General features: G+C 65.3%; 56 protein-coding genes and 1 pseudogene (1 of these 57 cut by a window edge). 35 read left to right on the forward strand and 22 right to left on the reverse strand.

Translation table 11 applies throughout. From position 1 onward, the window contains the following. Positions 1-53 precede the first annotated feature (53 nt). Positions 54-1,211, forward strand: a complete 1,158-nt coding sequence (locus tag ACSQ3N_RS18285) for an ABC transporter substrate-binding protein (protein ID WP_082516997.1) — start codon at positions 54-56, stop codon at positions 1,209-1,211. Between the two features lie 97 nt (positions 1,212-1,308). Here the strand turns inward: ACSQ3N_RS18285 and ACSQ3N_RS18290 are convergent, their stop codons facing one another. Beyond that, a complete protein-coding gene (locus tag ACSQ3N_RS18290) occupies positions 1,309-1,485 on the reverse strand; it encodes a DUF2256 domain-containing protein (protein ID WP_082516998.1) in 177 nt (58 codons plus the stop codon). A 202-nt stretch (positions 1,486-1,687) separates the two neighbouring features. On the opposite strand from ACSQ3N_RS18290, the gene ACSQ3N_RS18295 reads away from it, so the two are divergent. Next, positions 1,688-1,939, forward strand: a complete 252-nt coding sequence (locus ACSQ3N_RS18295; RefSeq protein ID WP_056169887.1) for a glutaredoxin family protein — start codon at positions 1,688-1,690, stop codon at positions 1,937-1,939. A gap of 54 nt (positions 1,940-1,993) precedes the next feature. Here the strand turns inward: ACSQ3N_RS18295 and ACSQ3N_RS18300 are convergent, their stop codons facing one another. From ACSQ3N_RS18300 to ACSQ3N_RS18370, 15 genes are all read right to left on the reverse strand, one after another. After that, positions 1,994-2,464, reverse strand: a complete 471-nt coding sequence (locus ACSQ3N_RS18300; protein ID WP_436147031.1) for a DM13 domain-containing protein — start codon at positions 2,462-2,464, stop codon at positions 1,994-1,996. Between the two features lie 43 nt (positions 2,465-2,507). Further along, entirely contained in the window at positions 2,508-3,482 is a 975-nt protein-coding gene (locus ACSQ3N_RS18305; protein ID WP_436147032.1) for an alpha/beta fold hydrolase, read from the reverse strand. 170 nt (positions 3,483-3,652) lie between these two features. Continuing rightward, a complete protein-coding gene (locus tag ACSQ3N_RS18310) occupies positions 3,653-4,771 on the reverse strand; it encodes an ABC transporter substrate-binding protein (RefSeq protein WP_436147973.1) in 1,119 nt (372 codons plus the stop codon). A gap of 174 nt (positions 4,772-4,945) precedes the next feature. Then, a complete protein-coding gene (locus ACSQ3N_RS18315; RefSeq protein ID WP_436147033.1) occupies positions 4,946-7,108 on the reverse strand; it encodes a D-(-)-3-hydroxybutyrate oligomer hydrolase in 2,163 nt (720 codons plus the stop codon). 109 nt (positions 7,109-7,217) lie between these two features. Beyond that, positions 7,218-8,288: a branched-chain amino acid ABC transporter permease gene (locus ACSQ3N_RS18320; RefSeq protein ID WP_436147034.1), complete on the reverse strand. Its 1,071-nt coding sequence runs from the start codon at positions 8,286-8,288 to the stop codon at positions 7,218-7,220. Positions 8,289-8,304: 16 nt separating this feature from the next. Continuing rightward, positions 8,305-9,294, reverse strand: coding sequence for a branched-chain amino acid ABC transporter permease (locus ACSQ3N_RS18325; protein ID WP_056169905.1), 990 nt, complete (start codon positions 9,292-9,294; stop codon positions 8,305-8,307). 115 nt (positions 9,295-9,409) lie between these two features. Beyond that, positions 9,410-10,159 carry an ABC transporter ATP-binding protein gene (locus ACSQ3N_RS18330; protein ID WP_436147035.1) on the reverse strand — a complete coding sequence of 250 codons (750 nt, stop codon included), beginning with the start codon at positions 10,157-10,159 and terminating at the stop codon, positions 9,410-9,412. Then, positions 10,156-10,929 (reverse strand): ABC transporter ATP-binding protein, encoded by a 774-nt coding sequence (locus ACSQ3N_RS18335; protein WP_218384666.1) that lies wholly within the window; start codon positions 10,927-10,929, stop codon positions 10,156-10,158. The genes ACSQ3N_RS18330 and ACSQ3N_RS18335 overlap by 4 nt, the downstream gene beginning before the upstream one ends. Before the next feature lie 91 nt (positions 10,930-11,020). Further along, positions 11,021-12,499 carry an extracellular catalytic domain type 2 short-chain-length polyhydroxyalkanoate depolymerase gene (locus ACSQ3N_RS18340; protein WP_436147036.1) on the reverse strand — a complete coding sequence of 493 codons (1,479 nt, stop codon included), beginning with the start codon at positions 12,497-12,499 and terminating at the stop codon, positions 11,021-11,023. A 162-nt stretch (positions 12,500-12,661) separates the two neighbouring features. Then, positions 12,662-13,861, reverse strand: coding sequence for a substrate-binding domain-containing protein (locus ACSQ3N_RS18345; RefSeq protein ID WP_056169913.1), 1,200 nt, complete (start codon positions 13,859-13,861; stop codon positions 12,662-12,664). Positions 13,862-14,014: 153 nt separating this feature from the next. Then, on the reverse strand, positions 14,015-15,523 hold the full coding sequence (locus ACSQ3N_RS18350; RefSeq protein ID WP_436147037.1) for a sigma-54 interaction domain-containing protein: 1,509 nt from the start codon (positions 15,521-15,523) through the stop codon (positions 14,015-14,017). A gap of 117 nt (positions 15,524-15,640) precedes the next feature. Next, positions 15,641-16,408 carry a DUF2325 domain-containing protein gene (locus ACSQ3N_RS18355; protein WP_436147038.1) on the reverse strand — a complete coding sequence of 256 codons (768 nt, stop codon included), beginning with the start codon at positions 16,406-16,408 and terminating at the stop codon, positions 15,641-15,643. 201 nt (positions 16,409-16,609) lie between these two features. Further along, positions 16,610-18,115 carry a tripartite tricarboxylate transporter permease gene (locus ACSQ3N_RS18360; protein ID WP_436147039.1) on the reverse strand — a complete coding sequence of 502 codons (1,506 nt, stop codon included), beginning with the start codon at positions 18,113-18,115 and terminating at the stop codon, positions 16,610-16,612. Between the two features lie 12 nt (positions 18,116-18,127). Beyond that, the gene (locus ACSQ3N_RS18365; protein ID WP_056418780.1) at positions 18,128-18,646 is read right to left on the reverse strand and encodes a tripartite tricarboxylate transporter TctB family protein; all 519 of its coding nucleotides are present in this window, start codon (positions 18,644-18,646) and stop codon (positions 18,128-18,130) included. Positions 18,647-18,755: 109 nt separating this feature from the next. After that, positions 18,756-19,715, reverse strand: a complete 960-nt coding sequence (locus ACSQ3N_RS18370) for a Bug family tripartite tricarboxylate transporter substrate binding protein (RefSeq protein ID WP_056169924.1) — start codon at positions 19,713-19,715, stop codon at positions 18,756-18,758. Positions 19,716-20,007: 292 nt separating this feature from the next. Between ACSQ3N_RS18370 and ACSQ3N_RS18375 the strand changes: the two genes are divergently transcribed. The 3 genes from ACSQ3N_RS18375 to ACSQ3N_RS18385 are packed head-to-tail and all read left to right on the forward strand — an operon-like array spanning position 20,008 to position 22,621. Beyond that, positions 20,008-20,706: a response regulator transcription factor gene (locus ACSQ3N_RS18375; protein ID WP_056169927.1), complete on the forward strand. Its 699-nt coding sequence runs from the start codon at positions 20,008-20,010 to the stop codon at positions 20,704-20,706. Beyond that, a complete protein-coding gene (locus ACSQ3N_RS18380; RefSeq protein ID WP_436147040.1) occupies positions 20,703-22,196 on the forward strand; it encodes a sensor histidine kinase in 1,494 nt (497 codons plus the stop codon). Before ACSQ3N_RS18375 ends, ACSQ3N_RS18380 begins: the two co-directional genes overlap by 4 nt. After that, positions 22,193-22,621 (forward strand): RNA-binding S4 domain-containing protein, encoded by a 429-nt coding sequence (locus tag ACSQ3N_RS18385; protein WP_436147041.1) that lies wholly within the window; start codon positions 22,193-22,195, stop codon positions 22,619-22,621. The genes ACSQ3N_RS18380 and ACSQ3N_RS18385 overlap by 4 nt, the downstream gene beginning before the upstream one ends. 243 nt (positions 22,622-22,864) lie before the next feature. On the opposite strand, the gene ACSQ3N_RS18390 is transcribed toward ACSQ3N_RS18385, so the two are convergent. Further along, entirely contained in the window at positions 22,865-23,044 is a 180-nt protein-coding gene (locus ACSQ3N_RS18390; protein ID WP_436147042.1) for a CsbD family protein, read from the reverse strand. A 323-nt stretch (positions 23,045-23,367) separates the two neighbouring features. Beyond that, positions 23,368-25,457 (reverse strand): annotated as a pseudogene (locus ACSQ3N_RS18395) (PAS domain-containing protein). Positions 25,458-25,893: 436 nt separating this feature from the next. Between ACSQ3N_RS18395 and ACSQ3N_RS18400 the strand changes: the two are divergent. Next, positions 25,894-26,508 carry an IPTL-CTERM sorting domain-containing protein gene (locus ACSQ3N_RS18400; RefSeq protein ID WP_436147043.1) on the forward strand — a complete coding sequence of 205 codons (615 nt, stop codon included), beginning with the start codon at positions 25,894-25,896 and terminating at the stop codon, positions 26,506-26,508. A 334-nt stretch (positions 26,509-26,842) separates the two neighbouring features. On the opposite strand, the gene ACSQ3N_RS18405 is transcribed toward ACSQ3N_RS18400, so the two are convergent. Together ACSQ3N_RS18405 and ACSQ3N_RS18410 are read right to left on the reverse strand one after the other, a co-directional pair. After that, complete coding sequence (locus ACSQ3N_RS18405) at positions 26,843-27,928, reverse strand: phage portal protein (protein WP_436147044.1); 1,086 nt, start codon at positions 27,926-27,928, stop codon at positions 26,843-26,845. Between the two features lie 2 nt (positions 27,929-27,930). Further along, entirely contained in the window at positions 27,931-30,069 is a 2,139-nt protein-coding gene (locus ACSQ3N_RS18410; protein WP_436147974.1) for a terminase large subunit domain-containing protein, read from the reverse strand. On the opposite strand from ACSQ3N_RS18410, the gene ACSQ3N_RS18415 reads away from it, so the two are divergent. The 19 genes from ACSQ3N_RS18415 (at position 30,068) to ACSQ3N_RS18505 (ending at position 44,514) form a co-directional block, all read left to right on the forward strand. After that, entirely contained in the window at positions 30,068-30,898 is an 831-nt protein-coding gene (locus ACSQ3N_RS18415; RefSeq protein ID WP_436147045.1) for a GPO family capsid scaffolding protein, read from the forward strand. The two genes, ACSQ3N_RS18410 and ACSQ3N_RS18415, sit on opposite strands and share 2 nt — an antisense overlap. A 61-nt stretch (positions 30,899-30,959) precedes the next feature. Further along, the gene (locus tag ACSQ3N_RS18420) at positions 30,960-31,973 is read left to right on the forward strand and encodes a phage major capsid protein, P2 family (protein WP_436147046.1); all 1,014 of its coding nucleotides are present in this window, start codon (positions 30,960-30,962) and stop codon (positions 31,971-31,973) included. A 100-nt stretch (positions 31,974-32,073) separates the two neighbouring features. Further along, on the forward strand, positions 32,074-32,784 hold the full coding sequence (gene gpM / locus ACSQ3N_RS18425; RefSeq protein ID WP_436147047.1) for a phage terminase small subunit: 711 nt from the start codon (positions 32,074-32,076) through the stop codon (positions 32,782-32,784). 129 nt (positions 32,785-32,913) lie between these two features. Continuing rightward, positions 32,914-33,396 (forward strand): head completion/stabilization protein, encoded by a 483-nt coding sequence (locus ACSQ3N_RS18430; RefSeq protein WP_436147048.1) that lies wholly within the window; start codon positions 32,914-32,916, stop codon positions 33,394-33,396. Further along, on the forward strand, positions 33,393-33,617 hold the full coding sequence (locus ACSQ3N_RS18435) for a tail protein X (protein ID WP_436147049.1): 225 nt from the start codon (positions 33,393-33,395) through the stop codon (positions 33,615-33,617). The genes ACSQ3N_RS18430 and ACSQ3N_RS18435 overlap by 4 nt, the downstream gene beginning before the upstream one ends. 3 nt (positions 33,618-33,620) lie before the next feature. Then, the gene (locus ACSQ3N_RS18440; RefSeq protein ID WP_436147050.1) at positions 33,621-33,827 is read left to right on the forward strand and encodes a hypothetical protein; all 207 of its coding nucleotides are present in this window, start codon (positions 33,621-33,623) and stop codon (positions 33,825-33,827) included. After that, the gene (locus ACSQ3N_RS18445; RefSeq protein ID WP_436147051.1) at positions 33,827-34,393 is read left to right on the forward strand and encodes a glycoside hydrolase family protein; all 567 of its coding nucleotides are present in this window, start codon (positions 33,827-33,829) and stop codon (positions 34,391-34,393) included. The genes ACSQ3N_RS18440 and ACSQ3N_RS18445 overlap by 1 nt, the downstream gene beginning before the upstream one ends. After that, positions 34,390-34,947 carry a DUF2514 family protein gene (locus tag ACSQ3N_RS18450; protein ID WP_436147052.1) on the forward strand — a complete coding sequence of 186 codons (558 nt, stop codon included), beginning with the start codon at positions 34,390-34,392 and terminating at the stop codon, positions 34,945-34,947. Before ACSQ3N_RS18445 ends, ACSQ3N_RS18450 begins: the two co-directional genes overlap by 4 nt. Before the next feature lie 8 nt (positions 34,948-34,955). After that, positions 34,956-35,471 carry a phage tail protein gene (locus tag ACSQ3N_RS18455; protein WP_436147053.1) on the forward strand — a complete coding sequence of 172 codons (516 nt, stop codon included), beginning with the start codon at positions 34,956-34,958 and terminating at the stop codon, positions 35,469-35,471. A gap of 3 nt (positions 35,472-35,474) precedes the next feature. Continuing rightward, positions 35,475-35,948 (forward strand): phage virion morphogenesis protein, encoded by a 474-nt coding sequence (locus ACSQ3N_RS18460; protein WP_436147054.1) that lies wholly within the window; start codon positions 35,475-35,477, stop codon positions 35,946-35,948. Positions 35,949-36,029: 81 nt separating this feature from the next. Then, the gene (locus ACSQ3N_RS18465; protein WP_436147055.1) at positions 36,030-36,623 is read left to right on the forward strand and encodes a phage baseplate assembly protein V; all 594 of its coding nucleotides are present in this window, start codon (positions 36,030-36,032) and stop codon (positions 36,621-36,623) included. A 2-nt stretch (positions 36,624-36,625) separates the two neighbouring features. Beyond that, positions 36,626-36,997 carry a GPW/gp25 family protein gene (locus tag ACSQ3N_RS18470; RefSeq protein ID WP_436147975.1) on the forward strand — a complete coding sequence of 124 codons (372 nt, stop codon included), beginning with the start codon at positions 36,626-36,628 and terminating at the stop codon, positions 36,995-36,997. Then, positions 36,994-37,845, forward strand: coding sequence for a baseplate J/gp47 family protein (locus ACSQ3N_RS18475; RefSeq protein WP_436147056.1), 852 nt, complete (start codon positions 36,994-36,996; stop codon positions 37,843-37,845). Before ACSQ3N_RS18470 ends, ACSQ3N_RS18475 begins: the two co-directional genes overlap by 4 nt. Next, positions 37,842-38,780, forward strand: coding sequence for a phage tail protein (locus tag ACSQ3N_RS18480; RefSeq protein WP_436147057.1), 939 nt, complete (start codon positions 37,842-37,844; stop codon positions 38,778-38,780). The genes ACSQ3N_RS18475 and ACSQ3N_RS18480 overlap by 4 nt, the downstream gene beginning before the upstream one ends. Next, on the forward strand, positions 38,781-39,266 hold the full coding sequence (locus ACSQ3N_RS18485) for a hypothetical protein (RefSeq protein WP_436147058.1): 486 nt from the start codon (positions 38,781-38,783) through the stop codon (positions 39,264-39,266). It begins immediately after the preceding gene. 2 nt (positions 39,267-39,268) lie between these two features. Continuing rightward, positions 39,269-42,394: a DUF4815 domain-containing protein gene (locus ACSQ3N_RS18490; protein ID WP_436147059.1), complete on the forward strand. Its 3,126-nt coding sequence runs from the start codon at positions 39,269-39,271 to the stop codon at positions 42,392-42,394. Continuing rightward, a complete protein-coding gene (locus ACSQ3N_RS18495; RefSeq protein WP_436147060.1) occupies positions 42,361-42,927 on the forward strand; it encodes a hypothetical protein in 567 nt (188 codons plus the stop codon). Before ACSQ3N_RS18490 ends, ACSQ3N_RS18495 begins: the two co-directional genes overlap by 34 nt. Next, a complete protein-coding gene (locus ACSQ3N_RS18500; protein WP_436147061.1) occupies positions 42,924-44,039 on the forward strand; it encodes a hypothetical protein in 1,116 nt (371 codons plus the stop codon). The genes ACSQ3N_RS18495 and ACSQ3N_RS18500 overlap by 4 nt, the downstream gene beginning before the upstream one ends. Next, complete coding sequence (locus ACSQ3N_RS18505) at positions 44,029-44,514, forward strand: hypothetical protein (protein WP_436147062.1); 486 nt, start codon at positions 44,029-44,031, stop codon at positions 44,512-44,514. Before ACSQ3N_RS18500 ends, ACSQ3N_RS18505 begins: the two co-directional genes overlap by 11 nt. A gap of 79 nt (positions 44,515-44,593) precedes the next feature. Here the strand turns inward: ACSQ3N_RS18505 and ACSQ3N_RS18510 are convergent, their stop codons facing one another. Together ACSQ3N_RS18510 and ACSQ3N_RS18515 are read right to left on the reverse strand one after the other, a co-directional pair. Then, positions 44,594-44,998 carry a response regulator gene (locus ACSQ3N_RS18510; protein ID WP_436147063.1) on the reverse strand — a complete coding sequence of 135 codons (405 nt, stop codon included), beginning with the start codon at positions 44,996-44,998 and terminating at the stop codon, positions 44,594-44,596. A 35-nt stretch (positions 44,999-45,033) separates the two neighbouring features. Continuing rightward, entirely contained in the window at positions 45,034-45,156 is a 123-nt protein-coding gene (locus tag ACSQ3N_RS18515; RefSeq protein WP_436147064.1) for a hypothetical protein, read from the reverse strand. Positions 45,157-45,208: 52 nt separating this feature from the next. Here ACSQ3N_RS18515 and ACSQ3N_RS18520 point away from each other — a divergent pair, with 52 nt between their 5' ends. The 10 genes from ACSQ3N_RS18520 to ACSQ3N_RS18565 all read left to right on the forward strand — a co-directional run. Continuing rightward, on the forward strand, positions 45,209-46,405 hold the full coding sequence (locus ACSQ3N_RS18520; RefSeq protein WP_436147065.1) for a phage tail sheath subtilisin-like domain-containing protein: 1,197 nt from the start codon (positions 45,209-45,211) through the stop codon (positions 46,403-46,405). A 43-nt stretch (positions 46,406-46,448) separates the two neighbouring features. After that, complete coding sequence (locus ACSQ3N_RS18525) at positions 46,449-46,958, forward strand: phage major tail tube protein (protein WP_436147066.1); 510 nt, start codon at positions 46,449-46,451, stop codon at positions 46,956-46,958. A 126-nt stretch (positions 46,959-47,084) separates the two neighbouring features. Continuing rightward, entirely contained in the window at positions 47,085-47,441 is a 357-nt protein-coding gene (locus tag ACSQ3N_RS18530) for a phage tail assembly protein (RefSeq protein WP_436147067.1), read from the forward strand. An 8-nt stretch (positions 47,442-47,449) separates the two neighbouring features. Beyond that, the gene (locus tag ACSQ3N_RS18535; RefSeq protein WP_436147068.1) at positions 47,450-47,587 is read left to right on the forward strand and encodes a GpE family phage tail protein; all 138 of its coding nucleotides are present in this window, start codon (positions 47,450-47,452) and stop codon (positions 47,585-47,587) included. 11 nt (positions 47,588-47,598) lie between these two features. Next, on the forward strand, positions 47,599-47,817 hold the full coding sequence (locus tag ACSQ3N_RS18540) for a hypothetical protein (protein WP_436147069.1): 219 nt from the start codon (positions 47,599-47,601) through the stop codon (positions 47,815-47,817). Positions 47,818-47,856: 39 nt separating this feature from the next. Beyond that, positions 47,857-50,322, forward strand: coding sequence for a phage tail tape measure protein (locus ACSQ3N_RS18545; RefSeq protein ID WP_436147070.1), 2,466 nt, complete (start codon positions 47,857-47,859; stop codon positions 50,320-50,322). Positions 50,323-50,336: 14 nt separating this feature from the next. Then, positions 50,337-50,798, forward strand: a complete 462-nt coding sequence (locus ACSQ3N_RS18550) for a phage tail protein (protein ID WP_436147071.1) — start codon at positions 50,337-50,339, stop codon at positions 50,796-50,798. Continuing rightward, positions 50,798-51,841, forward strand: coding sequence for a contractile injection system protein, VgrG/Pvc8 family (locus ACSQ3N_RS18555; protein WP_436147072.1), 1,044 nt, complete (start codon positions 50,798-50,800; stop codon positions 51,839-51,841). Before ACSQ3N_RS18550 ends, ACSQ3N_RS18555 begins: the two co-directional genes overlap by 1 nt. A 107-nt stretch (positions 51,842-51,948) precedes the next feature. After that, the gene (locus tag ACSQ3N_RS18560) at positions 51,949-52,752 is read left to right on the forward strand and encodes an alpha/beta fold hydrolase (protein ID WP_436147073.1); all 804 of its coding nucleotides are present in this window, start codon (positions 51,949-51,951) and stop codon (positions 52,750-52,752) included. A gap of 7 nt (positions 52,753-52,759) precedes the next feature. After that, positions 52,760-53,175, forward strand: the 5' end (the start) of a protein-coding gene (locus tag ACSQ3N_RS18565; protein ID WP_436147074.1) for an ATP-binding protein. 721 nt of this gene lie beyond the right edge of the window; only the first 416 of its 1,137 coding nucleotides appear in the window; the start codon lies at positions 52,760-52,762; its stop codon lies beyond the right edge, outside the window.

Genomic DNA, 53,175 nt, shown 5'->3' on the forward strand with positions numbered 1-53,175 from the left:
GCGCCCTGTGCGGGCCCGGCTGGCAGGACACATAACGACAGGAGACCCGGCCCATGCCCACCCTTGCAACCCCTTGCGCCCCGCCGCCACTCACGCGCCGCCGGTTGCTTACTGCCGCTGCGGCGGCCTCGGCCGCCACGGCCCCCGCGTGGGTGCACGCGCAGCCTGCCGAGGCCTGGCGCATCGGCCAGACGGCGGCGCTCAGCGGGCCGCTGGCCTTTCCGTTCGTGGAGATGAACAAGGGCATCAACGCCGCGTTCATCGAGGCCAACGACAAGGGCGGCGTGGACGGGCGCAAGCTCGAGCTGGTAAGCCTGGACGACGGCGGCGACCCGGCCAAGGCCACGGACAACGCCCGCAAGCTCGTCGAGCAGGAGCGCGCCTTTGCGCTGCTGGGCTGCGGCGGCACCACCAGCGTGATGGGCGCGCTGCCGGTGGCCATGGCGGCCAAGGTGCCGGTGATAGCGCCGGCCACGGGGTCGGACGCGCTGCGGCCCTTCAACCCGCTGGTGTTCCATGCGCGTGCCAGCTATGCGCAGGAGCTGAGCAAGATCGTGCAGCAGCTGGGCTCCACCGGGTTCACCAAGTGCGCGGTGGCGTACTTCGACAACCCGTTTGGCAAGGCGACGCTGGCGGCGTTCGACGCGGCGGCCAAGGCGTATGGCAACACGGCGTGGAAGGCGTTCCTCGTGACCGAGACGCCCGAGGGCATTGCCCGTGCGGTGGACGAGATTGCGGCGTGGCAGCCCAATGCGCTGACGTCGCTGTCGGTGGGGGCAATGGGGATTCCGTTCTACAAGGCGCTGCGCGCGCGGGTGAAGGCGCCGGCTTTTTCGATTTCGTTCCTGGGCTCGCGCCCGCTGCTGGCCGCGCTGGGCGAGTCGGCCAAGGGCATCACGGTGGCGCAGGTGGTGCCCAACCCCGACAGCGTGGCGATACCGGTGGTGAAGGCCTACCAGGCCGCGCTCAAGCGCGTGGAGGGCAGCGCGCCGGGGTATTCGTCGCTCGAAGGCTATGTGAGCGGCCGCCTGATGATCGAGGCGCTGCGCCGCGCGGGCCGCACCGCGTCGCGCGAGAAGCTGATGGAGGCGCTGCATTCCATGCGGCCGTACGACATGGGTGGCTTTGAGTTGCGGTATGGGCCGCAGGACCACAACGGGACGGATTTTGTGGAGCTGACGTATTTCAATGGGGACCGGTTCAGGCGCTGACGCCGTGACGCCGTGAGGCGGAGAAGCGCTGAGGCTTCCATCTGCAAAACGATCCATCAGCGGGCTTGTAGGCCGAAGGCCGCTGCGGGCTGGCCGGTCAGGGGCCGGTGCTGCCGCCACCGGCGGGGCGCTGGCGCTTGTGTTCGCTGCGGCAGCGGTCGGAGCAGTATTTCACCTCGTCCCACACCTTCTCCCATTTCTTGCGCCAGGTGAAGGGCCGGCCGCAGTGCAGGCAGGTCTTGTGCGGCAGGTCGTGCTTCTTGCGCATGCGCATGGGTGTGCAGAGATACCAGGGTGCAGTGGCTGGGCGTGCGGATTGAACAGACAGTTGAACGGGGCGGCTGGCTGCGGTGAAGGCGGGTGGTGCATGGCGAGCCCGGCACCAGGCAGCAACACCCCTGCCGCCGCCATTGTGCCGCAGCCGGCCGATGCCCCCAGCCGCGCAGGCGGGCGGCGGCGCCCGTAAACTTGCGCCCATGACGCTCAAAATCACCGTGTATTCCAAGTCCGCCTGCCCGCAGTGCGACTCCGTCAAGAAGCTGCTGCAGTCGCGCGCCCTGCCCTTTGAAGAGATCAAGATCGACGACGAGGCCGAGCGCCTGGCTTTCTATGCCAAGTGCGGGCCGTCGGTACGGCAGATGCCGCAGGTCTTCATCAACGACCAGCGGGTCGGCGGCCTGGCGGGCGTGCAGGCTGCCCTGGCGCAACTGGCCCAGCAGCAACCGTAACCACGGCTGCGGCAACCGCCAAAGCCCCGACAGCCACCACCGGGTCGCGCACCGCTAGCGGTACTGCGCTGCGGTGATGAACTGGCCGAACGTCTCGCACCACACGACCACGGTGTTGAACTTGGCAGGGTCTGCGCCCTGCGGCACCGGGACGATGAAGTTGTCGAAGGTCTTGACGTCGCCGATGCGCAGCATCTGCGGCTTGATGCGCAGAAAGTCGGCCTCGGTCTCCACGAACTGGGGCGACAGGTAGAGCTTGTAGTCGGGCCCGGGGGCCAGCCTGCCCTGCAGGCTGATGCTATGCGGGCCGATGTGGACCGTGCCCTCGCCCCAGTGCAGCGCGTCGCTGCCTTTCAGGTCGCGGCGCAGCGTGGCCGTCCACTGCGCGGTGGACGCGCTGGGCTGCAGGTCTTGCGGCGTGGGGCTGGCCGGCGCGATGAGGATGGGCAGCATATACACCCCCGCGCCAAAGCCCACCGCCACTGCCAGCAGGTGCGAGGCGGTCAGCGCCAGCAGTTTCTTCATCGCTGTGCCACAGTCATCACAGTCATCACAGTCATCACGGCCATCACGGCCACTGCAGGTGCGTGGCGGCGCGGTACTGCACCGGCGCCTTCGCATGCAGGCCGGCACCGCCGGCAGACCGCACCATGGCGGGCTCGGCCGGGCCAGGGTCCTTCACGCCGTGCACCAAAAACCGGTCGACCAGCGCGTAGTGCGCGGGCACGTTCAGCGCCGGGGCATGGCCGCAGCCGGCCACTTCGATCACCTGGGCCTGGCCGCGCGCGCCGGGGCCGCGGGTCAGCATCTCGGCGGTGACGTCGCGCAGCACCAGGTCGGACTGCTCGCCGCGCAGGCACAGCACGGGGATGTCCAGCGCGTCGTAGTGGTCCCAGATCAGGTAGTCGTTGGTGTGGTGGGTGAACTGCTGCACCATGGCCGGATCATAGTGCGGCGTCACGCGGCCGTCGGGCAGGCGGCGGGTGGAGGTGTCGGTCAGGCGGCGCCACTGCGCGTCGCTGAGCCAGCCGTAGGGCTGGTACACCTGCCGGAAGAACGCTTCGAGCTCCTGCACCGTGCCGAACGATGGCGGGTGGCCCGCATAGGCCTTGATGCGTTCGAGCGCCGCATCGGCCAGGCGGGGCGCGTTGTCGTTGAGCAGCAGGCTGGTGATGCGCCCCTTGAACTGCGGCTCGAACAGGCCCGACGCGCACACGGTGCCGATGGCCCCGCCCATCGATGTGCCCACCCAGTGCGCCTTGTCGATGGAGAGCTGGTCGAACAGATCGGCCGCGATGCGTGCGTAGAACGACAGCTGGTATTCGTCCTCTGGCACGCGGGCCCACTGGCTCAGGCCCCGGCCGATGGTGTCGGGGCAGATCACGCGAAAGCGTGGCGCCAGGTGGGCCGCCAGATCGTCCATGTCGCGCCCGGTGCGCGCCAGGCCGTGCCAGGCGATGACAACCGGCGCATCGGGTGCGCCCCACTCCATGTAGTGGATCTCATAGCCGGCGCAGGTGGCGTAGCGCGAAGTGGGGGACATGGTGGCAACCTTTGGGGACGAAAACGAAAATGGAAAACGGCGGGCGGCTGCGTATGCGGGGCGGCATGGACGGATGTGCATTCGACCGTTCAACTAGGCGGGAGCCGCAGACAGTGCTGTAGCACGGCAAGGCGAACCAACGACGTTCAACGGTTGAAGGCATATCCGTACTACTTCATCAGGCGGCCGTTGCTGCCGATGACGGTGACCTCCACATAGCGCGAGCCGATGCGGTTGGTGGGCGAGTAGCCGAGCGTGATACCGCCCAGGTCGTAGCTCTGCAGCGACTCCAGCGCCTTGACCACCCGGGCGCGCGAGGGCGCGGGCCCCGCGCGGCGCAGGGCCTCCACCAGCACCTTGGCGCCCAGGAACTGCTCGAAACTGGTGTAGTTGACCTCGGCCTCGGGCGCGTATTTCTTGAGCAGCGACTGGTACTCGCGCACCACGGGCAGCTGGGGCCGGTACGGGTATGGCACCACCTGGCTGATGCCCAGGCCGTGCGCGTTCTTGATGCCCGCGAGCTTGACCAGCTCGGTCGGGTCGACCACCGAGATGTTGTACAGCTGCGCGCCGCCGCCCTGCTCGCGGTAGCGCTGGATGAACGCGGCGGCGGGCTTGTTGATGGCGATCATGATGACCGCGTGCACGTCGGCGGCCTTGATGGCCTTGACGGCATCATCGACCTGGTCGGTGTTGCGCTCGTAGCCCGCGGCCACCACGAGCTTGAGGTTGCGCTTGGCCAGCGCCGCCTCCACGCCCGCCAGGCCCGCCTTGCCGAAGCCGTCGTCCTGGTACATCACGGCCACGCGGTTCATGCCCAGCGTGGTGAGCTGCTGCACCATGTGCTCGGTCTCGTCCACATAGCCCGCACGCACATGAAAGATCCAGGGGTTGAACGGGCTGCGCAGCGACTCGCCGCCCGTGTACGGCGCCACCAGCGCAGCGCCGCCCTGCTCCAGCACGCCGTCGGCCAAGAGCTGCGTGATGTTGGCGGTGCCCGCAAAGCCGTACAGCGCCACCACGTCGGGGCGCGCCAGCATGCCGCGGGTCAGGCGCACGGTGTCTGCGACCTTGTACGCGTCGTCCACCACCTCCTGGCGGATGGTGGCGCCGTGCACGCCGCCCTGGGCGTTGACCCAGTCGAAGTAGATCTTGCCGCCCAACACCATCTGCGCGCCGGTGCTGGCCAGCACGCCCGACAGCGGGGCCACCTGCCCCACCACGACCTCGGCCGCATGCAGCGGGGGCGCCAGTGCGGCGCTGCACAAGGCCACCATGGCCGTCGTCATCGCCGCCATTGACGCCAGCCTGGAGGCTGCGCAGCGGCTCCATCGTTTGAGCTTGTCCATCGTGTTATGTCTCCGTTCGGATGTCGTTCGCGCAGCCTTCCGGTGAGCGCGGGCACGGGGCCTGTGCTCACCCTGAGGGGCTGGACTGCGGTGGTCTTGCGAAGCTCCTTGCGGTCAGTCAGGGATGGTGATGGCGCCTGCTGCCGTGACGGCAATGGCGTTGGCAGCCACGGGCGTGGCGGCCAGTGGCGGCACGTTGGCCGCGGTGATGGCGGGCGCGCTGCCGGCCACGCCGCCGCGCGGCACGGTGCGCACCACCTGGCTGGCAGGCAGTGCCTTGCCGTTGGCCAGGTGCTCGTACACCGCGTCGAGCGCGTGGTTCAGGTACACGTGCAGCGGCACATAGCGGGTGTCGTAGCCAGGCAGCACGGTGGGCAATCCGATGAAGCTGTCGAAGTGCTGGGCGTTGGCCACTTCCACATAGCTGAGCTTGCTGCCCGCGCCCTCGACCTTCTTGTTCAGCGCGGCGTAGGGGCGCGAGGTGTGGCTCACGGGCAGCAGCGCGTCGGCGCGGCCGTGCACGATGATGGCGGGCTTGCCGCGCAGGTTGCCGTTGCGGCGGGTCTCGTCCACGCCGGCCTGCAGCTTCTTGGCGGCGGCGTCGGTGCCGGTGACCAGGTTGCGCAGGCACAGCGCGCCCGGCGTGTTCCAGTCGGCCACGCCAGACTCGGACACCGACAGGAAGTCGCGCGCCGCGCCCAGCTTGCCCTTATTGTTGATGAGCTGGATGCCGCCCGATGGCGGCACGCCGTTGCCGGTGGCGAACATGCCCGCCAGCGCAGCGGGTGCGAGCGGCGCCACCGCACCGGCCGCCGTGGCACCGGCGTAGCTGAAGCCGCACAGGTGGTCCATCACGCTGGCGCGCGAGAGGCTGTTGGCAAAGGTCACGGCCACGGCGGGCGCGACTTCGAACGCGGCCAGCGATGCGTGCAGGTCGTTCGACTCGGGCTCCCAGCCGTAGTCGCGCAGCTTTTGCAGCGCCTCTTCGGCCTGCGTGGCGGTGGTGGATGCCGACAGCAGCCCGGCGGTCTTCAATGCCGCGCAGCGGTTGGGCGCAATGGGCAGCGCCGCGCTGGCAAAGCCCGCAGCGTACGCAGCCGCATAGGGGCTGGTGCTGACCGAGGCGGCCAGCGACGCGCAGGCCTGGTACAGGTTGGCATAGGTGGTGAAGTCCACCAGCGTCTTGCCCGTGACGGCGACGGTGGTGCCGCCGCGGCGCACGGTGACGCCGGGGTTGGCCGGCAGCTCGAGCGCCGGCTCGGACACGGCCACGCCGCTGATGAGGCCCTGCGTGTCCTGCTCGGCCGCGGCAATGGCGGCGCCGCCGCCGTTGGAGATGCTGGACGCGATGACGATGGTGTTGGCGGGCGTGAGCGTCTTCAGGCGCTGGCCGGCGGCGTCGGTGTTGCCGTAGCGCTGGTTGAGCACGTAGTAGCCGAACTCCACCGCCTGCAGCGTGGTAGTGCCCCAGTCCTTCTCGGAGTTCTGGCCCGAGTGCGCGTGCTTGAAGGCAAAGCGGTTGGGCGTGGCGGTGTTGAAGGCGGCCAGCTCGGTGGCGGTGAGGCCGGCGTTGAAGGCCGCGTTCTTGCCCGCCGCGGCGGCGGTGGCGCGTGTGCCGTCGATGAGCGGCACGGTGTCGTTTTGCAGGTCGTGCGGTGCGCCGCCCGTGCCTTTGTCCGAGTAGGCCACGGCGCAGCCCTTCTTCAGGCCCCATTCGCCGGTGGAGATGCCGCCGTACACGCCGCGCGAGCCCGAGGTGGTGGCCGTGATCATGCAGGGCTTGGCCGGGTTGAACGTGGTGGGCACCTGCACCATGAGCGTGACGTTCTTGCGGCCCGTGCCGTCGTCGGCAAAGGCGATGTACTCGGTGCCCGCCACCTTGCCCTCGCCGGTGGTGACCTTGCCCTGCGCATCGACGTTGGGGCCGTACAGCAGGCCGTAGCCGCCCGCGGCGGTCATGTCGAGCATGCCGCGGTAGTTGGTGTGGATGGCCGTGCGGCGCAGCTCGGCCGCGGTGGGCTTGAGCGGGTCGGCAGAGGCCGGCGGCAGGGCTGCGGCCAGGCCGCTGGCCCCGAGGCCTGCGGTCAGCAGGTCGTTGCTGGTGCCGTCGTAGCTGGTCTCGCTGATGGTGCCCAGGTACGCGGGCTTTGCGTTCAGCGCGGGTGCGTTGTTGTTGTTGCTGTCACCGCCATTGCCGCCGCAGGCCGCGAGGACCGCTGCCGCCAGGGCCGCGGGGACGAAGGGGCGCAGGCCCCCGTGGATGCTTTTCTTCACCATGTGCTTGTCTCCTGTTTTTGTCTTCACTTTTTTACACAGCTACCCCACACCTCACCCACGCCCGCTCCTGCGGGCGCCACCCACGTCCGCGCTGGCGGACGTGTGGTGCTCAGGCCTTTCGCGCCGCGGCCGCGCGCAGGCGCCCCACCACGCCGGTGGGGAAGTAATAGACCGACAGGACGAAGAGCACGCCCAGCCACAGCAGCCAGCGGTCGGGCGACAGCAGCCCGGACAGCCAGGGCAGGCCCGACGCGGCCTCGCTGCCCAGGCGCAGCAAATCCTGCAGGTAGCTTTGCGCCACGAGGAACAGCACGGCGCCGATGGCCGAGCCGTAGATGGTGCCCATGCCGCCGATCACGACGATGAGCAGGCAGTCCATCATGATCTCGAAGCTGAGCGAGGTGTCCGGCCCGTTGTAGCGCAGCCAGAGCGCGAGCATGGCGCCCGCGCAGCAGGCGAACAGGGCCGACAGCACGCTCGATGTGGTGCGGTACACCACCACCCGGTAGCCGATGGCCTCGGCGCGGAACTCGTTCTCGCGGATCGCCTGCAGCACGCGGCCGAAGGGCGAGTTCACGATGCGCAGCAGCGCCAGCACCAGCGCCACGGCCACCACGAAGAGCAGGTAGTAGCACAGCAGCCGCCCATCCAGCGTGACGCCCAGGAAGGGCTCGTCGAACGGCTCGAAGCTGGGCGACAGGATCTCGGGCACCTTGAAGGTCAGGCCGTCTTCGCCGCCGGTGATGTCCGACAGCTGCGACGCCAGCGTCTGGAACGCCGCGGCCACGGCCAGCGTGATCATCGCGAAGAAGATGGCGCGCACCCGCAGCGAGAACAGCCCCACGGCCAGCGACAGCAGCAGCGAGAGCACCAGCGCGCCACCCAGGCCCACGGCCAGCGCGGTCCAGGTGGGCCCCATGCGCGTGGTGGCCACCGCAATGCCATAGGCCCCGATGCCGAAGAACATGGTGTGCGCAAAGCTCACGATGCCGGTGTAGCCCAGGAGCAGGTCGAAGCTGGCGACCAGCACCACGAAGATCAGCACCTTGGCCGCCACGGACAGCGCCTTGACGCCGGGGAACAGGAACGGCGCGAACGCCAGCCCCAGGAAGATGGCCACGAGGATCACCGCCAGCACCTTGCTGCGCGGGTAGTCGCCGGAGAGAAGTCGGTTCAGCATGTTGTGGGGCTCCTCTTCAACGGTTGGCGACTGGGTAGACGCCCTGCGGACGCCACAGCAGGATGGCCACCATCAACGCGATGTTGGAGAACAGCGCCACCTTGGGCAACAGAAAGCCGGTGTAGTTGGCCATCAGCCCCACCAGCAGCGCGCCGATGAGGGCGCCGCCCGTGGACCCCAGGCCGCCGATGATGATCACGATGAAGATCAGCACGTTGACCTGCGCGCCCATCTGCGGGATCACGTTCTGCTGGTACAGGCCCCACATCACCCCGCCCAGGCCCGCCAGGGCCGAGCCCACGACGAACACGCCCACGAAAAGGCGGCGGATGCGGTAGCCCAGGGACTCGACCATCTCGCGGTCCTGCACGCCCGCGCGGATGAGCAGGCCGACCTTGGTGCGCGACAGCGTCCAGGCCAGTACGCCGAAGACCACCAGGCCCACCGCCACGGCGATCAGTCGGTATTTTTCGATGGCGGCGTCGCCCACGAGCAATGAGCCGCGCATGCCTTCGGGCAGCGGCAGCGGGATCTGCGCGGGGCCCCAGATGACCTTGATCAGCTCTTCGCCGATGATCATGCCGCCCATGGTGATGAGGATCTGCTTCAAGTGCTGGCCGTACACCGGCCGCACGATGAAGCGCTCGAACGCCAGGCCCACCGCGCCTGCGACGGCCATGGCCACCAGCATGGCGGGCAGCACCGCCATCAGGTTGCGCCACAGGTCGGCGCTTTGCGTGTAGTCGCCCATGGCGCCCAGCACGCTGGTGGCCACGAAGGCACCGAGCGCGATGAACACGCCGTGCCCGAAGTTGAGCACGTCCATCAGGCCGAACACGAGCGTGAGGCCCGAGGCGATGATGAAGATGATCATGCCCATGGCCAGGCCCGCCACCGTGAGCGTGAGCCAGGTGCTGGGCGAGCCGATGAAGGGCAGCACCACCAGCGCGAGCGCCGGCACCAGCGCCAGGGGTTTCCAGTCGAAGTCGCGGGCGATGATGCTCATGCCGGACCTCCTGGGCGGGTGGGTGCTGTGACAGCGATTGCTACACTTTTGATAGCTGCTTGCGCTTGCCTATCGAGCGGTAGAGCAGCAAAAGGCTTGAAATTCAGAGTGTTTGTCATAGTGCCAGCCCCAGCAGCGACCGCTGCAATGCCTCGTCTTGCGCCAGCGCGGCCATGCTGCCTGCATGCACCACCTGGCCGTTGTCCATCACGGCGACGGTGTCACCCAGCCGCTTGGCGAAGTTGATGTTCTGCTCGACGAGCAGGATGGTCACGCCGCTCTTCTTGAGCTGGTCGAACGCCTCGATCATGTTGTTGATGATGGCGGGCGCCAGGCCCTTGCTGGGCTCGTCCACGATGAGCAGGTCGCGCGGCTCGACGATGGCGCGGCTCACGGCCACCATCTGCTTTTGCCCGCCGCTGAGCTTGCCCGCGGGGTGGTTCCAGAACTTCTCCACGGCCGGGAAGAGCCGGAAGATCCATTCGAGCCGGGCCGTGTCCATCTGCGCGGCGTTCTTGGCGCCGCGCGCGGCCAGCAGCATGTTTTCCTTCACCGTGAGGTCCGCGAAGATGCCCATGTTCTCGGGCACGTAGGCGATGTTCATGCCGGCAATGGCGGGCGTGTTCATGGCCGTGATGTCGCGGCCTGCGAAGTGGATGCTGCCCTGCGACGCATGCCACAGGCCCATGATGGTGCGCAGCGTGGTGGTCTTGCCCGCGCCGTTGCGGCCCAGCAGCATGGTGAGCTGGCCCTTGGGCACGGCCAGGTCGACGCCGTGCAGGATGTGGTACGCGCCGATGTGGGTGTGCACGCCTTTGAGTTCGAGCAGGTTGCCCATGTTGTTGTGGGTGTTGGGGGTCGTCATGCGGCCGCCTCCTTCGTCACGCCGAGATAGGCTTCCTGCACCACGGGCGATGCGATGACTTCGGCGGGCACGCCGTCGGCCACCAGGGTGCCGTTGGTCAGCACGATGATGCGGTCGGCCAGCTCGCGCACCACGTCCATCTTGTGCTCCACCAGCAGGATGATCTTGGTCTTGTCTTTCTTCAGCTCGCGGATCAGGTTCAGGATCACGGGGGCCTCGTCGTGGCTCATGCCGGCCGTGGGTTCGTCGAACATGTAGACCTGCGGCTCCAGCGCCATGAGCAGCGCCACTTCGAGCTTGCGCTGGTCGCCGTGCGGCAGGCTGGCCACAGGCGTGTCCTGGCGGTCGAGCATGGCCACCGCCTGCAGGATGGCGCGGGCGCGGTCGGTCAGGTCGCGGTGGTCGCTCCAGATGCTCCACAGGTTCAGCCCCCGGCGGTGCTTGCCCTCTTGCGTGGCCTGCACGGCCAGGCGCACGTTCTCCAGCACGCTGAGGTTGGGGAACAGGTTGGTGAGCTGAAACGCCCGTCCCAGGCCCGCATGCGTGCGCGCCGAGACGGACTGCCCCGTGAGGTCCTGCCCACCCAGCGTGACGCTGCCCGCCGTGGCGCGCAGTTGCCCCGAGATGAGGTTGAAGTACGTGGTCTTGCCCGCGCCGTTGGGGCCCACGATGGCGGTCAGCGTGCCGGGCTCGAAAGAGCAGGTCACGGCGTTGACCGCCACGTGGCCGCCGAAGCGGATGGTCAAGTCCTTGGTGGACAAGGTGCTCATGGGTAGTGCGTCACTTTCACGGTCGTCGTCTTTCAGGGGTACCGCGCGCCCTGCCCTGACATGGACAGAGCGCGCGGTGTTCAGCGCATGGTCAAGGGCATGTGCCGATGACGTAGTAGTTGGGACTGGTCTGCTTCAACGTGTTGTTCACGAAAATGTTCCACAGCCCCATGCTCTGGTTGGAGCCCAGCGCAAAGGTGTAGCCGCCATACACATAGGCACGGCCGGCCATGGTGTGGGCGTAGTTGCTGGCAGTGGTGCAGGTGGCGCCACCTCCCGGTGCAGCGAGCGTGGTGCCCGTTGCGGCGGCCGATGCAGCGCCCTCGGCGCCGTTGGCGTCGGCGGCGCGCACCGTCCAGCTGTAGGTGGTGGAGGCTGCCAGGGCGGTGTCGGTGTAGCTCGTGCCGCTCACCGGCAGCGCGTTGACCTTGTTCGCATTGCGGTAGACGTTGTAGCTGGCCGCGCCCGAGACAGCGCTCCAGCCCACCACCATGGAGTTGGCCGTGGCGCCCGAGGTGCTCACGCCCGTGGGGGCGGGCAATGCGGGGTTTGTGGGCGGGTTGGTCGTGCCGCCGCTGGAGACCTGGTCCACCATGGCCTTGATGGCGGCCATCTGCGGGCCGGACTTCTTGGCGTAGTTGGCGTTGTCGTAGCCCCACCAGTCAAAGCAGCTGTTGGTGGCTGCGGTGCTGGTCTGCGGGTAGAGCATCACGATGTTGTTGGTCTCGGCCCAGCGGTTGTAGCCGGTGTTGCGCACGTACTGCTGCTGCACGTCGCTGATGTTCTGCTTGCAGCCGTGCAGCACCACGTGCAGCTTGCAGGTGGCCGTGCCGCCCGCCTGGCAGGCCTGCGGAATGTAGGCCCAGCCGGTGGTGGCCATGCCGTGGTTGGTGATGAACTGGTTCTGGTTGAACTCGACGTAGTTGCCCGTGGGCAGCGCAGCAGTGCTGCGCGGGCTCAACGTGCCGTACAGGTGCTGCAGCATGGCGCCGGCCAGGTCGAAGTTGCAGTCGCTGATGTAGGGCGCGCCCTTGGTGGAGCAGCCGTTGCCGTAGTCGTCGGTGACCATGGCGTGCTCGGCCGCGATGTCCTTCTTGTAGACCACGTTGGCCGCGGGCACGAAGCTGTTGTAGTAGGTGCGCAGTGCGTCCATCACGCCGGTCTTGACCACGCTGTCGAGCGTGCCGGAGAACAGGTAGACCTTGGAGGCCTGCAGGTTGGCCACTGGGTCGATCAGGCCCTGGCTGGCCCAGGTGTTGGTGGTGCTCACCAGCGTGCTGGTGGGGATGCTGGCGGGGCTGGCCATGCAGCGCCCGGTGGCGTTGATGATGGAGCCTTCGGCGCAGTAGAACGGCCCGCCGGCGACCACGCCCGCGCCCTTGGCAAAGGTGGCCGAGTACGCCACGTGCAGCTGCACGGCCATGAAGCCGCCGGCCGACAGGCCCGACACGGTGGTCTGTGTCTTGTCGATCTTGAGTGCGGGGAGGTTGACGGCGGCGTGAGCGCCGCCCGAGGCGCACAGTGCAAAAGCAGCCCCTGCTGCAGCCGCCCGGATGAAATTGAAAGCCATGTTGTCTTGTCTCCAAATAATTTTGAGAAAGTCTGACCCAGCCTCCGTGTAGACCCGGAGGTTCATGCATCAATCCACTGGAAAAAAAGGGGCGGCCGCCCCCGCGAGGATGGATCCCCGCCGGACTGAACGGACGTCAGCCAGCGGGGCCACGCAAACCGTTCATCGCTTGTTGCGAATCGGCACTTGCATCTCTTCAGGCTTGATCTCGCGCACCAGCTCGGGCACGCCCCAGGCAAAGGCCGGGTCCACCTTGATCTTGAAGTGGTACATGCTCTGCATGGCCTGGTGGTCTTCCTTGCGGAAGGTCATCTTGCCCTTGGGGGTCTCAAAACTCATGCCTTCCATGGTCTTGATGAGCTTGTTGGTGTTGGTGTCGCCCCCCGTGGCCTTGAGCGCGGTGACCAGCGCCATGGCCGAGCTGAAGCCACCGGCGGTGAAGAAGTCCGGCGGGGTCTTGAACTCCTTGTAGTGCGCGGCCACCATGGCTTCGTTCACCGGGTTCTTGGGGATGCCGAAGTAGTAGTAGGTGGCGCCTTCCATGCCGGGGAAGTTCTTGTAGCTGGCCATGGCCGGCAAGATGTTGCCGCCCGTGGCGATCTCGATGCCGTAGCGCTTCAAGTCCAGGTCGGCGATCTTGAACGGGTTGCCGGCGCCGGCCCAGACGATCCAGATGATCTTGCGGCCGGGCTGGTCTTTGAGCTTGTCGATCAGGCGCTGGGCACCGGCGGTGAAGTCGGTGGTGGCGGCGGGCAGGTACTCCTCGTGCGAGAGCTTGGCCTTCTTGATGGAGTCCTTGAAGGCCTTGACGCCGTCGCGGCCGAAGGCGTTGTCCTGGGCCAGCGTGGCCACCGTCACGCCTTCCTTGTCGATCGCCACGGCGTTGGAGATGGCGTCCTGGCTGCTGTTGCGGCCGGTGCGGAAGATGTACTTGTTCCACTTGTCGCCGGTGATCGAGTCGGCCACTGCGGGCTCGACCAGCAGGATCTTCTTGTATTCCTCGGCCACGGGCAGCAGTGCCAGCGCGACGCCGGACGACGTGGGACCCACGGCGATGTCGGCCTTGTCGTCGGAGTACGCGGTAGCCAGCAGGCTCTTGCCCAGGTCGGGCTTGCCCTGGTCGTCCTTTTCGATGACGACGAGCTTCTTGCCATTGACGGTCATGGTGCCGCCGGTGGCGTAGTTCAGGCCCATGATCAGGCCGGTCTGGGTCTGCTTGCCATAGGCCTCCAGCGGGCCGGTCTTGCTGTAGATGTGGGCGATGCGGATCTCGCCGGACGACTGGGCGAACGCGGGGGCGGACAGCGTGGCGGCTGCGGTGACTGCGGCGGCAGCGAGGGCGACCAGGGTGCGACGGTGCATGGCGATGTCTCCTTTGTGTTGATGCCTGAACATTGCACAGTTCGTGCCAAGGCGCAAGCTGTTGATTCTTAAGAAAATTTCCTCAGCGCCGCCAAGGTCATGCCTGAAATCAATACAGTCAAATTGCCTGAATCTCAGACACTTGCCTGAAATTTATTCAGGGTTTTCCAGACGTCCATAGAGCGTTGCGCGCGAGATGCCCAACTGCCGTGCGGTGGCCAGCTTGTTGCCGCCATGGGCCTTCATGGCGGCGTGGATGGCGCGCTGCTCCAGCTCGGCCACCTGCTCGGCCAGGGGGCGCAGGTAGCGCGATTCATCCTCGGCCTCGACCACCACGGCGGTGGTGTCCTGCACGGGTGCTGCGGGCTCCACGCCGGCCTCGCGCAGCACGCGCTCGAGCTGTGCGGCGTCTATGGACTGCGAGTCCGAGCGCATCACGGCCTGCTCCAGCACGTTGCGCAGCTCGCGGATGTTGCCGCGCCAGGGCTGGCCGGCCAGCAGGGCCAGCGCGTCGGGCAGCAGCTCGGGCGGGGGCGTGCCGTTGCGCAGCGCCAGGTCTTCGCCCAGGGCTTCGACCAGCGCGGGGATGTCGCTGCGCCGCACCCTGAGCGGCGGCACGCGCACCGGCAGCACGTGCAGGCGGTAGAACAGGTCTTCGCGGAACTTGCCCTCGCGCACCAGCGCGGCCAGGTCGCGCGAGGTGGCGGCCAGGATGCGCACGTTGAAGGGCACGAGCTTGTTGGAGCCCAGGGGTTCGATCTCGCCTTCCTGCAGCGCCCGCAGCAGCTTGGCCTGCAGGCTTTGCGGCATGTCACCGATCTCGTCGAGGAACAGCGTGCCGCCATCGGCCAGCTTGAACTTGCCGTCGCGGCCCTTGCGGTCGGCGCCGGTGTAGGCGCCGGGGGCCACGCCGAAGAACTCGGCCTCCAGCAGGGTGTCGGGCACGGCGGCGATGTTGACGCTGACGAAGGGGCCGCCCGCGCGGCTGGACGCCGCGTGGATGGCGTGGGCCAACAGCTCTTTGCCGGTGCCCGTCTCGCCCAGCAGCAGCACGGGGCTTTGCGACTGCGCCGCGCGCCGCGCCTGGCGCTTGACCTCGGCGGCGGCGGGGCTCGATCCGATGAAGCTGGCAAAGGTGTACTTGGAGCGCCGCTCGCCATCGCCCGCCACGGCCAGGCTGCGCCGGCGCTGGCTGGCCAGCTCGCGCCGCGCGTCGTCCAGGTCGCGCTGCAGCAAAGCGAACTTGCTGATCAGCGGCTGCAGCGTGGTCTCGGGGTGGTCGAACAGCACGATGCCGATGGCGCCGATCACGCGGTCGGCATCGTCGCGCAGCGGGATGCGGCTGACCACGAAGGTGCCGGCCTTGTTGGTGAGCAGGTCGATCAGCACGGGCTGGCCGGTCTCCAGCACGCGGCGCATCTGCGTGTTGGGGATCACTTCTTCGACCGTGCGGCCGACGAACTGGTCGACCGACGAGAAGCCCAAGTCGGGCAGAAAGCGCTGGTAGCCCTCGTTGACCCACACGATGCGCCCGCTGCGGTCCACCAGAAACATGCCCTGGCTGACGCTGGAGAACAGCTGGAACATGGAGCGCGCCGCCAGTTCCAGGATGCCCTGGGCGTCCAGCGGCAGAGCGGGGGCGTCGTCGGTGAGCAAAGGCATGCGCGGATGGTAGCGCGGCGGCGCTGAGCGGGGCCGCGCTACCGTGGCGGCAAGTGCAGGTACTACAGGCACCGTTTGCTATACAAAATATAGCTGCTGGCGCTTCACCATCCAGCGCTAGGTGGCATTTTCATTCAAAATTGCAGGTGCCCCCATACCGCCATCCACCCCCGCCGGATACTGCGACCGCGTCATGCGCAGCACCACCATGGGCTGGATCGCCGCGATCACCTCGGCCTCACGCACGGCCAGGGGTTGGTCCACCAGGATGCAGGGCTTGCCGGTGCGGCGGCAGTGGTCCTGCACGCGCCAGTACTGGTCGTGGCTGATGCAGCCGGTCTGGCAGATCACCAGGTCGGCGGCGGCCAGGTTGGCATCCAGGGCCATGTGTTCTGCCGCCTCGACATCGTTGCGCACCATGGCATGGGGCCGGGGCTGAAAGGCCTGCGCCGCAGGCGGGAGCGGTGCGGCAGGCAGCGGTGCCGAAACATGCGCTGCGGCAGTGGCTGGCGGATGAATCAGCCCTGCCCTGTCAGCCCCTCCCAGCCCTTCCTGCACCGCCGCGCGCGCGCCTTGCGACGCTGCCTGGCGCCAGCGCAGGCACTCGCGCGACAAGGCGGTGATGCGCTCTGCCAGTTGGCCGATGTGCCGCGCCATGGCCTTGCGGCGCGGCAGCCCGGGGTGCGCGGCTTGCAGCTGCTCCAGCTCGTCCCGGGCGATGGCCAGGCGCGTGTCGCGCAGCACGACCGCCCCGCGCAGACGCACCACCTCGGCGGTCAAGGCGTCGATCTGCGCGGCCTGCGCCGCGATGGCGGCGCTGCAGCGCTGTTGTGCGTCGCCCAGCTGGCGGCACAGCGCCAGAAACTCCTGCGGAAGTGAATGCATGCACCACCTTTGCAAATAAGAACTATTCGCATTTTATGATAGAATCATGCCTCGTTGAGCAAGCCGCCTGGTGGGGAGGGCATGGAAGGACGTCAGGGCCTTCGGTGTCTGGCTTGCGATGACTTTGCTGCTGACCCATAAAAAAACCGCGCTGGGAGGCGCGGTTTTTTTGTTGGTGCAGACAGCCGGTCGGGTCTGGGTCTAACCCTGCGCCAGTGCCAGCTTGCGAGCAGCCCAGCGGCGTGCCAAGCGGGGCAGGATCAGCACGGCCACGACAATGATCATCAGCGTCAGCGAACCTGGACGCTCGAAGAAGATCGTCCACTTGCCTTCGCCGATGGCGACCGCATTGCGCATCTGCGCTTCTGCCAGCGGGCCGAGGATCATGCCCACCACCACAGGCGCTGCGGGGAAGTCGAAGCGGCGCATCACTACGCCCAAGAGGCCGATGGCATACAGCAGCACCAGGTCGAATGCGCTCTGGCGCATGCCGTACACACCCAGGGTCGCAAATACCAGGATGCCCGCGTACAGGTACGACTTGGGAATCTTGAGCAACTTGACCCACAGGCCCACCAGCGGCAGGTTCAGGATCAGCAGCATGACGTTGCCGATGTACATCGACGCGATCAGCGCCCACACCAATGCGCCGTTGCTGGTAAACAGCTGCGGGCCGGGCTGGATGCCGTAGTTCTGGAACGCGCCCAGCAAAATCGCCGTGGTGTTCGACGTGGGGATGCCCAGCGTGAGCAGCGGGATCAGCGTGGCCGTGATGGCTGCATTGTTGGCGGCTTCGGGGCCGGCCACGCCTTCGATGGCGCCGGTGGTGCCGAACTCTTCCTTGTGCTTGCTCAGCTTCTTCTCGGCCGCGTAACTCAGGAAGGTCGGGATCTCACTGCCGCCAGCCGGCACCGTGCCGAACGGGAAGCCGATGGCCGTGGCGCGCAGCCAGGCGGGCCAGGAGCGGCGCCATTCCTGCTTGGTCATGTGCGTGCTGGTCAGCTTGTTCTGCGTCTCTTCGGTCTTGCCTTCGTACATCACGTTGTACAGGGCTTCGCCCACAGCAAACAGGCCCACCGCAATCAGCACCACCTCGATGCCGTCCATCAGCTCGGGCACGCCAGCGGTGTAGCGGGCTTGTGCGGTCAGCTGGTCGATACCGATCAGGCCCAGGGCCAGGCCGACGAACAGCGCCACCATGCCGCGCAGCGTGCTCTTGCCCAGCACCGCGCTCACGGTGGTGAAGGCCAGCACCATGAGCATGAAGTACTCGGGCGGGCCCAGGCGCACGGCGTATTCGGCCACCACGGGGGCGAAGAAGGTCACAAGCACGGTGGCGATGGTGCCCGCCACGAACGAGCCGATGGCCGCCGTGGCCAGCGCCGCACCGGCGCGGCCGTTCTTGGCCATCTTGTTGCCTTCCATGGCCGTCACCATGGACCCGGCCTCACCGGGCGTGTTGAGCAGGATGGAGGTGGTCGAGCCACCGTACATGGCGCCGTAGTAGATGCCCGCGAAGAAGATCATCGATGCGGTGGCTTCCACCTTGACGGTGATGGGCAGCAGCATGGCCACGGCCACTGCGGGGCCGATGCCGGGCAGCACGCCCACGGCGGTACCGATGACACAGCCCACGAAGGCCCACATCAGGTTGATGGGGGTGGCTGCAGTGATGAAGCCCTGCAGCAGAAGGTTCCAGGTATCCATGGTGTGCGGGCTTTACAGCCATCCCGTGTTCGTGAGGCCGGGCAGATTGATCGCCAGCAATTGGGTAAACATCCAGAACACCGGCGCGGCCACGGCCACACCGATGAAGAGGTCCTTGATCCAGGCCTTGGCGCCCAGATCGAGCCTGCCCTCGGAGCTCTTGAAGCCCCGCACCGCGAGCACGAAGCACAGCGCACAGCTCAGGATGAAGCCGATGGTGGTGATCAGCAGCGCATTGAGCAAGAGGCCTGCGGACACCCAGACGAAGCCCTTCCAGTGGGCCTGCTCGTCGCCAGACGCTTCTTCCAGCTCACGAAAGCCGCCCGTGCGGGCATGCAGGATGGACAGTGCCCCGCAGAACACGAGCACGATGGCCACCACCCAGGGAAAGAAATTGGGGCCCACGCCGCCATAGCCCGCCTCGGAGCTGATGGAGGTGGCGCCCCAGGCCAGCAGGCAGCCCAGCACCAGAACGCCGGCGCCGACCACCGTCTGCAAGCCCGTGGAGCGAGAGGAATGTTGTTGTGTCATGTTTTTATTCCGCGAAAACAACGACAGGGCTGCATGGAGCCCTGAATGGCGCGCTGCCCGGAGCGGCGGCGCGGCGCAGTGCGCGCGCCGCCCCCGGGCGTGCAGCCGGTCAGATCATTCCGGACTTGGCCATCGTGGCGCGCAGGCTGGCGAACTCGGCATCCACGAAGTTGGCGAAATCATCGCCCGCCAGCCAAGCCGGCGTCCAGCCGTTCTTTTCCATGGCGTCCTGCCAGGACTTGTGCTTGTAGGTCTTGGACAGCGCGTCGACCAGTTCCTTGCGCTGCTCGGCGGTGATGCCGGCTGCGCCGTACACGCCGCGCCAGTTGCCGATCTCCACATTGATGCCCTGCTCCTTGAGCGTGGGCACGTTCACGCCCTTCAGGCGCGTGGCAGAGGTCACGCCCACGGCGCGCATCTTGCCGGCGGTGATGTATTCGGCGAACTCGCTGTAGCCGCTGCCGCCCACGGTGACGTTGCCGCCCAGGATGGCCGCAGTGGCTTCACCGCCCCCACGGAAGGCCACGTAGTTGATCTTGGCAGGGTCCACGCCCACTTCCCGGGCGATCATGGCCGCTGCGATGTGCTCGGTGGATCCGCGGGAGCCGCCGCCCCACTTCACGCTGCCGGGGTCCTTCTTGAGCTGGTCGACCACGTCCTTCATCGACTTGAAGGGCGAGTTGGCAGGCAGCACGAACACGTTGTATTCGCTGCTCAGGCGCACCAGGGGGGTCACCTTGTCCAGGCCGACCGGTGGCTTGCCGGTGATGATGCCGCCGAGCATCACGGCGCCCATGGTCATCAGCGCGTTGGGGTCGCCCTTGCTGGCGTTGGCGAACTGGGCCAGGCCGATGGCGCCGGCAGCGCCGCCCTTGTTGTCATAAGTGACCGAGCTGGCCACGCCGGCATCCTGCATGGCCTTGCCCAGGGCACGGCCCGTGGTGTCCCAGCCACCACCAGGGTTGGCAGGAATCATCATCTTGATGGCTGCCGCAGCATGGGCAGACAGCGGCAAGGCACCCACGGCTGCCATGGCGGCCAGGGACTTGAGGAAGGTATCGCGACGCATCAGCTCTCCTTATGGTTTGTCGAACCTTTCGATGATGCGCGCCCTGCCTGTCAAACGGCTGTCCAAACGCCTAGGGAAAACCCCGTGGAGAGAAGCCCCCTGAGGCGCTGCGCGCCTTCCCCCTGAAGGGGGACGCACCCCGTGGCCTGGCAAAGCCAGTTCCACGGGTGCACTGGTCTTGGGGCGCGCCGGTATCGCAGCCGGGCCATCGGTAGATAGACTCTGTGACAGGCCTCGAAGACGCCTTTTTGCCAACACCGGCTGAATGCCCCAGCCAGTCCACCACAGTGATATGGTCCCGCGCATGAAATTGCTGCTCGTAGAAGACGACCCCACCATGCAGGCCACGCTGCACCGGGCCCTGACCCGGCGCGGTATGGAGGTGACGCCCGTGGGCGATGGGCGGGCTGCGCTAGCGCAGTGGGCCGCGCAGCCGCCGGACGCGGTGGTGCTGGACCTGACCCTGCCGGGGCTCGACGGCCTGCAGGTGCTGCAGCAGGCGCGCACGCGCGGGCTGCGCACGCCGGTGATCATCCTCACCGCCCGCGGTACCGTGGGCGACCGCATCATGGGGCTGAACTCGGGTGCGGACGACTACCTGCCCAAGCCTTTTGACCTGGACGAACTCGAGGCCCGGCTGCGGGCACTGGTACGGCGCAGCGCGGACCCGGTGGCCAACACCGCCCTGCCCCCGAGCATCCTGCAGATCGGAGCCATCCGCTACGACACGAACAGCGGGGCCATTTACCTGAACGGCGAGGTCATGGAGCTGACCCCGCGCGAGCTGGCCCTGATGCACGCTCTGCTGGCCCAGCCCGGCCACGCGGTGACGAAAGAGCGGCTGTATGAGCTGGTCTTTCCCGGCCAGCTCGACGTGCAGTACGAGGCCATCGAAGTGGTGGTCTACCGGCTGCGCAAGAAGCTGGTGGGCACGGGCCTGACGCTGATGACGCTGCGCGGCCTGGGCTACCTGCTGCGGACGGACGCATGACGGACCGCGAGGCACCCACCGCCACGGCCCGCACGCCCCGGGAGCCTCGACCGCATTCGCTGCGCCGGCGCCTGCTGCTGGGCATTCTGGTGCCGGTGGCGGTGTTCATCACCTACAACACCTACAGCCTGTACCACCAGACCCTGGCCTCGCTGCACACCGCCTACGACCGGACCTTGCTGGCGTCGGCCAAGAGCATCAGCGAGCAACTGGACGTGACGGGCTACGACGACAACGCCCACCTGCGTGCCACCGTGCCCTACTCGGCGCTGGAAGCGTTCGAGGCAGACAACCAGAGCCGCATGTACTACCGCGTCTCCAACCTCAAAGGCGAGGTGATCTCGGGGTTCGACGAGCTGCCGCTGTGGCGCGGCACCATCCCTACCCGCCCGCCCTATGCCGCGCTGGTCGATTTTTATGACGACACCTTTCGCGGCCTGCCGGTGCGCGTGGCCGTGCTGCTGCAGCCGGTGGCCAGCTCCAGCGGGCGCGCCATGGCCGTGATCCAGGTGGCAGAAACGCTGGAGGTGCGCGAGACCCTGGCGCTGCAGATCCTGCGCAACACCCTGCTGCGCCAGGCGCTGCTGATCGCCGTCGTCGCATTGACCGTGGCGCTGGTGGTGCAGCGCGCCACCAACCCCGTGCGCCAGCTCAGCCACCAGCTGCAGGCCCGCAGGGAGGGCGACCTGAGCCCCATCGCCGCCCCGTCCGCCCCGCGTGAGCTGCAGCCGCTGATCGACGCCACCAACCAAGTCATGCAGCGCCTGCGCCACCTGCTGCGGCACCAAAAGCGCTTTGTGCGCGATGCGTCGCACCAACTGCGCACGCCGCTGGCGGTGCTGAAAACGCAGGTGCAATCGGCACTGCGCGGCGACGTGGAGCCCCGCCAGGCGCTGCAAGAAATCAGCGACACCGTAGACCGCGCCACGCAGCTGGCCAACCAGATGCTGGCTCTGGCCAAGGTGGAGCAACTGCGCCAGCAAAGCGCGCCGCCCATCACGCGCATGGACGAGATACTGCGCACGGTCGCGCTGGAAATTTCTCCGCTGATCGCCCAGCGCGACCTGGACTTCGGCATACACACCGAAGTGGCGCGTGTGCAGGCGCACGAATGGATGCTGCGCGAGCTCAGCCGCAACCTGCTGCACAACGCGGTGCGCCACGCGCCGCTGGGCAGCGAGCTGACGGTGGATTTGCGCACCGATGGCCGCCATGTGGCGCTCACGGTGAGCGACCGCGGCAGCGGCATCGACGACGAGCTGGCAGCGCGCCTGTTCCAGCCGTTCTCTGCCGGCGACGTGCGCACCGGCAGCGGCCTGGGCTTGGCGATCTGCCACGAAATCGTGCACGCGCTCGGTGGCAGCATCGTGCTGACCAACCGCATGGCCGGCAGCCGCATAGCAGGCCTGGACGCCGTGGTGCGCCTACCCCTGTCACAAACCTCGACTGACAATGCTGACGCCGCACTCGCGGCACAATCTGCTGCATGACTACCACGCTGGAGACAATGCGCCTGGACAAGTGGCTCTGGTGCGCCCGTTTTTACAAGACCCGCGGCCTGGCCACGGAAGAGATATCCAAAGGCCGCGTCACCGTCAACGGCCAGGCGGCCAAGCCGGCCCGCGACCTGCGCTGCGGGGATACCGTGGCCCTGCGCCAGGGCCCCGTGGCCCGTACCGTCGTGGTGCGCGGCCTGAGCGGCTACCGCGGCCCTGCCCCCGTAGCCCAACAGCTCTACGAAGAAACGCCGGACAGCACCGCCGCCCGCGAGCAATTGGCAGAGCAACGCCGGCTGGCCCCGGAGCCATCTGCCACCCTGCAAGAAGGCCGCCCCACCAAACGCGACCGCCGCGAGATTGCTCGCGTTGGGGCTCGGGGCTGGGGTGATCGGTGGAGCGCTTCGATCGAAGAGTGATGGCTGAGGCCTAACGCGGCCTCTTCTTTTTCCAAAGCTTTTCGCAGCGTGATGGGGACCATTGACGGACATTCGAGCGCATCTGGGCTCGCAACAATGTATTGATGGGCGCAGGGGTGACTACACGCCTTCGAACATCGAGCATTCCCAAACGCAAACAACAAAGCCCTGCACATTGTTTGATACAGGGCTTTTGGTCATCCTTCGGGGCTGAACCCCGAAAGTATGCAGGTCAACTCAAGGTTACTTTGCAGCGTCCTTGATAGTTTCCTTGGCGTCGCCGTAGTTCTTTTGAACGTTGCCTTCGACTTGCTTGGCGGCTCCCTTGGCTTGCTGCTCAGGGCTGTTGATCACTTCGCCGGTCTTTTCTTGAACCTTACCAGCAACTTCTTTCAGAGCGCCCTTGACTTGATCGGTATTCATGGTGATTCCTCCGTTAGGTTTTATGCAAGCAATATGGCTTTGCATGACCGATAGGTTAGGCTCCGATGAGTTGGCCGAGCGCGGGTAAAAGCCGTTGCCTGGCGTCGGCTGGAGCCTACAGGACAGGTACAGTCCCCGACCTTGCTGAAATCCGTGTGTTTGAAGCATGTACGCCGTAATCCGCTCGCTGCTCGCTGTTTCGGCCAATCCACAACAACAGCTTGGAGATTCGCTGCCACACGCCACATTGCCTGATTGAGTGGCCCCGAGAAATCCAATACTCGCGGCTGCGGGGCGCGATGGGAGTCTTCCGACGGCCACTCTCAGATCATCTCGCGAACACGCATGCCGAATTCATCGATAGAAAAGGGTTTTGTCATTACCGCCATGCCAGGCTCCAGGTGCCCGCTTCCAACGAGCGCGTTCTCGGCATAGCCGGTGACGAACAAGATTTTTAGCTGTGGACGCACCGTGCGGGCTGCATCGGCGAGTTGACGACCGTTCATGCCGCCGGGCAATCCCACGTCGGTGACCAGCAGATCGATGACGGAATCGGACTGCAGCACCCGCAGTCCCGTACTTCCATCGACGGCTTCCAGCACGGTGTAACCCTGTTGCTGAAGCACCTCGCCCATCAGCATGCGCACTTCGGATTCATCGTCCACGACCAGCACCGTTCCGTTCTGCGAGCTCAATGGTACGAACTGCTTGTCCGATGACGGGCTATTGTCTGCGTACCGGTGTGGCGTGGCAGGTAGATGCACATCGTGGTGCCAACGCCCACCTCCGAATGGATGCATACCTGACCGCCCGACTGCTGGGCAAAGCCGTAGATCATGGACAGACCGAGGCCGGTCCCCTGGCCCATGGGCTTGGTGGTGAAGAAGGGATCGAATGCCTTGGCCTGCACTTCCGGCGTCATGCCAGCGCCGGTGTCCGTCACGCTCAGCGTCACGTACTGTCCAGCGGCCAGGCCTTGCGCTCGCGCCGCCTGCGCATCCATCCAGACGTTCGCGGTTTCCATGGTGATGCGGCCGCCATGCGGCATGGCGTCGCGCGCATTGATGCACAGGTTGAGCAGCGCACTCTCGAGCTGCGGTGCATCAACCAAGGTGGCCCAAAGGTTGGCCGCTCCAATCGTCTCCATGTGGATGGCGGGTCCCACCGTGCGGCGGATCAGCTCCTCCATGCCAGCGACCAGTTGGTTGACATCCACGGCCTTGGGATCCAACGTCTGGCGTCGGGAAAATGCCAGCAATCGATGGGTCAATGCGGCTGCGCGGCGCGCAGCCCCCTGGGCCACCGTCACATAGCGATTGATTTCCGTGGTCCGGCCTTGTGCAATCTGCCGCTGCATCAACTCCAGGGAGCCCGTGATGGCTGTCAACAGGTTGTTGAAATCGTGGGCCAGACCTCCCGTCAGCTGCCCCACTGCCTCCATCTTCTGGGCCTGGCGCAAAGCATCCTCGGTGGCCATCAACTCGCGCACTGTGCTGTTCACCCTCTGCGCCAGGTTCTGGTTGGCTTCGGCCAAGGCGCGCTGAGCCTTGACCTGTTCGGTGACGTCGTAGCCACCGACAAAGATGCCGGTGACTGCGCCACGGGGGTCACGGACAGGCTCATACCGCAAGTCGATGTAGCGGTCCGCTTCATCTGCGGCCCGATTGTCGAGGTGGATCGGCATGGCCTGGGCAGAATAGGATTCTCCCGTGGCATAGACCTTGTCCAGCAACTCGTAGAACCCTTGGTTATGCAGTTCCGGAAACACCTCGCGCACCGTACGGCCGAGGAAATCGCGGGCTCCGGATATCTCGACATAGGCATCGTTGACGTACTCAAACCTGTGCTCCGGCCCAGACAGAATGCTGACGAAGCCAGGCATCTGCTGCAGGGTCTGGCGCTGACGCTCGGTGCTGTCGCGCAGGGCCGTGTCCGCCAGGACTTTGGCCGTGGTTTCGTTGGTGAAGATGAAAAGTCCCGCCACCTCACCATCGGCGCCCAAAATGCGCGAGTACGAAAACGTCCACCAGGTGTCCGCCATGCCGCGGTCTGTGGACAGCTTCCAGTGCAGATCATTGAAGCGCTGGCTCCTGCCGGCCATCGCCTCGGCAATGATCGGATGGGCCTGCTCGAGCGCATCCGACCAGACCTCATCGAACAAGGCACCCATTGCCCAGTCCACTCGGGGACCGAGCAATGGAATGTAGGTCTCGTTGAAGAAAAAGTGCAGCTGGGGACCCCAGCACAGGATCATGGACTCGGGCGAGTTGAGCACCATACTGAGCGCTACTTTGAGTCCCTCGGGCCATTGTTCCGGCTGCCCCAAAGGATGCCCTGACCAATCACGGCGGAGAATCAGTTCCGTGGCACGACCGCCACCGGACAGAAAGGGAATGGGAGCATCGTGGCGCATACCTGATTTTAGGCGGCGGTGTACTGCCCCACTTGCCACCACGAGGGCCACGCCAATCAGCCTGCGCGTGACACCAAAGTGGATGAAAACATCTCCAGGAAGATAGCTGTGCCATCGATTGCGGCACACCTGCAAACTCTACCAGGTCATTTTTGGGCGAGTGTCTGAGCGGGAAAGCACTCCGCCAAAGAAAAAAGCCCAAGTGAGTCAATCACTTAGGCCTTATCTTGGCGGAAACGGAGGGATCGGTGAGCGCAATTGTGGTGCGCTTCCGAAAGGATCGCCACCATCTTGTAGGCCATCCCGTAGGCCAAAAAATGGGGGGGGTTTAAGTGGCGATCCAGCACGCATTTGGCGTCAAAGATGCAGTTGCAGGCCGCCGATCCGCCAATCAGTGCCTCATATACTCGGCGCTGCATAAAAATAGGAGCAAAAAATGAAGGGTTCGCGCGCGATATCAATCGGAGCGGTGGCTGGCGTGTTGCTTTTAAGCACGTTCACACTTCACGCTCAAACCATCTCGCAGCCTGTGGGCAACGCAACGTTCGGGGTGGCTGGCACGGGGCAAAGCTTCACAGCTACTCTGACGGGTGTAGTCAACCGTATCGATGTTCGCAGCCGGACAACAGGGGGCGGAACTCTATACGTCTACAACGGAGCCAACGGCAGCGGCACTGTGGGTGCTGTCGGCGCGCCCGCTTATACCCAGGCTGTTGCGCTAACCGACTCTGGAAGTGACGCAGCAGGTTTTTCGTCCATCGTCCTCACTACGCCTTTTCCGGTAACTGCAGGTTCACAGTATTCATTCGCTTTGAGCGGATTTGCCTTGTCTGGTACCAACACGAACCCATACGCTGGCGGTACGAAGTTAGACGATTTCGCAGGTCCGTCGGCCAGCCAAGATATCCCATTTCAAATATTTGAAGCACTCGCGCCCCCTGCTCCCGCCAGCTCGGCTGCCATCCCCACCATGTCCGAATGGGCGCTAATCAGCATGTCTTCAATTCTTGGGCTGTATGGCATCGCATGGCTGCGGCGCCGCCGCTATTGAATTAGACACAGCTCATTCGGTCAAAACTCGTCAAAACCCGACACTCACAACCATCCCCGAACAGCCCGTGGGGTGGCCCCGGGCTTAGCGCAGGTGTCGAGCGGCACTCTCGACAAAATCGACACGCAAAGCGACCGGGCGCGGCGGGGTCTCGACGGCGCGCCGGGGGCCTCGATGGGGGGTGGCGGGGGCGCCGGCCGGCCGGGCGGGCGGCGCGGCAAGGGGCTGGGACGCGCTAGGCGGGCCGCTGAGGGCCTGAAGCGGGGCCGGATGCGCCGCGGAGTGGACGAAAAAAAGCCCGCGCTTGGCGGGCTGTGCTGGGCTTGGGTGGGCTCTAGGCCAGGGCGGGGGCGGCGGCCGGTGCGTCTTGCAGGACATAGGGCTTGAACGTGCAGACCGTGCGGCCGGCCCAGGTGTTGATGGCGTGGGCCATGCGCGCTTGCAGCGGTGCGATTTCATTGCGGGCAAACACCATCGCGGCTTTCTCCACGTCGCCGAAGCCGCCCACGTTGTTGGGCAGCATGCCCATCAGCTGGGGCGGCACGCGGTGGGCGGCCAGCACATCGTCACGGCTGGCATTCTTGATGTTCAGAAAGTCATCCTTGGCGGCCACCTCGCTGATAGGTATCAGCTGGATGCCTTCTTTCTTTCCGTTGGGCGCGTAGTAGAAAAGGTTTTTGAAGTTGCCCCCGCCCTTGGTCTTTGTCAGCTGCTCGCGCATCTTGTCCACATCACCCTGGGACTGCGCGGCATCGGTCACGTAGAGGATGAAGCCGGCGTGGCTGCCGTTGTTGTAGTAGCGGCGGCGGAACAGCGTGGCCGATTCATTCAGCATCGCCGACTGCAGGGCGCCCAGGTAGGGCGGCAGGCCGTAGATTTCCTGGTGAATGTCCTGCTCGCGCAGCTGGAACACATCGTGGCGCGGAAATTCGTGCGGGCTCTGCAGGTCCGTGACGAAGAAGAAGCGGCCCGCCTCAAGGCCGCGCCGTGCGTACTTGCCAAGGGCGTGGCGCAGTTCCAGCAAATCGCCCAGCCGGTTGCGACGTCGCTCCAAGTAGGCATTGCCCAGCACCATGTAATCCAGCGCGAACCCGCCGAAGGCCTCAGCGCTTAGAGCCTGCGAAGGGATAAAGGTGCTGGATAGAACATTGATCTTGAAGCGCAGCGCGGATTCATGGTGCGCACCGACGCGCAGCAGCCGAGCCAGTGCGGCCAGGCTCACGGGCGGTTCGTACCAATCACCACAAGGCAGACACTCTGCATACTCCAGCAGCGCAGAACGCCCACCAATCACCGGCTCAGGCTCGCCAAGGTCGAAGGTGAACGACTGAGCGGGAGCCGTGGCAGGCAGTGCAGTGGCTTCCACCGACGGGGTGGAGTGTTGCGCCTGGGCCGGCGCGCGGTGAGTTCTTTTTTTCACGGTCAGTCAGAAATTACAAGGAAGGATTGGCCCTGTGGTGTGGCCAGGTCGGTGCCCGTTTCCAAGGGCTCATGGCTGATCGCGTTCATCGTTGCCCAGGCCAGATCAGAGTGGCCCGTTTGTTCGCTGCGGCCGGCTGCGTAGGTAACGTTTCGACCGCTCGCTGTCATCTCGCGTTTGATGGCCATGAAGCTGGCAGCCAGTTCTTTGTTGCCCGCATCAAACTCCAGCCGGCCAGCGTTGATGACCTGTTGCGCTTTGAGCACCAACATGGTCTTGCTTTCCATGCTGTAGTTGAGGCCGCGCACGGCGGGATAGAACTTTTGCACCAGCTGATACACGCCCTGGCCGATGCCCGTGGTGTCCACCGTCATGCCGGCCACGTTGTAGCGTTCGGTGATGTTCTTGATGGCTTTGGCCTGGGCTTCAAAGTCCAAACCCTTGAACTGCTCTGTGTGCAACACGCGCAGCGGGCCGCCTGGCTTGGTGGGCTGCGCCACCACGACCAAGCCGGCGTTGTCGCCTGTGTGGCTTGGGTCATACCCCACCCATACCGGCAACCAGCCGTAGGGCCGCTGGCTGAACGGTTTGAAGTCGGCCCACAGTTCCCAGCTGTCCACCATGCACACCTGCAGCATGGAAAGAGGGAACACTGAGAACGAGTCATCGACAAACCCGCACATCAGCAGGTTGGCGAACTCCGCATCGGAATACTCCAGCTTCAGTTCGTCAAGGTCGAACAGGTCACAGCCGCCCGCCAGCGCATCCATGATCGTGACGATGTTGCGCCACACGCGATCCTCGCCCGTGAAGCCACCGGCCAGACGCGCGTGGGTCAGGTCCACGTCAATCTTGGATTTCTTCTTGAGGCGCTGGGCCGACCAGAACGCATAGGCCGCGTGCTGAATGCTGCTGGGCGTGCTGAAGTAGGTTTTGCGCCACTTCTTGTGCATGGCCATGCCGCTGGCCACCTTGTTCAGGCGTTCGAAATCCTGCGTCCAAAAGAACTCGTCGAAGTAGAAGTTCCCGTGGTAGCCCTGGGCGGTGCGCGCGTTGCTGCCCAGAAAGTACAGCGTGGCGCCGTTGGCCAACACGATGGGGTCGCCCTTCAACTCCACACCCGTGACTTCATGCACGAACGCGCAGATGTACTGTTTGAAGATGTGGGCCTGGGCCTTGCTGGCCGACAAGAAAATTTGATTGCGCCCGGTCTCCAGCGCATCTATCAGCGCCTCACGCGCAAAGTACCAAGTGGCGCCGATCTGGCGCGACTTGAGAATGGCTCGCGTCCGCTGTTGGCTGCTCTGCCACCAGCCCAACTGGTACTTGAACAGCGAATCGAGGAACGCGCTTTTCAGCTGCTCCACCTGTTCCTCAGACAGGAAATTCTTGCCGCGCGCCTTCTTCGGTCCAGCGTTGCGCGCCTCAATGGCTGGGTTCAGATCGGCCTCGCGCCCTGTTCGTTCGTACTTGCCGATGCGGGCCAGGCGTTCCAACTGGCGGCCCAACAAGTCAATTTCCTTGAAGTCCCCGCCCGTCTTCGCGTCCTTGGCGATCAGCGTTGAAAGCCGCGCTTCCAGCGCGTACTCCACACGCTGCGCGGCCGGCGTGTCTTGCCACTTTTCCGCCTTGCACCAACCGTGCAGAGTGCCACGGGGAACGCCCAGATGCTCTGCGATGTGCGAGAGCTTCCAACCCATCCAGAACAGCGCACGCGCTTCACGCCGCACGCCCGCGCCGCCGTCCACCGGGCTGGTATCGCCGACGGGCTGAACGTCTTTGAAGATGGCTTTGGCCCGGGTAGTGATCGCCTTTTGTGCGGCGCTGCCCGTGTTGCGAACTGCGCTCACTACGCGTTTTGGTTTTGCGTCTGCGGTGGGCTTGGCACTGAGGTGCGCAGAGAAGTCCGGCAATCCTGGCGTTGCGCCTTTACGGATCGTCCGCACGCGCTTTGCCTTCGCGGTGGCAGTCGTTTTTGTGGCGGCTTTGCTTGTCATGGCTGCCAGTGTCTGCCGCGCGCGCGCGGAAAGCACGAACGGAAAAATGTGATTCGCGCAGCCACAGCGCGCGCAAATTGCAGCGAAGGCAAGGCATGCGGAACATAGGCGGTAGATCAACTCACCGCACGAAAGCCGCACCATGCCATCCAAGTTTTTCCGCGTAGCCACCGAGGGCGCCACCACTGACGGCCGCGAAATTCAGCGCAGCTGGATCGAGCAGATGGCCAAGAATTTCAACCGTGAAAAGTACGGTGCCCGTGTGTGGCTGGAACACATGCGCGGCATGCTGCCCGAAAGCTCCTTCGCAGCACTGGGCGATGTGCTGGCCGTGGAGTCCCGCCAGGTGGAAGACGGCAAGCTGGCGCTGTTCGCACAGATCGAAGCACTGCCGGCGCTGGTGGCCATGAACAAGGCCAAGCAGAAGATTTACACCAGCATCGAGGTGGACCCCAACTTTGCCAAGTCGGGCGAAGCCTATCTGACCGGCCTGGCTGTCACCGACTCCCCGGCGAGCCTGGGAACCGAGGTACTGAAATTCGCCGCGCAGAACCCCGACGCCAGCCCATACAAGGGCAAGAAGCACAGCGAAGGCGCACTGTTCTCCGCCGCTGTGGAAACCGAACTGGGCCTGGAAGGCGATGCGGAAAGCATCGCGTCCACGCTCATCACCCGATTCAGCGACCTGCTGAAAAACTTGAGTGGCATCGCTGCGCCCAAGCCCACGCCAGAAACCTCCGAAGCATTTGCTACCAAAACGCTGGAAGTGCTGGGCGCAGCTGATGCCGCCATTCAACACCACGCCAAAGAACTGGCCACCGAAAAGGCCGCCCGCGAACAGCTGGCGGGCGACTTCTCTGCGCTCCAAAAACGGTTCAACGAACTAACCGTGAAGCTCAGTGCGCAAGACGGCAACACCACCGGCCGCCCTGAAGCCACCGGCACCGAAGGCGCCGTGCTGGCCGACTGCTGAGCCCGCACCACAACGCACTACGCACAACACCGCAAACCAGAAACGACCCAAGGGACAGACCATGAAGAACCCAACCCGCAAGCAGTATTCCGCCTATCTCGCCCAGCTCGCCACGCTCAACGGCGTGGAGTCGGCCGCGCAAATGTTCAGCGTGACGCCCAGCGTGCAGCAGAAGCTGGAAAGCCGCATTCAGGAAAGCAGCGCTTTCTTGCAATCCATTGGCATCTACCCCGTGGACGAAATGCAGGGCCAGAAAATTGGCATTGGCACCGATGGCCCAGTGGCCAGCCGCACCGACACCACCGCAGGGGATCGCGTCACGCGTGATGCAGCATCGCTGGGTGGCCAGGGCTACCAGTGCGTGCAAACCAACTACGACACGCACGTGCGCTATGCCACGCTGGACATGTGGGCCAAGTTCCCCGACTTTCAGCTGCGCCTCTCGCGCGCCATCCAGCAGCAGTGCGCGCTGGATCGCATCATGATTGGCTTCAACGGCACCAGCGTGGCCAACAACACCAACCGCGTAACGAATCCGCTGCTGCAGGACGTGAACAAGGGCTGGCTGCAGTACCTGCGCGACAACGCAGCCGCCCGCGTGATGACGCAGGGCGCCACCGCAGGCAAAGTGATCGTGAATGCTGACGGCACCAAGGACTACAAGACGCTGGATGGTCTGGTGTTCGACGCCACGCATTCGCTGCTGGACGGCTGGCATGCCGAGGCGGGCGACCTCGTGGCCATCGTGGGCCGCGACATCATGCAAGACAAGCTGTTCCCGCTGGTGGATGGCCAGGCCGCGGCCACCGAGATGCTGGCCGCGGACATTGTGCGAAGCCAGCGCCGGCTGGGTGGCCTGCCGGGCATCACCGTGCCCTACATGAAGGCCAATGCCATCCTCATCACCAGCCTGAATAACCTGTCCATCTACTACCAAGACGGCAGCCGCCGCCGTGCGGTGATCGACAACCCCAAGCGCGACCGCATCGAGACTTTCGAGAGCAGTAACGACGCGTTCGTGGTGGAAGACCTGGGCAAAGCCTGCCTGATCGAAAACATCGAGCTGCATGACTGACGCCCAGCAGTCGGCCGCAAATAGCCGCTCTTAAAAAAGGGAGCCGCTATTTGCAAGCCGACAGCTACAGCACCGACAAGAAGCACGGGGAACACCAGCTATGCGACAGACACCAGCCCAGCGGCACCGCATGCACAGCCTTGCATCACAGCAGGCCGCGCAGCAGGATGCCGACAACGCCCACGGCCAGACCGTTGGCACCGCCTACGAACTGCAGCTGGCGCAACTGCACCAGCACCGCCTGCGCCTGAAGGACATGCACAGCGTGGAAAAGAAGATTGAGGCAAAGGGCGCGATGCTGCCCGAGTACGACGCGTACGTGGACGGTGTGCTGCAGGCCCGCCCCGGGACGCAGGACGATGTGCTGGCCACTGTGATGGTGTGGCACATCGACGCCGGCAACTACTCCCGGGCGCTGGAGATTGCGGAGTACGCGCTGGCCAGCGGCATCAAGCCGCCAGACCAGTACAACCGCAACCTTCCCACCATCGTGCAGGACGAGGTGGCCGAAGCCATCCTGGCCGGAAAGCTGAGCGGTGCCGACGCGCTGCAGGTGGCGGCCAAGGCCATGGCACTGACCGATCAGGCCGACACACCCGACCAAGCCAAAAGCAAGCTGTACAAGGCCGCAGGCTGGGCTGTGCTGGGCAAGACCGGCAGCCACGATGTGGACATGGCCACACGCACCCTCAAGGCGTGCAAAGAAGCGCTGCCGCTGCTGCAGCGCGCCATGGAGCTGGACACCCGGGCGGGTGTGAAAAAAGACATTGAGCGGCTGGAGCGCCGCCTGGCTAAACCCCAGGCGAAGTAACCCAGCCGCTGTAACCCGAGCGTACCCCGCACCCGTGGCGGCCCCAGGGCAGAGAGCGCACACCCGTGCACCACTCCGACGCCCTGGGCCACCGCCACACCTCACACCAACCACCGCGCGAAAGGCCCCATGTCGTTCCTTGCTACAGCCAATCCACCAGCGCACGGCATAGAGCCTGCGGTGGCCAATGACGGCTTTTTCCCGGCCGTCGATTGCGAAGCCCTGCGCACAGACATACGCCTGGACGGCACCGTAACTGCTGCCCGCCTCAAGCTCGCGGTGGTGGACGCGATGCTGGCCGTGAACGGCGAATTGCAGCAGTGGCGAGCCACACAGGAGCAGGCCGGCCACGCCACGCTGGCCAGCGTTCCAGCGGCCAGCCTTGCCGGCGAAAGCGCCAAGGTGCACCAGTACCGCAAGGCCATTTATGCACACGTGGGTGCATCGCTCGCAGAAGCCTACCGGGACATGGACACGCTGCCCCAGGGCGCGGGTAAGGAAGCCCGCGTGATGGGCGGCCTGGAAACGCGGGTGGATGCGTTCCACCAGCAGCTGCGCTGGGCCATCGCCGACATGCAAGGCAAGTCCCGTGTGATTGCGGAACTGTTGTGAGTGTCACCACCGTGCAGAGCGTGACGGTACGCGCCTACCAGCACGAAACCCTCGACGGGCTCGCATGGCGCCAGCTGGGCAGCACTGCGGGCCACGTCGAAGCCACCCTGGCCGCCAATCCTGGCTTGGCCAAGTTGGCCGCCGATCTACCTGAAGGCCGGGCTGTGCGCCTGGTCAAAGCACCAGAGCCCGAGCGGGCCATGGTTTACCTGTGGGACTGAGAAATGTCGAAAGAAATCATCAAAGACGTGGTGACCGAGGGAGCCAAAGCCACCCCACCACTGGCCGTGGTTGCGCACCAAGCCGCCAACGGCTGGACCATCAATCACACCGTGGCCGCACTCACCATCGTTTACCTGCTGCTGCAGATCGGCTGGCTGGTGTGGCGCTGGTATCGGGCCGCCAACGGCCAGGAAGTGAAGGGCGAGTGATGGACACGCGCCAGAACCTGATGCGCGTGGCCGTAACGGCCCTGACCCTTTCCGCCGCTGGCTTCGCCACATGGAAGGCCAGCGAAGGCGACGGCCCCACCAGCGTGCGCGCCGATGGCACAGTGGTGCACCATCCCTACGTGCCCACGGCTGGCGACGTGCCCACCATCGGCCACGGCTCCACGCGCTATGAGGACGGCACGCGCGTGCGCCTCTCCGATACGCCCATTACGCGCCAGCGGGCCGAGCAGCTGGCGCGCAACCTACACAGCGCCGATGAACTGCGGTTCAAGGCCAGCCTGCCGGACGTGCTTCTGTATCCCGGCGAGTTCGACCTGTATCAAGACTGGGTCGGCCAGTTCGGCAGCGGCAACTGGCGCAAGCCGCAGTCGCCGCGAACCTGGCTGCTTCGGGGGGACTACGTGGGCGCATGCCATGCCCTGCTGCAGTGGCGGTTTCAGGCCGGACGGGACTGCCGCCTGCCCGAGAACTGGGGGCCGAAGGGCTGCAAGGGCGTATGGACCCGCCAACAAAAGAGGCATGCGGGATGCATGGCGCTGCAATGATCCTTGCCACACTGCGCGCCAACGCCTGGAAATACAGCGCCATCGCCCTGGCCCTGGGCTTGGGCTCCGCGTTGCTGATGCAAACCATCCGCTTGGCAGATGCGCGGCTGGATACCGCCCACGCTGAAACAACCCTGCAGACCGAGCGCGCCACCGCCGAGCGTGCCGCGCGCACCACCTCAGAACGCTACCGCAAGCTGGAAGGAACCCACCGTGAAGAAATCGCCAAGAGCGACACCGATGCACTGGCCGCCATTGCGGCGGCTGATGCTGGCCGTGATCGCGCCATTGATACTCGCAACCGGGTGCAGCGCGACCTTGCCGGATACCTCACCCAGCACCGTGCCGCCGCCCAGGCTCGCGCCGCTGTCGGCCAGTGCGCGCCAGACACCGCCGCCAACGATCTGCTCGCCGACCTGCAGCGACGCGCTGACGACAGAGCGGGAGAGCTGGCGCACGTCGCTGATACCGCCCGCGCCCGCGGCCTCGCCTGCGAGCGCGCCTACGACAGCGCGCGCACCATGATCGAAGCTGCAGGGCGTGAATCGCCGTAGGGGGAACCATGTGGAAACTGCAGAGCCTGCGCGCCCTGATCGAATCGGCCGTGCCCGAACTGAAGCGAGACCCCGAGCGGCTGATAGTCATGGCCACTGATGGCGCCGCCGTGTCCACTCTCGCAGCCGGCCTGTCATTTGAGTACCGATACACGGCAGCCATCACCGTGCTGGATTACACCGGCCACACCGATGCGCTGTTCGTGCCCATCATTGCCTGGGCGCGCGTGAATCAGTCGGATGTGCTGGACAACCCCACCACCCAGCGCAAAGGCGTGGAGTTCAACGTGGAGCACCTGAACACCAGCGCCGTGGACATTGGCATACGCATCCCGTTGACAGAACGGGCCATCGTGAAGGCCGACCCGCAGCACCCCACGCGCTACAACGTCACGCACCCGAAGGAGCCTTGCCACCCCGGTGGCCAGTGCCTGCCCGAGCACTGGGAACTGTGGCTGCAGGACAAAAAGCTGGCCGAATGGGACATCCCCGCGCCGCCAGACAAAGCCCGTTTTGCGCTGTGAGCCATGGCCGATTTCACCGCGCTTGAAACCTGGGCGGCCGACATGCTGGCCAAGCTTCAGCCCACCCAGCAGCGCCGCCTGATGGTGGACATGGCCCGGCGCCTGCGCGCAGCCAACAGCCAGCGCATGCGCGCGCAGACCGACCCCGAGGGCCAGGCATGGGAGCCACGCAAACCGCCAGGCCCAGCGCTGCGCAGCAAGCGCGAGCAGCTACGTCAGGCGGCCAAACAGCGGCAGCCCATGTTTGCCAAGCTGCGACAGCAGAAGAACCTGAAGGCCCGCGCCCAGGGTGGCGCCGCTGTGGTCGAGTTCATGGGCCGTGCCCAGCGCATCGCCCGTGTGCACCACTTCGGCGAAACCGACGCGGTGAACCGGGCCGGCCCGCAGTACACCTACCCAGCCCGGGAGATGCTGGGCATCACCGACGACGACGCGAACACCCTGCGCGATGCGCTGCTGGCGCACTTCGGCGGCTGATCTGCACCCCAGAAAATGTGAATCGCGCAGCCACAGCGGCAGCTGCTGGCATTCGCGCGCGCGCGGCAGCACCATGACTGCATGCCTCAAAACGCCCCCCAGCAAGACAGCCCGCAGGAGTCCACGCGCCGCGTGGAAAACCTCGCGCGCATGGGCACCGTGGTGGAAGTGCGCCACACCAAGCCCGCACGCTGCCGCGTAAAACTGGGCGACAACACCACCGACTGGCTGCCGTGGATCGCGGGCCGTGCCGCAGGCAAACAGGGCAGCAAGTGGTGGCCGCCTGTGAAGGGCGAGCAGTGCATGGTGCTGTCGCCCGGTGGCGACCTCTCGCAAGGCGTAGCCCTTCTGGGCGCCTACAGCGACAGCATGGACGCACCCAGTGACGGCGCAGGCGTAGACCGGACTCAGTGGAGTGAAAAGGATTGGGCGGAGTACCGCGCCGGCCGCCAAACCATCCACATGGATGAAGGCATCACGCTGGAAGTGGGCACCGCCTGCAGCATCGCCATGACGCCCAGCGGCATCACCCTGCGCGTGGGCGGCGCTGTGCTCAGCATCACAGATGGCGGCATCACCAGCACCGTGGACATAGTGGCCCAGGGCATCAGCGTGGTGAATCACGTGCATGGCGGCGTGAAACAAGGCGACGACGACACCGGAAGGCCGCACTGATGATGAACCGAACCACCGGCCAGCGCCTGGACGCCCTGGCCCACCTGCGCCAGAGCATTGGCGACATTCTGGCCACGCCCATCGGCAGCCGCGTCATGCGCCGCGAATACGGCAGCCTCGTGCCCGCGCTTATCGACAAGCCGGACAACCTGGCCACACAAACGCGCTTCTTTGCCGCTGCGGCATCCGCCCTGATGCGATGGGAACCTCGCCTGAAGGTAGACCGCCTGGCCATCACACGCGACCCCGCCCGCCAGGGCCGCATCACGCTCGAAATCACCGGCAGCTACGTGGGCGCCTTCGGGCGTGAGCCCGCGCCGCTCGCGTTGTCGGTGCCGCTGGGCTCCACCGACACCACAGGGGCCGCAGCATGATCGACCTCACCACGTTGCCAGCGCCTCGCGTAGTCGAGCCGCTTTCATACGAAGCCATCCTGGCCGCCGCCAAAGCAGACTTTGCCGAGCGCCTGCGCCCGCACCTGCCAAACATTGACGAAATCCTGCAGCTGGAATCAGACCCGGTGGTGAAGCTGTTGGAGTCCCACGCTTACCGCGAACTGCTCTACCGCGCCCGCGTCAACGATGCCGCGCTGGCCCACCTACTGGCCTTCGCCACCGGTGCGGACCTTGACCACAAAGGCGCCTTCTACGGCCTGGCCCGCCTTGACGACGAAAGCGATGACCGCTACCGCCGCCGCATCCAGCTGCGCGTACGCGCCCTGGCCGGCAACGGCACGCGAGAGCACTACGAACTGGCAGCGCTCACATCCTCGCAACTGGTGCGCGATGCCATTGCCACGCAGCCGCAGGCCGGCCGCGTGTCGGTGCTGCTTTGGCTGGTGGACGGCGCAGACCCCGAGGCCACCGCCGCCACCGTGCTGGCGGCGCTCAATGCCGAAGATGCCCGCCCCCTGGGCGTGCCCGTGTCGGTGGCCCTGGCCCAACCCAAAGCCATCAACATCACCGCCACTCTGACGCGCGAGGCCGGCGCCCCGGTTGACTTGGTTGCGCAGGTGCGTGCAGCCCTGGCGCCGGCACTGGCCGACTTCGCGCGCCTGGGCCGCGCCGTGTCCCGCAGCTGGATAACCACGCGGCTGCACGTGTCCGGCATCAGCAGCGTGCGCTACACCGAGGCGGCAGCGCCCGCCGAAGTTACATCCATTGCCGCCACCGAATACCCGGTGCTGGGCGTGGTGCTGTTGACGGATGGGGGTGTGGCATGACGGTGCGCCAGCACATCCTGCCGCCAGCCACCACGCCGCTTGAACGCGTGTGGGATCAAACGTTGCCCGCCTGGGGCGAACTGGCGGACGCCTTCAAGACACCCAGCGAAGGCGAGCCCGCAGCGTTTGTGCCCTGGTACGCGGCCGAATACGGCCTGGCAGAGTTCGCGCCTTACTTCGGCACCGTGCCCGAGCTGCTCGCCGAGGGCCTGCCCTGGCTGTTCATGCGTGGCACCGCTGCCGGCGTTGCGCTGGCACTGCGCTGGGTGGGGTTCCCTGGTGCAGTGGTCGAAGAAAGCGGCGCACGCCTGCACATTAACCTGGGCCGCCCGGCCACCGCTGCAGAAATCAGCCGCGTCGCTCATGTTGTGCGCGCCACCGTGCCAGCTCATGTGCAGTTCTGGCGGGTGTTCCACGGCCATGACAGGCGCACCCTGCGGCTTGATCGCGGCCAGCCGCTGGACACCGGCATGCTTGATGACGACTCAGGTGTGTGGGTCAGCGTGGAAACCGGCGAACCGGTAAAGGCCAGCTTCGGCACGAAGCACACCGGCAGCACCACCAGCACCGCGGGCCAGCCGCAGGCCGGCGCCCTGGCCGCCTACGTTGCCAAGCTCACCCGCAATGACAAAGCCGTGCTCGACTGCTGGCGCCTGGACTCGCGCCTGCTGGCCAATGAGTTCGGCGGCATCGGCGAGCTGATGCGCGGCGAGGTGCCCGGCTACGTGCGCGTGCAGGGCGAGCGCGGCGTGCCAGGCACCGCCACGCAGGACGAAACCCCGTGGAGCGCTCCACCTGCCGAGCTGGCCGGCACCGCCGACGCCGCGGCCGAACTCCCCCCCGCCCTGCCGCAGCCGCAAGGCTGGGCGGGCACCTGGGGCGCCCTGCGCTGGCGTCCTGTCTTCATCGAATCGAAATCAACGGAGAGCACCTAAATGGCAACCCTGCAAGACGATGGGCGCATTGCCCTGGCCATGGCCATGGCCGCACAGCCCGTGCATTTGGCCTGGGGCCGCGGCCTGCCCGCCTGGGACGCCGTGGCACAGCCCGAGCCCAGCAACGCCACCAACCTGGTGGACGAGGTGGGCCGCCGCCTTGCCACGTTCGTGGGCTACGTGGAGCCCAACCCGGCCGGCGAAATCGAGCTGCCCAGCGGCAGCAAATACGCGGTGGTGGCCGGCCCCACCCGGTGGCTGTACGTGCGCGTGGTCTTCAACTTTGAAGACGCGGACGGCGAAACCATCCGAGAAATCGGCATCACCTTCGGCGCCGCGCCCGTGGCCGGCCTGCCCGCTGGCCAGCGCTACTTCGCGCCCGCGCAGATCGCCCAGCCCGGCCGCCTCTACACCCTGGAGCGCGTGCCCGCGTTCACACGCAATGGCGCCGTGCGCCAGACCTTCGAATACGTCCTGCCCTTCTGACCATGGCCGCAAATCCCAACGCAATTTATGACCGGTTCGACCCGGCCAAGAACTACGACCGCCACCTGTTCCGCGCGGACCGGGTGCTGCAAAGCGCCGAGCTGAACGAAGTGCAGCGCGCCATGCATGCCAGGATTGCGGGTATCGCAGGCATCCTCATGAAAGAGGGCTCCATCATCAGCGGCGCAGGCATCATCGTGAACCACGACACGGGCGCCACCACGTGCGAGCCCGGCGCCATCTACGTGGCGGGCGCCGTGCGCGGCGTGCCACCGGCCGCGCTGGTGATCGCCACCGTGGGCGTGGTGTTCGTGGGCGTGTACCTCACCCGCGATGTGGTCACCGAGCTGGAAGACCCCGAGCTGTTGAACCCGGCCCAAGGAACAGACGGCTTCCGCGAGCCCGGCGCCGCCCGCGAGCGCGTGCAGCTGGCCTGGGGCGTGCAGGGTTCCGGCCAGGCCGGTGACTTCTTTCCGGTGTGGACGGTCGAAGACGGCTGGGTGCGGCCGATGGAGGCGCCGCCCAACATCGATGCCGTCACCACCGCCATCAAGGCCTATGACGTGGCGAGCACGGGCGGCACCTACATCGTGCGCGGCATGGAGCTGCGCATGGCGGCCGATCTGCCCACCGGGGAGCAGGTCTACAACCTGGGCGAAGGCGCCGCGCGCATCAACGGTGCCGCGCTGGAGCTGCCCAGCGGCCGGCGCGTGGTGTTCAACGCCCTGCCGGACCTGCAATGGATCGACAGCGAACCGCATCTGTCGGCCACCAACGGTGCGCAGCGCATCGACTTCGACCGCTGGCCCATGGTGGGCGCACCGCAGGTGCGCATCATCAAGCGCCGCACGGTGGACGTGGTGCACGGCGGCTTTGTGGGTGCGGCCGACCCGCTGCCCGACAACAGCGTGCAGCAGATTGAGCTGATCCAGCAAGGTGCCACCGTGTTTGCCAACCCTGCCGACTACAAGCTGACGTCCGGGCAGGTGGACTGGGCCGCAGGTGGCGCAGAGCCCGCACCGGGCAGCACCTATCAGGTGACTTATCTCTATGTGGCCGTGGTGGCGCCGGATGCGGTGGACTCGCGCGGCCTGACGGTCACCGGCGCCGTGGCGGGCACCACCGTGCTCCTGTCGTACAACTTCGCGTTGCGCCGCATCGACCGGCTCACGCTGTCGGCCGATGGGGATATCGCGTGGGTGCGCGGTGTGCCTTCGCCCTGGCTCCCGCTGGCGCCGCAGGTGCCCGAAAGCGTGCTGATCATCGCATCCGTGTACCAGACCTGGGACCAGCAGCGCCGCGTGACGCTTGACGGCGTGCGCATGGTGCGCATGGAAAAGCTGAACGAACAGGAAGAGTCCATCACTCGCATGTGGCAAGACCTGGCCGAGCTGCGCCTCGCGGTGGACATCAGCGGTCGCCATTCCGGCTTGAAAAAAGGCCTGTTCGCTGACCCCATGCTGTCCAACGCCATGCGCGACGCCGGTGTGCCGCAGACCGCACTGATTGCCAACGGAGCGCTTTGCCTGCCCATCACCTTCACCGTGCACCAGATTGGCCAGGCCATCAAGACCCGACAGAGCCCTGCCTACAGCCACCGCGTGGCGCTCGCGCAGAACGCCCGAACGGACAGCATGCTGGTGAATCCGTACAACGCTTTCGACCCGCTGCCCCGCCCGGTGACGCTGACGCCCGCTGTGGACCGCTGGACGGAATATCACGACACACTGGGCGTACCCACCAGCGTGGCCTCGTCGTGGCGCTTCGGCAATGGCGAGAAGGTCGTGCGCAAGGAATCCTCAACGCTGCTGGAATACCTGCGCCAGATCGACGTGCGCTTCGACCTCGACTTCGGCCCCGGTGAGCACCTGCAGTCGGTCACCTTTGACGGCATCGCGGCGGAAGCCGACCCGCTGCCAGGCGGCACCCTGACCGCCAACGCGGAGGGCCGCCTAAGCGGAACCTTCCCCATCCCTGCCAACGTGCCAGCCGGCACCAAGTCGGTGGTGTTCCGTGGCACGGGCGGTAGCACCGCAAACGCCCTGTTCACTGGCCAGGGCGAGCGCGTGGACCGCGAGCTCTCGCAAATCATCTACTTCCAGCCGGTATTCGTGGACCCGCTGGCGCAGACGTTTGTGCTGGACAAGGCCGAGCATTGCACCGGCGTGGACCTGTGGTTTACTGCCAAGGGCAGCACCGGCGCACTGATCCAGCTTCGCGAGGCCGAGGCCGGCTACCCTTCCCCCCGCGTGCTGGCTGAAGCCTGGCTGCTGCCCGCCGCCATCAAGACGGATGGCACGCCTACGCGTGCCGAGTGGAGCCCAGTTGTGCTGCAGGCCGGCCGCGAATACGCCCTGGTGGCCCTGAGCGACGACAACGCCACGGCCCTGGCGCTGGCCAAGCTGGGCGGCTGGGACGCTAACTCACTGCGCTGGGTCACATCGCAGCCTTACCAAGTAGGGGTGATGCTTTCCAGCTCGAACGCCAGCACCTGGACCGCCCACCAAGACCAAGACCTGTCGTTTTCGCTACTGGCAGCCAACTACACCGAAACCGAACGGGTGCTGGACCTGGGCACCGTGAACGTGGCCGACGCCACGGACCTTTGCGTGCAGGCCTACGCCCACCAGCCCAGCACGGGCGCTGCATGTGTGTTCGAAATCGCCGCTACCGGAATTGCCCACACCGCGCTGGCTGCGCCTGGCCAGGTGGTGGAGCTGCCCAGCCGCTACACCGGCCCTGTACAAGTAAAAGCCCGTCTGCGTGGTGATGCCAACTTTGCCGCCGTGCTGGAACCTGGCATGCAGCTGGTGGTGGGTTCCCTGCAGAACGCGGGCGACTACGTCAGCCCGATGCTGGGCGCTGGCGGCCTGGTGGACGTGCGCGTGACGCTCGAAGCCTATCTGCCGGCCGGCACATCCCTGCAGCTGCACGCGCTGGCTGATGCGCCTGGCGCAGTGTGGGCAGAGGTTCCTTACCTGTCGTCAAGCCCAATGACAGCCGGCGTGATGGAGCTGACTTACCGCCTGGAAGACTTCGCCGCCGAACGCCTGCGCCTGCGTATCACTATGCACGGCAGCTTCAACGCGCGGCCATGGGCGACGAACCTGCGCGCGGCGGTGCTCTGATGACGAACGACCGCACCCCGGCGCTGAATCTAGCGCTTCCGCACCCGCAAAACCTGCTGCAAGAAGACGTGCTGCGGCTGCGCGAGTCGCTGGCGGCCGTAGACAGCGCTTGCGACACCCTGGCCGCGCTGATGGAAGGGCGCGTGACGGACGGCGAGCTGGCCACGGCCGTGGCGGCCCTGCAGGGCAGCATCACCAACCTGGGCACCACCGTGGCGTTTCTGACCGCCAGCAAAGTGGGCGTGGTGAACGGTCAGACCGGCCCGGCCATCACGCTCAAGCCCGCGCACCTGGCCCTGGGGCCTGCCAACGGCCCCAGCCTGCAGACCATCACCCGCGACGGCCTGGGCCGCATCGCCACGCTGTCCACCACCGTGGGCGGCCAGGTGGCGCTGCAGACCCTGGCCTATGACGGCGACGGCCGGCTGGCCGGCGTCACCACCATCTATGACGGGCGCACCCGCACCGAAACCCTGAACTACACGGCCGGCGTTCTGTCGGGCCTGTCTGCTGTGGAGGAAACCACCCCATGACGATTGATATTGCTTCCCTTGCCGAGACCCAGCGCCAGGGCGAGGCCACGCGCGCCGCGCTGGGCGTGCAGCTGCGCAGCCGGCCGCTGTGGAGCGGCGCCGGCCGCCTTGGCGGCGTGCCCGTGCGCTATGTGTCGCCCTACCGCCTGCGCGGCGCGAACTCGCCCGAGCTGCTGTGCGAAAACATCGTGCACAACGGGGCGGTGTACGTGGCCGAGACAGGTTCAGGCACCAACGTCTACACGTCAGCCGACCTCAAGGCATGGACAGCGCGCCCAGTAGATGGATCAGCGGCACTGGTGGCTGGCAAGCTCACAGCGGCCGGCTCGCTCTTGATGACATTGGTGGCATATGCGGGCAGTTACAGCGTAAAAACATCCATCGACAACGGGGTGACGTGGGTCTATCAGACAGGCGTGGGTGCCAGTGACGTCACGTGTTCCGCAGGCGGAATCGGGTACGTCCTGAGCGGCTACGGATACAAGGAATTCCGCACTCACACGACAGCGAACCCAGCAGGAACCGCACGCGATTTCGGTGTGGCGCAAATGTGGCGCAAGGTGCTGCACAACGGCGCCCGCTGGCTGGCGGTCAAAGACACCGGGACCATGGCGCTTTGGAGCGCCAACGGCCTGGACGGCTGGACCAACTCCGCAGGGCTGGCGGCAGCAGTCACCAACCTCCCAGCCGGCTCCAGCAATGGCTACACGCTTAGCGGCCGGTTCATCGTGGTCACGTTGGCAGAAGGCACACTGTCGGCCGTCTATTCCGATGATGCAAACGCTTGGACAGTGGGCGCCGTGGGCGACATGGAGCCCAGCGGCTTGCGCGTCAGTGCGCTGGGCGCGACCGCTGCAGAAATGGGCGGGCTGCTTTACATCCCGGTCAAGCTGACAGACGGTACTACCTCTTGGAATGTGCTGGTGGCCACGGACGGGACAAAGTTCAAGTGGTTGCCCGCCTTCTGGCGCGGACCCGAAGCGGTGCCCACCATCCGCGCACGGGTGGGTGGGGGTGGCCTGATCTTCAACGGTACGAGCCAATATGGCACGCCTGCAGCTGCGCGCTACGAATCCAACCCCGACGCCCTGGAGGTGTACTTTGCCATTTGAATTCGACCTGCACGGATGGTTCGCGGGCGGCGTGGGCGAACCCGGCCTGCGCACGGTGCCCAGCGCACCGCCTTCCCAGTCCACCACCACCTCCGAGGGCGAGTTGCGCGCCAACTGGTCAGGCGTGGCATGGGTAATGCGGCCCTACGTGGCCCCGCTGCCCGAGCCCGAGGCGCCGGCCGTGGCCGCTCCGCGCATCGTGTCGGTGCTGGGGTTCCGGCGACGGTTCACGCCCGAAGAAAAAGCCGCTATCGAGTGGGCCGCCGTGGACCGCCCCGAGCAGCCCGAGGCGGCGCGCATGCAGGCCGCAGCGCTGCGGGCCACGATCGCCGACCAAGCCGCCGCCCAGTTCATCGACCTTGAAGACCCGGCCACCGTGCGGGGGGTGCAGGGCCTTGAAGCGGTGGGCATCCTGGCGCCAGGCCGCGCGCAAGAAATCGTTACCGCAGCCATACAGTCCGAAGAACGCCCATGACCTGAGGCGTTTTCAAGTCGTCAGTGACCGGGGAGTTATGCAGCCCCTTGGATGGATGAGGAGCCGCGGCAGGTGGAAGTTATCGGAGACTTGCAGAGCGCTCGTAATCCAAGCTCAAAAAGCAGGCTTGAATTGCGTCGGCGATCTTCTCGAAAGCTGCAGGTTTCGACAGTACAAAGTCGAAACCGTCAAGTGTCATCACATCCAGTGGAGAAACATCGCCCCTCAAAGCTACAGTTTTACAGGGCAGCGAAGGCAGGAGCGTTTCGGTGAAAGCCTTTAAATGGATGGCGAGGTGACAAGCGGTGATGTCTGGTGGATCGTTGTCGATTACGACCACTCGCGCCAAACGCTCCCCCATTTTTCTAATGGCTTCTGCGCCGTCCGCCGCCATTCGAACTTCACACCCACTCGATTCGAGTAGGGACTTTGTGATCTGGGCGAGATCATCGCTGCGATGAACTAGGAGCACGCTGCGGGGCATAGAAGGAGGACTGTAACACTTACAGTTCTAACGCGTCAGAGCATGTAACGCCGCATTTCAACAGCAAGCCCGCCAAGCATCGAGCCAGGCGGGCTTTTTTGTTTCTGGCGCAGCCACAGCGCACCGCGCTGGCAATTGCGTGGGTGGAAAAGCACCATGGGAACTCTCGCGCGAGACGCGCCGAGCACCGTTCACCACAGAGGATCAACCATGGCAATTGCAGACTTTCACCACGGCGTGCGCGTCACCGAAGTTACGGAGGGCACCAACAGCATCCGCGTGGTGTCCACCGCCATCATCGGCCTGGTGGCTACCGCCAGCGATGCGGACCCCGAAGCGTTCCCACTCAACAAACCTGTGCTGTTCACCAGCATTGCCAAGGCGCAGGCCAAGGCAGGCACGCTGGGCACCCTGGCCACCGCACTGGCGTGCATCGCAGAACAGGCGCGGCCGGTGTTGGTCATCGTGCGGGTGCCTGACGGCGTGGGCGCTGACGACGAGGCGAAGGCCGCCGACCAGACCAGCAAGGTGGTGGGCACGTTCGCCAACGGCGTGCGCACCGGTATTCAGGCGCTGCTGGACGCGGAGAGCGAACTGGGCGTGAAACCTCGCATCCTGGGTGCGCCTGGCCTGGACAACAAGCCCGTGGCCGAAGCGCTCACCGCCACCGCCGAAGCACTGCGCGCCATGGCCTACGTGCACGCGCACGATGCTGTCGATGTGAGCGCGGCACTTGCTTATGCCGATGGCTTCGGCAAGCGCGAAACCATGGTGATCTGGCCCAACTTCACCAAGTGGAGCACCACCGCCAATGCAGTGGTGGAGGTTCCGGCAGCGGCCTACGCCATGGGTATGCGCGCCGGCATTGACCAGACCGAAGGGTGGCACAAGACCATTTCCAACGTGCCGGTGAACGGGCCCACCGGCATCAGCAAGAGCGTGTATTTCGACCTGCAGAACCCGGCCTGTGACGCGGTGCTGCTCAACGATGGCAACGTCACCACGCTGATCCGTAAGCAGGGCTTTCGCTTCTGGGGCAACCGGACCTGCAGCCTTGAAGAAGCGTTCTCTTTCGAGTCGGCCGCCCGTACCGCCCACGTGCTGGCCGACACCATGGCCGAAGGCATGTTCCCGTTCGTGGACAAGCCGCTGACCCCTGCCCTGGTGAGCAACATCATCGAGTCCATCAATGCGCGTTTGCGCTCGCTGAAGGCTGGCGGCTACATCCTGGGCGGCAAAGCCTGGATCGATTGGGACGTGAACACCACCGAAACCCTGAAGTCCGGGAAGCTGGTGATTGACTACGACTATGCGCCAGTGGCACCAGCCGAGGACGTGGAGCTGCGCCAGCGCATCACGGACCGCTACTACTCCGACTGGGATGTGCGCGTGGCCACCGGCCAGTGATCGCCACCACCCCACACCACCACCCCCACCCGAGAAATAAGCCATGTCCCTGCCTCGCGTACTGAAAGCATTTGCCGCCTTTGTTGACGGCACCAACTACATGGGCGAAGTCCCCGAACTCACCCTGCCCACTCTGTCCCGAAAGATGGAGGAATACCGCGCGGGCGGCATGCAAGGCCCCGTTGATCTGGACTTTGGCCAGGAAAAGATGGAGGCCGAACTGAAGGGCGCCGGCTGGCTGAAAGACCTGGCCAAGAAGTGGGGCGCCCGCCAGCACGACGCCGTGATGATCCGCTTTGCCGGTGCACTGCAGACTGAAGACAGCGAGGCCGTGACGCCCGTTGAAGTGGTGATGCGTGGCCGCCTGGTGGAAATCGACCCCGGCAGTTCCAAGGCCGGCGACACCACAGAGCGCACCTACAAATACACGCTGACCTATTACAAGGAAGTGGTGGACGGCCAGGAGGAAATGGAAATCGACCTGGTGAACATGGTGGAAACGGTGGGCGGGGTGGACAACCTCGCCGGCGTGCGCGCAGCCCTGGGAATTTGAGTTGCCTAGCTGCCAGGCCAAGCCCGATAGCTACGGGCCGCCTGGTTCGCAGCAGGTGCGCACCAGCACACCGCGGGGGCCACCCGCTGCGCTTTTTTTGATCTTCAACACCACAAGGAAACCAACATGACAGCAGTGCAAACCACCACCACCGACACCGCAGCACCAGCGGGCGGCCCCATCCTCATCAATGGCCGTAAGGCAGTGCATATTCCGCTGGAAACGGCCATTGAGCGCAAGGGCGAAACCATCACCGCTGTCCACTTGATGAAGCCACTGGCCGGCGACCTGCGCGGCATGTTGCTGGCCGAGCTGCTGCAGTACAAAACTGATGCAGTGATGAAGCTGCTGCCGCGCATCACAGTGCCCACCATCACAGAGCCCGAGGTGTCCAACATGGACACGGCCGACCTAGTGACCATGGCCATGGAGGTGGCCGCTTTTTTGACGCCGAAGGCCGTTTTGGAATCCCTGCAGCAGTAGAGGAACCCATGGCAGACGTGGCGTTTCTGCTGCACTGGCCGCCCCATGCACTGAACGCCATGGAGCTGGGCGAGCTGATGCACTGGCGCCAGCTGGCCGTGGAGCGCCACAACGCCATGCACGCACCTCAAGACAAGAAGCGATAACATGCGCGCAAATGACCACCATCATCATCCTGGCGCTCACAGCCGTAGTGGTACTGAGCGCAGTTGTGGCCACTGCCTGGCTGGCCGCCATGGCGGGCGGCGCCGCCGTGCGCATGCTGCTGCCATCGGCACACAACTCCAGCACGATCTACAGCCAGCAGAAGCTGGCGGAAATCGACAGTCTCATCCGGCGCACGCGCAAGGCGGCCGGGCTCCCACCCATCAACTGATCGCAGCGGCGCAGGCCGGCCAAGCGCAGGGGGTGCGCCATGGCTGACCGCTTGCGCCTGGAGGTACTGCTGGCGGCGGTGGACAAGGTGTCTGCCCCGCTCAAACGAATGGGCCAGGGTGCCAAGGCCCTGGCGGGCGACGTCGGCGCGGCAGAAGCCGCCCTGCGCAAGCTGGAGAGCCAGCAGCGCGGTGTGGAAGGATTCAAGCGCGCTGCCGACCAGCTGCGCACCACCCGCGCCCAGCTGCAGGCCGCCCGCCAGGCGCACGCCGAGCTGGCAGCCCAAACCCATACCGATGCCGCGGCGCAGAAGGCCCACACCGCGCAGCTGGCAGCCGCCGATGCGATGGTGAAGCGGCTGAGCGCCAGCTTTGAACGCCAGACCGCCACCATGCGCCGCGCCAAGGCGGTGATGGAGTCGCGCGGCGTGAGCAACCCGGCCACGGCCGAAGCCCAGCTGGCTGCGCAGATCGACAAAACCACCCAGGCGCTGCAGCGCAAGAAAGCCGCCTATGAGCGGATGCAGGCGCTGGAGAAAGCCCACGGGCGCATCACGATGCACGGCGCCATGGTGGCGGCAGGGGGCGTGGGTGCCATGGCCACCGGCCGGCGCACTGTGGAAACCGGGCTGGCGCCCGTGGGCAAGTTCATGCAGCACGAAGATGCCATGCTGGGCATTGCTCGCCAGGTGCAGGGCGCTCGGGACGAAGCAGGCAACCTGACGAAGGTTTACCGCGATGCTGAACAGCAGGTGCGCGACCTGTCCACTCACCTGCCGCAGACCACAGTGCAGATTGCGCAGATGATGACGGCGGCGGCTCGCATGGAGGTGCCCACCAATGAGCTGGGGACGTTCGTGCAGCTGGCCAGCGAGATGGCCACCGCGTTCGATGCAGTGCCCGACCAGCTGGCGGAGAGCATGGGCAAGGTGGCCAAGAACTTCAAACGCCCAGTGACCGAGATACGCGGACTGGCCGACGCCATCAACTATCTGGATGACAACGCCATCAGTAAGGGCGCCGACATCATCGACGTCCTGAACCGCACCAGCGGCGTAGCGTCCACGGTGGGAATCTCTGCAGAGAACGCCGCGGCGCTGGGCAGCACCCTGCTGACCCTAGGCGAGCGGGCCGAAACCGCCAGCACGGCCATCAATGCGATCTTCACGAAGTTCGCAGCGGCCACCAAGGGCACGAAGAAATTTAGGGCCGCGGTGGAAGAAATCGGCATGACCACCGAGGCCATCCAAAGCGGCATGGCCAAAGATGCGGCTGGCACGCTGTTGAAGGTGGCGGAGGCCATCCGCGCCCTGCCACAAGAAAAACGCATTGGTGTGATGGCTGAGCTTGTGGGCATGGAGCACAGCGACACACTGGCTAAGCTGGTGGACAAGCCCGACGAACTGCAGCGGCAGATGGCGCTGGCCAACAGTGCACAGGCTAAGGGCAGCATGTCGCGCGAGGCAGCAGCGCGCAATGCGACGCTGAGCGCGCAGATGGTGATGTTCAACAACCGGGTTTTCAATGCCATGTCTACAGCGGGAGAGTCGCTGAAAGACACCATCATTTCCGTATTGGAAACGGTTAATCCACTGCTGGAGCGCTTCACCGCGTGGATGAAGGTAAACCCGGCAATCGTGGGCGGTGTTCTCAAGGTCGTGGTGGGCCTGGGCCTGCTGTCAGTAGCGCTGGGCGCATTGCTGATCCCCGTTGGCCTGTTCATGGTCAAGGGCATGCTGCTGCGCCTCCTGCTGGGCCGCCTGTTCTTTGCCTTCACCGGCATTGGTGGCGCGGTGGCGCGCATGGGCCCCTGGCTGTTGCGCGCAGCGCAGTGGCTGGGCGCCTGGGGTGCCACCCTTGCCACTTACATGCCGGCCATGCTGCGCTTTGGCATGGTGCTGCTTCGCATTGCAACTGGCCCCGTGGGCCTGCTGGCTTTGGCTGCGACCATGCTGTATTCGCGCTGGGCGGATGTGGTGGGCGGCTTCAAGCTACTGATGCAGGACATTGGCGCCGCGGTGATGGGCGCAGCGCAGTATGTTTGGGGCCTGGGTGCGCAGTTCTTCGAAGCCGGTGCGGCCATCGTGCAGGGCATGGCAAATGGCATCACCAGCCGCATTTCAGCGGTGCGCGATGCCATCAGCATGGCCGCGGGCGATGCGGTGGACTTGTTCAAGGAAAAGTTGGGTATCCACAGCCCGAGCCGCGTGTTTATGCAGCTGGGCAGCTACGTGGGTGAAGGCGCCGCGCTGGGCATTCAGAACGGCGTCGGCATGGTGCGCCAGGCTGCGCTGGGCATGGCCACCGCCAGCATGGTGCCCATGGCCGCCATGGGTGCGCCCGCGGCGCCTGGCTCTACTGCAGGCGGAAGCAGCTACCAAATCACGATCAACGCGGCGCCGGGTATGGATGGCCAGGCCATTGCCAACGCCGTGCGCGCTGAAATCGAACGCATCGAGCGTGAAAAGGACAGCCGGCGATACAGCCGCCTGTCAGATATCGACTGAAAGGAGCCACCACGATGATGGCCGCGCTGGGGCAATTCACCTTTGCCCTGAACACCCTTGCATTCCAAGAGCTGCGCCGCAGCACCAGCTGGCGCCACCCGAGCAACGCCCGGGTGGGCGCCAGGCCGGCGCGGCAGTACGTGGGGCCAGGTGATGAAACCATTACCCTGACCGGGCTGCAGGCGCCCGAGTTCATGGGCGACCGCAAGGCGTTGGACCGCCTGCGCGCAATGGCAGACAAAGGCAGCGCCTATGCACTGGTGAACGGTGCGGGCGAGAACTTCGGCGCATGGGTGATCGAGAGCATGGACGAAACGGGCACCCTGTTTGTACGCGAGGGCGTGCCTCGGCGCGTGGAATTCACCATCAACCTAGCGCGCGTAGACGATGCCCTGGCCGACCCGGCAGGCGGCACGGATGGCGGCGACGACTGGGGCGACTGGTGGACCGGTGACGACTGGGATTGGTGGCTGTGATGGCGGTCAATCTGCAGGCTCAAGACCGCGCGCACCGCAAGGTGCTTTACTCGCTGGTGGTGAACGGGCGGGACGTGTCGCAGGTGGTGCGCCCGCTGCTGATGCGCCTGCAGCTGCGCGAGAGCCGCGGCGAAGAAGCAGACCAGTTGGACATTACGCTTGACGATTCCACCGGCAACCTCGCGCTGCCGCCCGTGGGCGCCACCATTACCCTGCAGCTGGGCTACCAGCACACCGGCATGGTGGACAAGGGCAGTTTCACCGTGGATGAAATCGAGCACAGCGGCACGCCCGATACGGTGGCCCTACGCTGCCGCAGTGCCGAGCTTCGCAGCACCTTGCGCCAGCGCGCCAGCCAGAGCTGGCACGGCGCCACGCTGGGGCAGATCGTGCGGGACATTGCCGCCAAGAACAGGCTGCAGGCCAACGTGGACGAAAGCCTGGCCGCAAAGCGCGTGCAGCACATCGACCAGACAAACGAAAGTGATGTGCACTTTCTAACCCGCTTGGGGCGCCAGCATGATGCGGCAGCCACGGTCAAAAAAGACCGCCTGGTGTTCCTGCCCATCGGCAGTACCAAGAACAGTAGCGGCAAGGAACTGGAAGCCATCATGCTGACCCGCAGCGACGGCGATCGCCACCGCTACCACTGCGCAGCCCGGGACAGCTACACAGGCGTGCGCGCCTACTGGCAGGACGCCCGCGCGGCCGAGAAGAAAGCGGCCATTGCAGGCACCGAAGACAACCTGAAGACCTTGCGCGACAGCTACGCTACCGAGGCCGACGCCAGGGCCGCGGCCCAGGCTGAGATGGGCCGCATCGAGCGAGGCGCGGCCACACTGGAAATCACGCTGGCCATCGGACAGCCTGCGCTGATGGTGCAAACGCCTGTGAACGTGCGAGGGTGGAAGCCAGAGATTGATGGCACCGACTGGCTATGCAAATCGGTGGAGCACAGACTGGATGACAACGGGCTTTCAACCGTCATCGAAATGGAGCGCAGAGGGGTCTTACCGGCTGCTGAAAACGCAAACGCAGCGTAAAGAACTCGCACCTAACAGTCTGTTACGTCATGTATCTCTACGCTGTTAAGCTGTCGGGCCCTACAGGCTAGAGGCCTAGGCCGCTGACCACCACCATTGGACTGGATATGACGACACAGTTTCGCAATAACGTGCATGTTTCCGGCTCAGGTGCGGCAACAATTTTCTTCGCTCACGGGTTCGGCTGTGATCAGAACATGTGGCGGTTGATGGCGCCAGCCTATAGCCGCCGTTATAAGACTGTCCTTTTTGATCTGGTCGGTAGTGGCAACTCAGACTTGAAGGCGTTTGAGCCCTCGAAATACAGCACCTTGCAAGGGTATGCTGACGACTTGGTTGAAATAATTCGGGAGTTTGCAGAAGGTCCGGTAGTTGTCGTCGGACATTCGGTGAGCGCGATGATCGGAATGTTGGCCGATATTGCTTCACCTGGCTTGGTCGCGGCGCACGTGATGGTCGGGCCATCTCCTTGCTATATCAACGACGGTTCATACACTGGCGGGTTCACCCGCAAAGACATTGAGTCTCTTCTTGACGCTCTGGAAAGCAACTATCTCGGATGGTCCAGCACTATGGCTCCTGCCATCATGGGGGCTCCTGATCGCCCAGAATTAGGGGAAGAACTGAGCAATAGTTTTTGCCGTACCGACCCTGAGATTGCCAAACACTTTGCGCGAGTAACGTTCTTATCAGACTGTCGTGAACAATTGCAACAGCTGACAACTCCGACGCTGATTTTGCAGTGTGACGAAGACATGATTGCCCCAGTCGCTGTTGGGGAATATATGCATAGGGTACTGGCGCGGAGTTCGTTGCGAATTATTGAAAACGTAGGTCACTGCCCGCATCTTAGTCAACCAAGCGCTAGCACTAAAGCGATGGACGAGTTTTTACGAGAGCTAGGTCTTTAATATGCACGTGCCTGATGGCATCGCTCAGCTTGACCCTCTTGAAGATCTTCCTTGCGGAATAGTCACAACGGACGCTAAGGGTTTGATCGTTCAAGCAAACAGCACTTTTTGCGCGTGGGTGGGATTCCGCACCGAAGAAGTTGTTGCAGTGATGAGTATTCAAGATTTTTTTACGATGGGTGGGAAGTTGTTCTATCAAACCCATCTCGCACCGTTGATTGTTATGCAAGGATCTGTTGCGGAAGTCAAGCTTGAACTGCAGCACAGGGATGAGGGAGCGGTACCAATTGTATTTAATGCCAAAAGGTATTACCGCGATGGCGTCTGGCTTCTTCGGATTGCTGCGTTCGTAGCTCGCGATCGGGATCGCTACGAGCGAGAGTTGCTGCATTCAAGAAAAAAGTTAGAAAGCGTCGCAGAGCA

The sequence above is a fragment of the Acidovorax sp. LjRoot194 genome (assembly GCF_964253015.1).
Classification (GTDB): domain Bacteria; phylum Pseudomonadota; class Gammaproteobacteria; order Burkholderiales; family Burkholderiaceae_C; genus Acidovorax.

What these genes read in the sequence shown, in the direction of transcription:
- ACSQ3N_RS18475 (WP_436147056.1), top strand. Translation starts at nt 36,994, where the DNA reads ATGATCGACCTCACCACGTTGCCAGCGCCTCGCGTAGTCGAGCCGCTT.
- ACSQ3N_RS18390 (WP_436147042.1), bottom strand. Translation starts at nt 23,044, where the DNA reads ATGAATACCGATCAAGTCAAGGGCGCTCTGAAAGAAGTTGCTGGTAAG.
- ACSQ3N_RS18355 (WP_436147038.1), bottom strand. Translation starts at nt 16,408, where the DNA reads ATGCATTCACTTCCGCAGGAGTTTCTGGCGCTGTGCCGCCAGCTGGGC.
- ACSQ3N_RS18295 (WP_056169887.1), top strand. Translation starts at nt 1,688, where the DNA reads ATGACGCTCAAAATCACCGTGTATTCCAAGTCCGCCTGCCCGCAGTGC.
- ACSQ3N_RS18330 (WP_436147035.1), bottom strand. Translation starts at nt 10,159, where the DNA reads ATGACGACCCCCAACACCCACAACAACATGGGCAACCTGCTCGAACTC.
- ACSQ3N_RS18420 (WP_436147046.1), top strand. Translation starts at nt 30,960, where the DNA reads ATGAAGAACCCAACCCGCAAGCAGTATTCCGCCTATCTCGCCCAGCTC.
- ACSQ3N_RS18560 (WP_436147073.1), top strand. Translation starts at nt 51,949, where the DNA reads ATGACGACACAGTTTCGCAATAACGTGCATGTTTCCGGCTCAGGTGCG.
- ACSQ3N_RS18310 (WP_436147973.1), bottom strand. Translation starts at nt 4,771, where the DNA reads ATGACGACGGCCATGGTGGCCTTGTGCAGCGCCGCACTGGCGCCCCCG.
- ACSQ3N_RS18415 (WP_436147045.1), top strand. Translation starts at nt 30,068, where the DNA reads ATGCCATCCAAGTTTTTCCGCGTAGCCACCGAGGGCGCCACCACTGAC.
- ACSQ3N_RS18345 (WP_056169913.1), bottom strand. Translation starts at nt 13,861, where the DNA reads ATGCACCGTCGCACCCTGGTCGCCCTCGCTGCCGCCGCAGTCACCGCA.
- ACSQ3N_RS18285 (WP_082516997.1), top strand. Translation starts at nt 54, where the DNA reads ATGCCCACCCTTGCAACCCCTTGCGCCCCGCCGCCACTCACGCGCCGC.
- ACSQ3N_RS18495 (WP_436147060.1), top strand. Translation starts at nt 42,361, where the DNA reads ATGGGCGACGAACCTGCGCGCGGCGGTGCTCTGATGACGAACGACCGC.
- ACSQ3N_RS18465 (WP_436147055.1), top strand. Translation starts at nt 36,030, where the DNA reads ATGCCTCAAAACGCCCCCCAGCAAGACAGCCCGCAGGAGTCCACGCGC.
- ACSQ3N_RS18340 (WP_436147036.1), bottom strand. Translation starts at nt 12,499, where the DNA reads ATGGCTTTCAATTTCATCCGGGCGGCTGCAGCAGGGGCTGCTTTTGCA.
- ACSQ3N_RS18400 (WP_436147043.1), top strand. Translation starts at nt 25,894, where the DNA reads ATGAAGGGTTCGCGCGCGATATCAATCGGAGCGGTGGCTGGCGTGTTG.
- ACSQ3N_RS18300 (WP_436147031.1), bottom strand. Translation starts at nt 2,464, where the DNA reads ATGAAGAAACTGCTGGCGCTGACCGCCTCGCACCTGCTGGCAGTGGCG.
- gpM (WP_436147047.1), top strand. Translation starts at nt 32,074, where the DNA reads ATGCGACAGACACCAGCCCAGCGGCACCGCATGCACAGCCTTGCATCA.
- ACSQ3N_RS18510 (WP_436147063.1), bottom strand. Translation starts at nt 44,998, where the DNA reads ATGCCCCGCAGCGTGCTCCTAGTTCATCGCAGCGATGATCTCGCCCAG.
- ACSQ3N_RS18515 (WP_436147064.1), bottom strand. Translation starts at nt 45,156, where the DNA reads ATGGTGCTTTTCCACCCACGCAATTGCCAGCGCGGTGCGCTGTGGCTG.
- ACSQ3N_RS18535 (WP_436147068.1), top strand. Translation starts at nt 47,450, where the DNA reads ATGGCAGACGTGGCGTTTCTGCTGCACTGGCCGCCCCATGCACTGAAC.
- ACSQ3N_RS18385 (WP_436147041.1), top strand. Translation starts at nt 22,193, where the DNA reads ATGACTACCACGCTGGAGACAATGCGCCTGGACAAGTGGCTCTGGTGC.
- ACSQ3N_RS18315 (WP_436147033.1), bottom strand. Translation starts at nt 7,108, where the DNA reads ATGGTGAAGAAAAGCATCCACGGGGGCCTGCGCCCCTTCGTCCCCGCG.
- ACSQ3N_RS18545 (WP_436147070.1), top strand. Translation starts at nt 47,857, where the DNA reads ATGGCTGACCGCTTGCGCCTGGAGGTACTGCTGGCGGCGGTGGACAAG.
- ACSQ3N_RS18375 (WP_056169927.1), top strand. Translation starts at nt 20,008, where the DNA reads ATGGTCCCGCGCATGAAATTGCTGCTCGTAGAAGACGACCCCACCATG.
- ACSQ3N_RS18305 (WP_436147032.1), bottom strand. Translation starts at nt 3,482, where the DNA reads ATGTCCCCCACTTCGCGCTACGCCACCTGCGCCGGCTATGAGATCCAC.
- ACSQ3N_RS18455 (WP_436147053.1), top strand. Translation starts at nt 34,956, where the DNA reads ATGTGGAAACTGCAGAGCCTGCGCGCCCTGATCGAATCGGCCGTGCCC.
- ACSQ3N_RS18410 (WP_436147974.1), bottom strand. Translation starts at nt 30,069, where the DNA reads ATGGTGCGGCTTTCGTGCGGTGAGTTGATCTACCGCCTATGTTCCGCA.
- ACSQ3N_RS18325 (WP_056169905.1), bottom strand. Translation starts at nt 9,294, where the DNA reads ATGAGCATCATCGCCCGCGACTTCGACTGGAAACCCCTGGCGCTGGTG.
- ACSQ3N_RS18430 (WP_436147048.1), top strand. Translation starts at nt 32,914, where the DNA reads ATGTCGTTCCTTGCTACAGCCAATCCACCAGCGCACGGCATAGAGCCT.
- ACSQ3N_RS18320 (WP_436147034.1), bottom strand. Translation starts at nt 8,288, where the DNA reads ATGCTGAACCGACTTCTCTCCGGCGACTACCCGCGCAGCAAGGTGCTG.
- ACSQ3N_RS18360 (WP_436147039.1), bottom strand. Translation starts at nt 18,115, where the DNA reads ATGGATACCTGGAACCTTCTGCTGCAGGGCTTCATCACTGCAGCCACC.
- ACSQ3N_RS18525 (WP_436147066.1), top strand. Translation starts at nt 46,449, where the DNA reads ATGTCCCTGCCTCGCGTACTGAAAGCATTTGCCGCCTTTGTTGACGGC.
- ACSQ3N_RS18490 (WP_436147059.1), top strand. Translation starts at nt 39,269, where the DNA reads ATGGCCGCAAATCCCAACGCAATTTATGACCGGTTCGACCCGGCCAAG.
- ACSQ3N_RS18500 (WP_436147061.1), top strand. Translation starts at nt 42,924, where the DNA reads ATGACGATTGATATTGCTTCCCTTGCCGAGACCCAGCGCCAGGGCGAG.
- ACSQ3N_RS18550 (WP_436147071.1), top strand. Translation starts at nt 50,337, where the DNA reads ATGATGGCCGCGCTGGGGCAATTCACCTTTGCCCTGAACACCCTTGCA.
- ACSQ3N_RS18470 (WP_436147975.1), top strand. Translation starts at nt 36,626, where the DNA reads ATGAACCGAACCACCGGCCAGCGCCTGGACGCCCTGGCCCACCTGCGC.
- ACSQ3N_RS18520 (WP_436147065.1), top strand. Translation starts at nt 45,209, where the DNA reads ATGGCAATTGCAGACTTTCACCACGGCGTGCGCGTCACCGAAGTTACG.
- ACSQ3N_RS18530 (WP_436147067.1), top strand. Translation starts at nt 47,085, where the DNA reads ATGACAGCAGTGCAAACCACCACCACCGACACCGCAGCACCAGCGGGC.
- ACSQ3N_RS18290 (WP_082516998.1), bottom strand. Translation starts at nt 1,485, where the DNA reads ATGCGCATGCGCAAGAAGCACGACCTGCCGCACAAGACCTGCCTGCAC.
- ACSQ3N_RS18445 (WP_436147051.1), top strand. Translation starts at nt 33,827, where the DNA reads ATGGACACGCGCCAGAACCTGATGCGCGTGGCCGTAACGGCCCTGACC.
- ACSQ3N_RS18460 (WP_436147054.1), top strand. Translation starts at nt 35,475, where the DNA reads ATGGCCGATTTCACCGCGCTTGAAACCTGGGCGGCCGACATGCTGGCC.
- ACSQ3N_RS18450 (WP_436147052.1), top strand. Translation starts at nt 34,390, where the DNA reads ATGATCCTTGCCACACTGCGCGCCAACGCCTGGAAATACAGCGCCATC.
- ACSQ3N_RS18365 (WP_056418780.1), bottom strand. Translation starts at nt 18,646, where the DNA reads ATGACACAACAACATTCCTCTCGCTCCACGGGCTTGCAGACGGTGGTC.
- ACSQ3N_RS18480 (WP_436147057.1), top strand. Translation starts at nt 37,842, where the DNA reads ATGACGGTGCGCCAGCACATCCTGCCGCCAGCCACCACGCCGCTTGAA.
- ACSQ3N_RS18440 (WP_436147050.1), top strand. Translation starts at nt 33,621, where the DNA reads ATGTCGAAAGAAATCATCAAAGACGTGGTGACCGAGGGAGCCAAAGCC.
- ACSQ3N_RS18380 (WP_436147040.1), top strand. Translation starts at nt 20,703, where the DNA reads ATGACGGACCGCGAGGCACCCACCGCCACGGCCCGCACGCCCCGGGAG.
- ACSQ3N_RS18555 (WP_436147072.1), top strand. Translation starts at nt 50,798, where the DNA reads ATGGCGGTCAATCTGCAGGCTCAAGACCGCGCGCACCGCAAGGTGCTT.
- ACSQ3N_RS18485 (WP_436147058.1), top strand. Translation starts at nt 38,781, where the DNA reads ATGGCAACCCTGCAAGACGATGGGCGCATTGCCCTGGCCATGGCCATG.
- ACSQ3N_RS18370 (WP_056169924.1), bottom strand. Translation starts at nt 19,715, where the DNA reads ATGCGTCGCGATACCTTCCTCAAGTCCCTGGCCGCCATGGCAGCCGTG.
- ACSQ3N_RS18540 (WP_436147069.1), top strand. Translation starts at nt 47,599, where the DNA reads ATGACCACCATCATCATCCTGGCGCTCACAGCCGTAGTGGTACTGAGC.
- ACSQ3N_RS18350 (WP_436147037.1), bottom strand. Translation starts at nt 15,523, where the DNA reads ATGCCTTTGCTCACCGACGACGCCCCCGCTCTGCCGCTGGACGCCCAG.
- ACSQ3N_RS18335 (WP_218384666.1), bottom strand. Translation starts at nt 10,929, where the DNA reads ATGAGCACCTTGTCCACCAAGGACTTGACCATCCGCTTCGGCGGCCAC.